This is a genomic window from Variovorax sp. AB1(2024) (genome assembly GCF_037482385.2).
GTDB lineage: Bacteria > Pseudomonadota > Gammaproteobacteria > Burkholderiales > Burkholderiaceae_C > Variovorax.
Genome location: NZ_JBBHKP020000001.1, coordinates 2429047 through 2484350, shown reverse-complemented (window position 1 = coordinate 2484350; position 55304 = coordinate 2429047). Strand labels below are relative to the sequence as shown.

At 67.2% G+C, this 55304-nt stretch carries 55 protein-coding genes (2 of these 55 only partly in view); 24 read left to right on the top strand and 31 right to left on the bottom strand.

The window, feature by feature from the left end; all coding sequences use genetic code 11:
* From sdhD to accD, 16 genes are all read left to right on the top strand, one after another.
* Positions 1-27: the 3' portion of a succinate dehydrogenase, hydrophobic membrane anchor protein gene (gene sdhD / locus WIX39_RS11570; protein ID WP_081270660.1), read on the top strand. The gene continues 339 nt to the left of window position 1, outside the view; only the last 27 of its 366 coding nucleotides appear in the window; the start codon falls outside the window, past its left edge; the stop codon is at positions 25-27.
* Between the two features lie 7 nt (positions 28-34).
* A complete protein-coding gene (gene sdhA / locus WIX39_RS11565) occupies positions 35-1843 on the top strand; it encodes a succinate dehydrogenase flavoprotein subunit (RefSeq protein ID WP_081270661.1) in 1809 nt (602 codons plus the stop codon).
* Positions 1844-1859: 16 nt separating this feature from the next.
* Positions 1860-2561: a succinate dehydrogenase iron-sulfur subunit gene (locus WIX39_RS11560; RefSeq protein WP_081270662.1), complete on the top strand. Its 702-nt coding sequence runs from the start codon at positions 1860-1862 to the stop codon at positions 2559-2561.
* Between the two features lie 31 nt (positions 2562-2592).
* A complete protein-coding gene (locus tag WIX39_RS11555; protein ID WP_081270663.1) occupies positions 2593-2907 on the top strand; it encodes a succinate dehydrogenase assembly factor 2 in 315 nt (104 codons plus the stop codon).
* Between the two features lie 24 nt (positions 2908-2931).
* Complete coding sequence (gene gltA, locus WIX39_RS11550) at positions 2932-4242, top strand: citrate synthase (protein ID WP_081270664.1); 1311 nt, start codon at positions 2932-2934, stop codon at positions 4240-4242.
* Positions 4243-4418: 176 nt separating this feature from the next.
* Positions 4419-5363, top strand: a complete 945-nt coding sequence (locus WIX39_RS11545; RefSeq protein WP_409195057.1) for a LysR substrate-binding domain-containing protein — start codon at positions 4419-4421, stop codon at positions 5361-5363.
* A gap of 61 nt (positions 5364-5424) precedes the next feature.
* A complete protein-coding gene (gene leuC, locus WIX39_RS11540; protein WP_081270666.1) occupies positions 5425-6846 on the top strand; it encodes a 3-isopropylmalate dehydratase large subunit in 1422 nt (473 codons plus the stop codon).
* A gap of 24 nt (positions 6847-6870) precedes the next feature.
* Positions 6871-7527 (top strand): 3-isopropylmalate dehydratase small subunit, encoded by a 657-nt coding sequence (leuD, locus tag WIX39_RS11535; protein WP_081270667.1) that lies wholly within the window; start codon positions 6871-6873, stop codon positions 7525-7527.
* 36 nt (positions 7528-7563) lie between these two features.
* Positions 7564-8652 carry a 3-isopropylmalate dehydrogenase gene (gene leuB / locus WIX39_RS11530; protein ID WP_106935288.1) on the top strand — a complete coding sequence of 363 codons (1089 nt, stop codon included), beginning with the start codon at positions 7564-7566 and terminating at the stop codon, positions 8650-8652.
* A gap of 90 nt (positions 8653-8742) precedes the next feature.
* Positions 8743-9912: an aspartate-semialdehyde dehydrogenase gene (asd, locus tag WIX39_RS11525; protein WP_106935289.1), complete on the top strand. Its 1170-nt coding sequence runs from the start codon at positions 8743-8745 to the stop codon at positions 9910-9912.
* 268 nt (positions 9913-10180) lie between these two features.
* A complete protein-coding gene (locus tag WIX39_RS11520; protein WP_409195056.1) occupies positions 10181-12925 on the top strand; it encodes a FimV/HubP family polar landmark protein in 2745 nt (914 codons plus the stop codon).
* 30 nt (positions 12926-12955) lie between these two features.
* Positions 12956-13768 (top strand): tRNA pseudouridine(38-40) synthase TruA, encoded by an 813-nt coding sequence (gene truA / locus WIX39_RS11515; RefSeq protein WP_106935291.1) that lies wholly within the window; start codon positions 12956-12958, stop codon positions 13766-13768.
* Positions 13765-14472, top strand: coding sequence for a phosphoribosylanthranilate isomerase (locus WIX39_RS11510; protein WP_106935292.1), 708 nt, complete (start codon positions 13765-13767; stop codon positions 14470-14472). Before truA ends, WIX39_RS11510 begins: the two co-directional genes overlap by 4 nt.
* Before the next feature lie 48 nt (positions 14473-14520).
* Entirely contained in the window at positions 14521-15807 is a 1287-nt protein-coding gene (gene trpB, locus WIX39_RS11505; RefSeq protein ID WP_106935293.1) for a tryptophan synthase subunit beta, read from the top strand.
* The gene (trpA, locus tag WIX39_RS11500) at positions 15807-16652 is read left to right on the top strand and encodes a tryptophan synthase subunit alpha (protein WP_106935294.1); all 846 of its coding nucleotides are present in this window, start codon (positions 15807-15809) and stop codon (positions 16650-16652) included. The genes trpB and trpA overlap by 1 nt, the downstream gene beginning before the upstream one ends.
* A gap of 25 nt (positions 16653-16677) precedes the next feature.
* Positions 16678-17550 carry an acetyl-CoA carboxylase, carboxyltransferase subunit beta gene (accD, locus tag WIX39_RS11495; RefSeq protein ID WP_012746558.1) on the top strand — a complete coding sequence of 291 codons (873 nt, stop codon included), beginning with the start codon at positions 16678-16680 and terminating at the stop codon, positions 17548-17550.
* A gap of 68 nt (positions 17551-17618) precedes the next feature.
* Here accD and WIX39_RS11490 read toward each other — a convergent pair whose 3' ends face one another.
* A complete protein-coding gene (locus WIX39_RS11490; protein ID WP_081271184.1) occupies positions 17619-18179 on the bottom strand; it encodes a YggT family protein in 561 nt (186 codons plus the stop codon).
* Between the two features lie 49 nt (positions 18180-18228).
* On the opposite strand from WIX39_RS11490, the gene WIX39_RS11485 reads away from it, so the two are divergent.
* From WIX39_RS11485 to WIX39_RS11470, 4 genes are all read left to right on the top strand, one after another.
* The gene (locus WIX39_RS11485) at positions 18229-18873 is read left to right on the top strand and encodes an LON peptidase substrate-binding domain-containing protein (RefSeq protein ID WP_234382732.1); all 645 of its coding nucleotides are present in this window, start codon (positions 18229-18231) and stop codon (positions 18871-18873) included.
* Between the two features lie 137 nt (positions 18874-19010).
* Positions 19011-20558 carry a lysine--tRNA ligase gene (gene lysS, locus WIX39_RS11480; RefSeq protein WP_106935296.1) on the top strand — a complete coding sequence of 516 codons (1548 nt, stop codon included), beginning with the start codon at positions 19011-19013 and terminating at the stop codon, positions 20556-20558.
* The gene (locus tag WIX39_RS11475) at positions 20555-21835 is read left to right on the top strand and encodes an Hsp70 family protein (protein WP_409195055.1); all 1281 of its coding nucleotides are present in this window, start codon (positions 20555-20557) and stop codon (positions 21833-21835) included. Before lysS ends, WIX39_RS11475 begins: the two co-directional genes overlap by 4 nt.
* Positions 21835-22350, top strand: a complete 516-nt coding sequence (locus WIX39_RS11470) for a YgjP-like metallopeptidase domain-containing protein (RefSeq protein ID WP_081271187.1) — start codon at positions 21835-21837, stop codon at positions 22348-22350. The genes WIX39_RS11475 and WIX39_RS11470 overlap by 1 nt, the downstream gene beginning before the upstream one ends.
* An 18-nt stretch (positions 22351-22368) precedes the next feature.
* Here the strand turns inward: WIX39_RS11470 and nagZ are convergent, their stop codons facing one another.
* The 22 genes from nagZ to WIX39_RS11360 all read right to left on the bottom strand — a co-directional run bounded on the left by nagZ (position 22369) and on the right by WIX39_RS11360 (position 41995).
* A complete protein-coding gene (nagZ, locus tag WIX39_RS11465; protein ID WP_106935298.1) occupies positions 22369-23451 on the bottom strand; it encodes a beta-N-acetylhexosaminidase in 1083 nt (360 codons plus the stop codon).
* Complete coding sequence (gene acpS / locus WIX39_RS11460; protein WP_081271189.1) at positions 23448-23840, bottom strand: holo-ACP synthase; 393 nt, start codon at positions 23838-23840, stop codon at positions 23448-23450. Before acpS ends, nagZ begins: the two co-directional genes overlap by 4 nt.
* Positions 23841-23853: 13 nt before the next feature.
* Complete coding sequence (locus tag WIX39_RS11455) at positions 23854-24615, bottom strand: pyridoxine 5'-phosphate synthase (protein ID WP_106935299.1); 762 nt, start codon at positions 24613-24615, stop codon at positions 23854-23856.
* Positions 24612-25382, bottom strand: a complete 771-nt coding sequence (gene recO / locus WIX39_RS11450; protein ID WP_106935300.1) for a DNA repair protein RecO — start codon at positions 25380-25382, stop codon at positions 24612-24614. The genes WIX39_RS11455 and recO overlap by 4 nt, the downstream gene beginning before the upstream one ends.
* A gap of 136 nt (positions 25383-25518) precedes the next feature.
* Positions 25519-26484 carry a GTPase Era gene (gene era, locus WIX39_RS11445; RefSeq protein WP_081271192.1) on the bottom strand — a complete coding sequence of 322 codons (966 nt, stop codon included), beginning with the start codon at positions 26482-26484 and terminating at the stop codon, positions 25519-25521.
* Between the two features lie 7 nt (positions 26485-26491).
* Positions 26492-27178 carry a ribonuclease III gene (rnc, locus tag WIX39_RS11440; RefSeq protein ID WP_081271193.1) on the bottom strand — a complete coding sequence of 229 codons (687 nt, stop codon included), beginning with the start codon at positions 27176-27178 and terminating at the stop codon, positions 26492-26494.
* Between the two features lie 17 nt (positions 27179-27195).
* On the bottom strand, positions 27196-27564 hold the full coding sequence (locus WIX39_RS11435; protein ID WP_081271194.1) for a DUF4845 domain-containing protein: 369 nt from the start codon (positions 27562-27564) through the stop codon (positions 27196-27198).
* 34 nt (positions 27565-27598) lie between these two features.
* Positions 27599-28564 carry a signal peptidase I gene (gene lepB / locus WIX39_RS11430; RefSeq protein WP_106935301.1) on the bottom strand — a complete coding sequence of 322 codons (966 nt, stop codon included), beginning with the start codon at positions 28562-28564 and terminating at the stop codon, positions 27599-27601.
* Positions 28565-28571: 7 nt separating this feature from the next.
* Positions 28572-30383, bottom strand: coding sequence for a translation elongation factor 4 (lepA, locus tag WIX39_RS11425; protein ID WP_106935302.1), 1812 nt, complete (start codon positions 30381-30383; stop codon positions 28572-28574).
* Positions 30384-30906: 523 nt separating this feature from the next.
* Entirely contained in the window at positions 30907-32388 is a 1482-nt protein-coding gene (locus WIX39_RS11420) for a DegQ family serine endoprotease (protein ID WP_106935303.1), read from the bottom strand.
* Between the two features lie 103 nt (positions 32389-32491).
* Positions 32492-33592, bottom strand: coding sequence for a MucB/RseB C-terminal domain-containing protein (locus tag WIX39_RS11415; protein ID WP_409195054.1), 1101 nt, complete (start codon positions 33590-33592; stop codon positions 32492-32494).
* Positions 33593-33619: 27 nt separating this feature from the next.
* Entirely contained in the window at positions 33620-34297 is a 678-nt protein-coding gene (locus WIX39_RS11410; protein ID WP_081271199.1) for a sigma-E factor negative regulatory protein, read from the bottom strand.
* A gap of 17 nt (positions 34298-34314) precedes the next feature.
* Positions 34315-34989 carry an RNA polymerase sigma factor RpoE gene (gene rpoE / locus WIX39_RS11405; RefSeq protein ID WP_081271200.1) on the bottom strand — a complete coding sequence of 225 codons (675 nt, stop codon included), beginning with the start codon at positions 34987-34989 and terminating at the stop codon, positions 34315-34317.
* 10 nt (positions 34990-34999) lie between these two features.
* A complete protein-coding gene (locus tag WIX39_RS11400) occupies positions 35000-35482 on the bottom strand; it encodes a hypothetical protein (protein WP_409195053.1) in 483 nt (160 codons plus the stop codon).
* A gap of 13 nt (positions 35483-35495) precedes the next feature.
* On the bottom strand, positions 35496-36740 hold the full coding sequence (fabF, locus tag WIX39_RS11395; protein ID WP_081271202.1) for a beta-ketoacyl-ACP synthase II: 1245 nt from the start codon (positions 36738-36740) through the stop codon (positions 35496-35498).
* 99 nt (positions 36741-36839) lie between these two features.
* Positions 36840-37079 carry an acyl carrier protein gene (gene acpP, locus WIX39_RS11390; protein ID WP_007830471.1) on the bottom strand — a complete coding sequence of 80 codons (240 nt, stop codon included), beginning with the start codon at positions 37077-37079 and terminating at the stop codon, positions 36840-36842.
* A 99-nt stretch (positions 37080-37178) separates the two neighbouring features.
* Complete coding sequence (gene fabG / locus WIX39_RS11385; protein WP_106935307.1) at positions 37179-37922, bottom strand: 3-oxoacyl-ACP reductase FabG; 744 nt, start codon at positions 37920-37922, stop codon at positions 37179-37181.
* Positions 37923-37950: 28 nt separating this feature from the next.
* Positions 37951-38904 (bottom strand): ACP S-malonyltransferase, encoded by a 954-nt coding sequence (gene fabD / locus WIX39_RS11380; protein ID WP_106935308.1) that lies wholly within the window; start codon positions 38902-38904, stop codon positions 37951-37953.
* 53 nt (positions 38905-38957) lie between these two features.
* Complete coding sequence (locus WIX39_RS11375; RefSeq protein WP_106935309.1) at positions 38958-39938, bottom strand: beta-ketoacyl-ACP synthase III; 981 nt, start codon at positions 39936-39938, stop codon at positions 38958-38960.
* Positions 39938-41035, bottom strand: coding sequence for a phosphate acyltransferase PlsX (plsX, locus tag WIX39_RS11370; protein ID WP_081271206.1), 1098 nt, complete (start codon positions 41033-41035; stop codon positions 39938-39940). The genes WIX39_RS11375 and plsX overlap by 1 nt, the downstream gene beginning before the upstream one ends.
* A gap of 61 nt (positions 41036-41096) precedes the next feature.
* Positions 41097-41279 (bottom strand): 50S ribosomal protein L32, encoded by a 183-nt coding sequence (gene rpmF / locus WIX39_RS11365; RefSeq protein WP_007830466.1) that lies wholly within the window; start codon positions 41277-41279, stop codon positions 41097-41099.
* A 146-nt stretch (positions 41280-41425) separates the two neighbouring features.
* Complete coding sequence (locus WIX39_RS11360; RefSeq protein ID WP_106935310.1) at positions 41426-41995, bottom strand: YceD family protein; 570 nt, start codon at positions 41993-41995, stop codon at positions 41426-41428.
* 82 nt (positions 41996-42077) lie between these two features.
* Here WIX39_RS11360 and WIX39_RS11355 point away from each other — a divergent pair, with 82 nt between their 5' ends.
* From WIX39_RS11355 to WIX39_RS11345, 3 genes are read left to right on the top strand one after another with little or no spacing between them, the layout of a single operon-like run.
* The gene (locus tag WIX39_RS11355) at positions 42078-42659 is read left to right on the top strand and encodes a Maf family nucleotide pyrophosphatase (protein WP_106935311.1); all 582 of its coding nucleotides are present in this window, start codon (positions 42078-42080) and stop codon (positions 42657-42659) included.
* Positions 42656-43417: an SAM-dependent methyltransferase gene (locus tag WIX39_RS11350; RefSeq protein ID WP_081271209.1), complete on the top strand. Its 762-nt coding sequence runs from the start codon at positions 42656-42658 to the stop codon at positions 43415-43417. The genes WIX39_RS11355 and WIX39_RS11350 overlap by 4 nt, the downstream gene beginning before the upstream one ends.
* Before the next feature lie 2 nt (positions 43418-43419).
* On the top strand, positions 43420-44571 hold the full coding sequence (locus WIX39_RS11345) for an MFS transporter (protein ID WP_409195052.1): 1152 nt from the start codon (positions 43420-43422) through the stop codon (positions 44569-44571).
* A gap of 4 nt (positions 44572-44575) precedes the next feature.
* On the opposite strand, the gene WIX39_RS11340 is transcribed toward WIX39_RS11345, so the two are convergent.
* Genes WIX39_RS11340 through WIX39_RS11325 form a run of 4 tightly spaced genes read right to left on the bottom strand, consistent with a single transcriptional unit; the run spans position 44576 to position 47748 of the window.
* On the bottom strand, positions 44576-45592 hold the full coding sequence (locus tag WIX39_RS11340; protein ID WP_081271211.1) for a S49 family peptidase: 1017 nt from the start codon (positions 45590-45592) through the stop codon (positions 44576-44578).
* A 1-nt stretch (position 45593) separates the two neighbouring features.
* On the bottom strand, positions 45594-45962 hold the full coding sequence (locus tag WIX39_RS11335; RefSeq protein ID WP_285412130.1) for a Rieske (2Fe-2S) protein: 369 nt from the start codon (positions 45960-45962) through the stop codon (positions 45594-45596).
* A 21-nt stretch (positions 45963-45983) separates the two neighbouring features.
* Positions 45984-46655 carry an HAD family hydrolase gene (locus WIX39_RS11330; protein WP_081271213.1) on the bottom strand — a complete coding sequence of 224 codons (672 nt, stop codon included), beginning with the start codon at positions 46653-46655 and terminating at the stop codon, positions 45984-45986.
* Positions 46648-47748, bottom strand: coding sequence for an RluA family pseudouridine synthase (locus WIX39_RS11325; protein ID WP_409195051.1), 1101 nt, complete (start codon positions 47746-47748; stop codon positions 46648-46650). Before WIX39_RS11325 ends, WIX39_RS11330 begins: the two co-directional genes overlap by 8 nt.
* Positions 47749-48302: 554 nt before the next feature.
* Between WIX39_RS11325 and WIX39_RS11320 the strand changes: the two genes are divergently transcribed.
* Complete coding sequence (locus WIX39_RS11320; protein ID WP_409195050.1) at positions 48303-51557, top strand: Rne/Rng family ribonuclease; 3255 nt, start codon at positions 48303-48305, stop codon at positions 51555-51557.
* Positions 51558-51704: 147 nt separating this feature from the next.
* On the opposite strand, the gene WIX39_RS11315 is transcribed toward WIX39_RS11320, so the two are convergent.
* The 4 genes in view from WIX39_RS11315 to hemC are tightly spaced (at most 16 nt apart) and all read right to left on the bottom strand, a layout consistent with a single transcriptional unit that may run on beyond the window.
* Entirely contained in the window at positions 51705-52988 is a 1284-nt protein-coding gene (locus tag WIX39_RS11315; protein WP_081270060.1) for a heme biosynthesis protein HemY, read from the bottom strand.
* 7 nt (positions 52989-52995) lie between these two features.
* Complete coding sequence (locus WIX39_RS11310) at positions 52996-54090, bottom strand: uroporphyrinogen-III C-methyltransferase (protein ID WP_081270059.1); 1095 nt, start codon at positions 54088-54090, stop codon at positions 52996-52998.
* Positions 54087-54857 (bottom strand): uroporphyrinogen-III synthase, encoded by a 771-nt coding sequence (locus WIX39_RS11305; RefSeq protein WP_106935314.1) that lies wholly within the window; start codon positions 54855-54857, stop codon positions 54087-54089. The genes WIX39_RS11310 and WIX39_RS11305 overlap by 4 nt, the downstream gene beginning before the upstream one ends.
* A 16-nt stretch (positions 54858-54873) precedes the next feature.
* A protein-coding gene (hemC, locus tag WIX39_RS11300; RefSeq protein WP_234382752.1) for a hydroxymethylbilane synthase crosses the window boundary here: on the bottom strand, positions 54874-55304 show its end. It continues 475 nt past the right edge of the window; only the last 431 of its 906 coding nucleotides appear in the window; the start codon falls outside the window, past its right edge — the gene reads right to left on this strand; the stop codon is at positions 54874-54876.

The window sequence follows — 55304 nt, the reverse complement described above, 5'->3', positions numbered from 1 at the left end:
GCCATTCAAGTGCTTTGGAAGATCTGACCCCACCATGACCTACACAAAAGAAAAAATCACCAAGCGCAAGTTCGACGTCGTGATCGTCGGTGCCGGCGGCTCCGGCATGCGCGCCTCGCTGCAACTCGCACGTGCCGGCCTCAACGTGGCCGTGCTCTCCAAGGTGTTCCCGACCCGTTCGCACACCGTCGCTGCCCAGGGCGGCGTGGGCGCCTCGCTCGGCAACATGAGCGAAGACAACTGGCACTACCACTTCTACGACACGATCAAGGGCTCCGACTGGCTCGGCGACCAGGACGCGATCGAGTTCATGTGCCGCGAAGCACCGAAGGTCGTGTACGAGCTCGAACACTTCGGCATGCCGTTCGACCGCAACCCCGACGGCACCATCTACCAGCGTCCGTTCGGCGGCCACACCGCCAACTACGGCGAGAAGCCTGTGCAGCGCGCCTGCGCCGCGGCCGACCGCACCGGCCACGCGATGCTGCACACGCTCTACCAGAAGAACGTCGAGGCCCGCACCCAGTTCTTCGTCGAATGGATGGCGCTCGACCTCATCCGTGACGACGAAGGCGACGTGGTCGGCGTGACCGCCCTCGAAATGGAAACCGGCGACCTGCACATCCTGCAGGCCAAGACCGTGCTGCTGGCCACCGGCGGCGCGGGCCGCATCTTCCAGGCCTCGACCAACGCCTTCATCAACACCGGCGACGGCCTCGGCATGGCTGCACGCTCGGGCATCCCGCTGCAGGACATGGAGTTCTGGCAGTTCCATCCGACCGGCGTGGCCGGCGCGGGCGTGCTGCTGACCGAAGGCTGCCGCGGCGAAGGCGCGATCCTGCTGAACAGCAACGGCGAACGCTTCATGGAGCGCTATGCGCCCACGCTGAAGGACCTGGCGCCGCGCGACTTCGTCTCGCGCTCCATGGACCAGGAAATCAAGGAAGGCCGAGGCTGCGGTCCCAACAAGGACTACGTGCTGCTCAAGCTCGACCACCTGGGCGCCGACACCATCCACAAGCGCCTGCCCTCGGTGTACGAAATCGGCGTCAACTTCGCCAACGTCGACATCACGAAGGAACCGATCCCCGTCGTGCCGACCATCCACTACCAGATGGGCGGCATCCCCACCAACATCCACGGCCAGGTCGTGGTGCAGAAGGGCGAGGACAACAGCGCCGTGGTGAACGGCCTCTACGCCGTGGGCGAATGCTCCTGCGTGAGCGTGCACGGCGCCAACCGCCTGGGCACGAACTCGCTGCTCGACCTGCTGGTGTTCGGCCGCGCGGCCGGCAACCACATCGTCGAGTTCAACGACAAGCTCAAGGAACACAAGCCCCTGCCCAACGATGCGGCCGACCGCACGCTGGAGCGCCTGAACCGCCTCGAGTCGACCACCACCGGCGAATACGCCCAGGACGTGGCCGGCGAGATCCGCGCCGTCATGCAGCAACATGCCGCCGTGTTCCGCAAGCAGGCCTCGATGGACGAAGGCGTGGTCAAGATCGCCGCCGTGCGCGAGCGCGTCAAGGCCATCGGCCTGAAGGACAAGTCGAAGGTGTTCAACACCGCCCGCATCGAAGCGCTGGAAGTCGACAACCTGATCGAAGTGGCGCAGGCCACCATGGTTTCCGCAGCAGCCCGCAAGGAATGCCGCGGCGCGCACACGGTGGAAGACTACGAACGCCCGGCGGACGACCCGGTCGCGCCGCTCGGCCGCGACGACGCCAACTGGATGAAGCACACGCTCTGGTACAGCGAAGACAACCGCCTGTCGTACAAGCCGGTCAAGCTTCAGCCCCTGACGGTCGCCTCGGTGCCCCCGAAGGTCCGGACATTCTAAAAATTAGGAACATACGATGAAGCGCACATTCCAGATCTATCGCTACGACCCCGACAAGGACGCCAAGCCCTACATGCAGACCGTCGAGATCGAACTCGACGGCCATGAGCGCATGCTGCTCGACGCCCTGATGAAGCTCAAGGCGCAGGACCCGACGCTGTCGTTCCGCCGTTCGTGCCGCGAAGGCGTCTGCGGCTCCGACGCGATGAACATCAACGGCAAGAACGGTCTGGCCTGCCTGACCAACATGAACACGCTCAAGGGCACCGTGGTGCTCAAGCCGCTGCCGGGCCTGCCCGTCATCCGCGACCTGATCGTGGACATGACGCAGTTCTTCAAGCAGTACAACTCGATCAAGCCGTACCTGCAGAACGACAGCGTGCCGCCCGAGAAGGAGCGCCTGCAGTCGCCCGAAGAGCGCGAAGAGCTCAACGGCCTGTACGAGTGCATCCTGTGCGCGAGCTGCTCCACGAGCTGCCCGAGCTTCTGGTGGAACCCCGACAAGTTCGTGGGCCCGGCCGGCCTGCTGCAGGCCTACCGCTTCATCGCCGACAGCCGCGACGAAGCCACCGCCGAGCGCCTGGACAACCTGGAAGACCCGTACCGCCTGTTCCGCTGCCACACGATCATGAACTGCGTGGACGTGTGCCCGAAGAGCCTGAACCCGACCAAGGCCATCGGCAAGATCAAGGAATTGATGGTGCGCCGCGCCATCTGATACCTGATCCATATTGCCTAGAGACGCCACCATGCAACCCGCCGCCGACCTCGACCAGCCGCTCAGCGAACGTGCGCTGAGCAAGCTGAAATGGCGCTGCCGGCGCGGACTGCTCGAGAACGACCTGTTCATCGCCCGCTTCTTCGAGCGACACGAATCCCGCATGACCGTGGGTCAGGCGGGAGCGATGGAGACACTGATGGACCTGTCGGACAACGATCTCCTCGACCTCCTTCTGTGCAGAAAGGAGCCCGAGCCCGAATGGGCCGGGGCCGAGGTGGTCGCATTGCTGCAGCTGATGCGCACCGACGGCGCGCAGCGGCCCGCAATTTCTCCTTCGTCCTGAATCCACCTCTGAAAGTAAACCGAAATGAAAGCATCCGATACCAAGGCCACGCTGTCGTTCAGCAACGGCGGCGACAGCGTCGACCTGCCGATCTACAAGGGCACCGTGGGCCCCGACGTGATCGACATCCGCAAGCTGTACGCACAGACCGGCATGTTCACGTACGACCCGGGCTTCATGTCGACCGCCGCCTGCCAGTCGGCCATCACGTACATCGACGGCGACAAGGGCGAACTGCTGTATCGCGGCTACCCCATCGAGCAGCTGGCCACCAACTGCGACTTCCTCGAGACCTGCCACCTGCTGCTGTACGGTGAACTGCCGGACCAGGCCAAGAAGGAAAACTTCACCAAGGTCGTGACGAACCACACCATGGTGAACGAGCAGATGCAGTTCTTCCTGCGCGGCTTCCGCCGTGATGCCCACCCGATGGCCATCATGACCGGCCTCGTGGGCGCCCTGTCGGCCTTCTATCACGACAGCACGGACATCAACAATCCCGAGCACCGCGAGATCGCCGCGATCCGCCTGATCGCGAAGATGCCCACGCTCGTGGCCATGGCGTACAAGTACACGATCGGCCAGCCGTACATGTACCCGAAGAACGACCTGAGCTACGCCGGCAACTTCCTGCACATGATGTTTGCCACGCCGTGCGAGGAGTACAAGGTGAACCCGGTGCTCGAGCGCGCGCTCGACCGCATCTTCATCCTGCACGCAGACCACGAGCAGAACGCCTCCACCTCGACGGTGCGCCTGTGCGGCTCGTCGGGCACGAACCCCTTCGCGGCCATCGCGGCCGGCGTGGCCTGCCTCTGGGGCCCTGCCCACGGCGGCGCCAACGAAGCAGCACTCAACATGCTGTACGACATCCAGAAGGAAGGCGGCGTCGAGAAGATCGGCGAGTTCATCAAGAAGGTCAAGGACAAGAACTCGAACGTCAAGCTCATGGGCTTCGGCCACCGCGTGTACAAGAACTACGACCCGCGCGCCAAGCTGATGCAGGAAACCTGCAACGAAGTGCTGACCGAGCTGGGCCTGGAACAAGACCCGCTGTTCAAGCTCGCCAAGGAACTGGAAAAGATCGCCCTGGAAGACGAGTACTTCGTGTCGCGCAAGCTGTACCCGAACGTCGACTTCTACTCGGGCATCGTGCAGCGCGCCATCGGCATCCCGGTGCCGCTGTTCACCGCGATCTTCGCGCTGGCCCGCACGGTCGGCTGGATCGCCCAGCTGAACGAAATGATCGGCGACCCCGAGTACAAGATCGGCCGCCCGCGCCAGTTGTTCGAAGGCTCGCCGAAGCGTGACGTGAAGCCGATCTCGGCTCGCTGATCGAGCGCTGCTCGACCTTTGAAAAGCTGCCTCCGGGCAGCTTTTTTCGTTTGGAGGCCACTGCCGGCCCACGCTCTTCGCCAGTTGGCACTGAGGCCATCGCATATCACGATGGCTCTATGGGGAAAACAAGAAGAAAATAGCCAACTCATCGCCAGCCGCGATGCCCAAGCCCCATGAGCACCTCAGAACGCAACTTCGCCCGCCGCATCGACCTCACGTCGCTGCAGCTGTTCGTGGCCGTTTGCGAACTGGGCAGCATCGGCCGCGCGTCGGAGCGCGAGTTCATCGCGGCGTCGGCCATCAGCAAGCGGCTGTCCGACCTCGAAGCCACGCTGGGCACCACCCTGCTCTACCGCCATGCGCGCGGCGTCGATCTCACGCCGGCCGGCGAAAGCCTGCTGCACCATGCGCGCTCGGTGCTCTACAGCCTCGAGAAGATGCAGGGGGAGCTCAGCGAATACGCCGACGGCGTTCGCGGCCATGTTCGGGTGCATGCCAACATTTCGGCCATCGTGCAGTTCCTGCCCGAAGACCTGGGCGTGTTCACGCGGGCGCACGAGGCCATCAAGATCGACCTCGAGGAGCACCTGAGCAGCGAGGTGATCCGTGCGGTGCAGGAAGGCGCGGCCGACCTCGGCGTGTGCCACGTGGCCGGCGGCGCGGGCGAGCTGCAGAGCCTTTCCTACCGGCACGACCGCCTTGCGCTCATCGTGCCCACCGGCCACGTGCTGGCCGCACAAGGCGCCATCGACTTCATCGACTCGCTCGACTTCGACCACGTCGGCCTGCATACCAACAGCTCGATCTACGTCGCCATGCACGAGGCGGCGTTGAATGCCGGGCGCAGCATCAAGCTGCGCATCCACGTCACGGGCCTGGACGCCATGTGCCGGATGATCGAGAACGGCCTGGGCATCGGCGTGATGCCGCAGCGCGCCTTCGAGCTGATGCAGAACGGCATCGGCCGCGGCCTGGCGAGCATCGCCCTGAACGACGCGTGGGCGGCACGCGAGATCCGCCTCGTGGCGCGCGATTTCTCCACCCTGCCGGTGGCCGCGCGGTCGCTGGTGAACCACCTGCACGCCGCCGTGGACGCGACAGAACAACTCGCGGCCTGAACCCACATTGCAGCCGCACACACGGACAATCCATTTCCCCACGAAAGACAAAGAGACCGACATGGCACGCACGCTCTACGACAAGATCTGGGACGAACACGTCGTCCACACCGAGGAAGACGGCACCGCGATCCTCTACATCGACCGCCACCTGGTGCATGAAGTCACCAGCCCGCAGGCCTTCGAAGGCCTGCGCGAAGCCGGCCGCAAGCTGTGGCGCATCAGCTCGGTCGTGGCCACGGCCGACCACAACACGCCCACCACGGGCTGGGAGCGCGGCTACGAAGGCATCGCCGACCCGACCAGCAAGGAACAGGTCACCACGCTGGACCACAACATCGCCGAATTCGGCGCCGCCGCGTTCTTCCCGTTCCTGAGCAAGCGCCAGGGCATCGTGCACGTGATCGGCCCCGAATCGGGCGCGACGCTGCCGGGCATGACTGTCGTCTGCGGCGACTCGCACACCTCCACGCACGGCGCGTTCGGCGCGCTGGCGCACGGCATCGGCACCAGCGAGGTCGAGCACGTCATGGCCACGCAGACGCTGCTGGGCAAGAAGGCGAAGAATATGCTCGTGAAGGTCGAGGGCAAGCTGCCGCTGGGCTGCACGGCCAAGGACATCGTGCTGGCCATCATCGGCAAGATCGGCACCGCCGGCGGCACGGGCTACACCATCGAGTTCGCGGGCTCGGCCATTCGCGACCTGAGCATGGAAGGCCGCATGACGGTCTGCAACATGGCCATCGAGGCCGGTGCGCGCGCCGGGCTGGTGGCGGTCGACGAGAAGACCATCAGCTACGTCAAGGGCCGCCCGCTCGCGCCCACCGGCGTGGAGTGGGAGCAGGCCGTGAGCTACTGGCGCACGCTGCAGTCCGACCCGGGCGCGAAGTTCGATGCCGTGGTGGAGCTCGACGCCACGCAGATCCAGCCGCAGGTCACCTGGGGCACCTCGCCCGAGATGGTGGTCGAGATCAACGGCCGCGTGCCCGATCCCGACAAGGAGAAGGACGCGAGCAAGCGCGGCGCCATCGAGCGCGCCCTGGTCTACATGGGCCTGGAGCCCAACAAGGCCATGAACGACATCTTCATCGACAAGGTGTTCATCGGCTCGTGCACCAACAGCCGCATCGAAGACATGCGCGAAGCCGCCGCCGTGGTCAAGAAGCTGGGCCAGAAGGTCGCGAAGAACGTGAAGCTGGCCATGGTCGTGCCCGGCTCGGGCGTGGTGAAGGAACAGGCCGAGCGCGAAGGCCTCGACGTGATCTTCAAGGCCGCGGGCTTCGAATGGCGCGAGCCCGGCTGCTCGATGTGCCTGGCCATGAACGCCGACCGCCTGGAACCCGGCGAGCGCTGCGCATCGACCAGCAACCGCAACTTCGAAGGCCGCCAGGGCGCCGGCGGCCGCACCCACCTCGTGAGCCCGGCCATGGCCGCCGCCGCCGCCGTGCACGGCCATTTCGTCGACGTGCGCACTTTTGCCTGATCTGGCCTGACCTGGAGACATCACATGCAGAAATTCACCGTGCACAAGGGCCTCGTGGCGCCGATGGACCGCGAGAACGTCGACACCGACGCCATCATTCCCAAGCAGTTCCTCAAGTCGATCAAGAAGACCGGCTTCGGCGTGAACCTGTTCGACGAGTGGCGCTACCTCGATCCGGGCCTGCCCGGCCAGGATCCGGCCAGCCGCAAGCCGAACCCCGACTTCGTGCTCAACCAGCCGCGCTACGCAGGCGCCTCGGTGCTGCTGGCGCGCAAGAACTTCGGCTGCGGCTCGTCGCGCGAACATGCGCCGTGGGCGCTCGACCAGTACGGCTTCCGCGCGATCATCGCGCCGAGCTATGCCGACATCTTCTTCAACAACAGCTTCAAGAACGGCCTGCTGCCGATCGTGCTGTCCGAAGCACAGGTGGGCCAGCTGTTCGACGAGACCTTCGCCTTCCCCGGCTATACGCTGACCATCGACCTGGAGCGCCAGGTGGTGGTGAAGCCCGACGGCCAGGAGTTCGCGTTCGACGTGCAGGCCTTCCGCAAGTACTGCCTGATCAACGGGCTGGACGACATCGGCCTCACGCTGCGCCACAAGGACAAGATCAAGGCCTTCGAGGCCGAGCGCCTGGCGCAGAAGCCCTGGCTCGCGCATACGATGCTGGCCAACGCCTGAACGCGTTCCGTTTCTTCTCTTCTACACACGACAAAAATGAAAATCGCAGTTCTCCCGGGTGACGGCATCGGCACCGAAATCGTGGCCGAAGCGGTCAAGGTGCTCGACGTCCTCGACCTGAAGTTCGAGATGGAATCGGCGCTGGTCGGCGGTGCCGCCTACGAGGCGCACGGCCATCCGCTGCCCGAATCGACGCTCAAGCTGGCCAAGGAATCCGACGCGGTGCTGTTCGGCGCCGTCGGCGACTGGAAATACGACAAGCTCGACCGGCCGCTGCGCCCCGAGCAGGCCATCCTGGGCCTGCGCAAGAACCTGGGCCTGTTCGCCAACTTCCGCCCGGCCATCTGCTACGAGGAACTGGTGGACGCCTCGAGCCTGAAGCCCGAGCTGATCGCTGGCCTGGACATCCTGATCATCCGCGAGCTCACCGGCGACATCTACTTCGGCCAGCCGCGCGGCCGCCGCACGGCCGTCGACGGCCACTTCCCGGGCGCCGAGGAAGCCTTCGACACCATGCGCTATTCGCGCCCCGAGATCGAGCGCATCGCGCGCGTGGCCTTCGAGGCGGCACGCAAGCGCAGCAAGCGCGTGACCAGCGTGGACAAGAACAACGTGCTGGAAACCTCGCAGCTGTGGAAAGACGTGATGCTCGACGTCGCGAAGGAATATCCGGACGTCGAGCTCGACCACATGCTGGTCGACAACGCGGCCATGCAGCTCGTGAAAGCGCCCAAGAAGTTCGACGTGGTGGTCACCGGCAACATGTTCGGCGACATCCTCTCGGACGAGGCCGCGATGCTCACCGGCTCCATCGGCATGCTGCCCTCGGCGTCGCTCAATTCGAGCAACCAGGGCCTGTACGAGCCCAGCCATGGCAGCGCCCCGGACATTGCCGGCAAGGGGGTTGCCAATCCTTTGGCTACAATACTGTCCGCTGCCATGATGCTCCGCTTCTCACTCAACCAAGCCGAGGCTGCCGACCGTATCGAGTCGGCGGTCAAGGTCGTGCTGGCCTCCGGCCTGCGCACGGGTGACATCTGGTCTGAAGGTACGAAGCGCGTCGGCACCCGCGAAATGGGCGACGCGGTCGTTGCAGCAATCACCAAAAAGACGATTACCGGCTAACCGCAGCCCGCTTCGTCACGCCCCTCCCCGGCTCGACGAGTCGGGGGCAAAAAAAGACAACTTTTTCTTTTTTCATAAGGGCAAACTGAAATGGCGAACGCATCTCAACCTCTGGTCGGCCTCGTTGGCTGGCGCGGCATGGTCGGCTCGGTCCTGATGGACCGCATGCAGGCCGAAGGCGACTTCGGTCTGATCGAGCCGATCTTCTTCTCGACCTCCAACGCCGGCGGCAAGGCCCCGGCCATGGCCAAGAACGAGACCGCGCTGAAGGATGCGAACGACATCGAAGCACTGAAGAAGTGCGACATCGTCATCACCTGCCAGGGCGGCGACTACACCAGCGAGGTGTTTCCCAAGCTGCGCGCCGCGGGCTGGAACGGCCACTGGATCGATGCCGCCTCCACCCTGCGCATGAAGGATGACGCCATCATCGTGCTCGACCCGGTGAACCTGCCGGTCATCGAGAACGCGCTGGCCAAGGGCGGCAAGAACTGGATCGGCGGCAACTGCACCGTGAGCTGCATGCTCATGGGCGTGGGCGCCCTCTACAAGGCCGGCCTGGTCGAGTGGATGACCAGCATGACCTACCAGGCAGCCTCTGGCGGCGGCGCGCAGCACATGCGCGAACTGCTGACCCAGTTCGGCACCCTGAACGCCGAAGTGCGCGCGCTGCTGGACGACCCGAAGTCGGCCATCCTCGAAATCGACCGCAAGGTGCTGCACAAGCAGCAGAACCTGAGCGCGGCCGAGACCGCCAACTTCGGCGCACCGCTGGGCGGCTCGCTGATCCCCTGGATCGACAAGGACCTGGGCCTGGGCAAGAGCCAGGACGATGCCGAATGGGGCATGTCCAAGGAAGAATGGAAGGGCGGCGCCGAGACCAACAAGATCCTGGGCCAGGGCGCGGGCTTCGGCACCGCCGCCGTGCCGGTCGACGGCTTCTGCGTGCGCATCGGCGCCATGCGCTGCCATAGCCAGGCGCTGACCTTCAAGCTCAAGAAGAACGTTCCGCTGGCCGACATCGAAGCGATGATCGCCGCCGACAACCCGTGGGCGAAGGTCGTGCCGAACACGCGGGAAGCAACGGTCAAGGACCTCACGCCGGTGGCGGTGACGGGCACCATGAACATTCCGGTCGGCCGCATCCGCAAGCTGGCGATGGGCCCGGAATACGTTGGCGCATTCACCATCGGCGACCAATTGCTGTGGGGCGCTGCGGAACCGCTGCGCCGCATGCTGCGCATCCTGCTCGAAGCCTGATGCGGGGTGCTCAGGGCCTTTTGAAACACAAATTGTTGCCGAAAGGCAACATAAGATGTGATCGTAAGTATGCGCGCACTGGGTAGAAATGGCGCATTGCCTTGTCAGTGCGTAGTGATGGTGCTAACGTCCTCTTACAAATTCTGGGCCTGAGCCGCCCCCTATCAGCATGACAAGACATCTGTTGCCTGCGGCCAGCCCTTCGGCCGCTCGCCCGCATCTGCCATCGAACGGTTGGCGCCTTTCCATTCTGGGCGCCGCGGCCGCCGTGGCTCTGGGCCTCGCCAGCAGCGACGCCAGCGCGTTCGCGCTGGGTCAGCTGAAGGTCCAATCGGCGCTCGGCGAACCGTTGCGCGCCGAGATCGACGTGACCGAGATCGCTGCCAACGAGGCGGACGGCCTGAAGATCAACATCGCCACGGCCGAAGCCTTCAAGAACGCCGGCGTGCCGTACAACCCGGCGCTCAGCGACGTGCGGGCGACCCTGCAACGTCGTGCAGGCGGCCAGTACGTGGTGCGCCTGAGCGGCAACCGCCCTCTCAACGACCCGTTCATCGACCTGCTGCTGGAAGCCAACGGCTCGTCGGGCCGGATCGTGCGCGACTACACCGTGCTGCTCGATCCGCCGGCCACGCGGCAGGCGGCAGCACCGAGCGTGCCGGCAGCACCGATTGCCCCGCAGATCACGACGCCCGTCGAGCGCCCGGCCGCACGCGCGCGCCGCGAGCGTGCACCGGTGGCCGCAGCGCCCTCGGCTCCCGTCGCTGCGGCGCCCGCGCCGGCAGCCGCCGCGCCGGCAGCTCCCGCCGTGGCCAGCGCCCCCGCCCGTACCGGCGGCGGCGGCGGTGAACAGGTCACGGTGCAGCGCGGCGACACCGCCAGCAAGATCGCCGGCGCCTACAAGCCGGCCGACGTGTCGCTCGACCAGATGCTCGTGGCCCTGCTGGCCGCCAACCCCAATGCCTTCATCGGCGGCAACGTCAACCGCATGCGCGCGGGCGCCGTGCTCGACCTGCCGACCGCCGCCCAGGCAGCAGCCACGCCGGCCGCCGAGGCGCGCCGCACCGTCACGGCGCAGAGCCGCGACTTCGGCTCCTACCGCCAGCGCCTGGCCGAGAATGCGCCGACCTCGAACGTCGCGGCCGCCAGCCGCAATGCCTCGGGCAAGCTGCAGGCCAACGTCGAAGACCGCAACGCCGCGGCCAGCGCACCCGACAAGCTCACCATCTCGCAGGGCAGCGCCTCCACCCGCGCAGCCGACGAAAAAGTCGCGCAGGCCCGCCAGGCGCAGGACGCGAGCAACCGCGTCGCAGAGCTGTCGAAGAACATCGAGGATCTGAACAAGCTCAAGAGCAGTACCGGTGCGGCCGCGCCGGCAGCCGCCCCCGCCGCGCCGGGCATTCCTGTTCCGGCCCCGTCCACGGCTGCCACGACGGCACCCGCGGCAGCCAGCCCAGCGCCGGCACCGGCCGCGGCACCCACGCCAGCTCCGTCGGCCCCGGCCGCCGCGACGCCAGCCCCTGCTGCCGCTGCAGCCGCTGCACCTGCCGCCGCTGTCGCACCTGCGGCAGCCCCCGCCGCTCCCACGCCTGAAGCGACCGCTGCCGCCGCCGCGCCCGCACCCGCACCCGCGACAACAACCACGCCTGCGGCAACGCCCGCGACCGATGCTGCAGCCACGACGGCTGCCGCCGCCCCGACGGGCGATGCCGCCGCGCCGAAGCCGGCCCCGAAGAAGGTGGTGGCACCGCCACCGCCCCCACCTGAGCCCACCTTCTTCGAAGAACTGCTGGACAACCCGCTGATGCTGGCCGGCGCCGCGCTGATCGCGCTGCTGGTCGGCTTCCTGCTTTATCGCGTGCTGGGCCGCCGCCGCGAGGAAATGAGCGAAAGCGTGTTCCTCGAGAGCCGCATTCCCAAGGACTCGTTCTTCGGCGCCAGCGGCGGCGAATCGGTCGACACCAAGAACCGTGGCGACTCCACCGTGTCGTCGCTGTCGTACTCGCCGAGCCAGCTCGACGCGGGCGACGTCGACCCCGTGGCCGAAGCCGACGTCTACCTGGCCTACGGCCGCGACCTGCAGGCCGAGGAAATCCTGCGCGAAGCGCTGCGCCTGAACCCCGACCGCACGGCGATCCATCTCAAGCTGCTCGAAATCCATGCCAAGCGGCGCGACGTGCGGGCCTACGAAAGCCTCGCCACCGAAGTGCACAAGCTGACCGGCGGCCTGGGCTCCGAATGGACGCGCGTGGTCGACATGGGCAAGGACCTCGATCCGGGCAACCCGCTGTACGAATCCGGCGCCAGCCGCAGCGGCGGTGGCGCCAGCGCCGCCGAAACGGCCGCCTTCGCCGGCGCCTTGGCCGCGGCCGCCAAGCCGGTGGCTGCGCCTCCCGCTTCGCCGCCGGTGGCTGTCGCTCCGCCCGCCTTCGTTCCGTCGGTGGCACCGCTGGACTTCGACCTCGACCTGACCGCGCCGCCGCCCCCTGCTCCCGCCCCGGCGCCGGCTCCGAGCCATGCCCCGGTCGGCGCCAGCCTGCCGAAGTCGGCCTACGCGCCCGCGCCGACGGCCGCTCGCCCCGCCGCACTGCTGTCGAACGGCCACGCTGCGACGCCCGTCGACCTGGAGAACGACTTCGACACCGCGCCAGGCGCACTGACCGCCCTGACGCCCGACACCCGCCCCTCTTCGCTGAGCGACGCTGAGCACAACACCCGCCCCGCCATGCTGCGCAACTCGCTGCCGGCGGACTCGGGCTTCATCGAGTTCGACATGAGCGCGCTGGCCGGCCTGCCGGCTCGCAGCGCCGAAACACCCGTGGCACGCCCCACGGTCTCCACGCACGACGACGAGGGCGACGACAGCCCCCACGCCGTCAAGCTGTCCCTCGCACGCGAACTGCAAGCCATCGGCGACGTCGAAGGCGCGCGCTCGCTGGTCGAGGAAGTCGAAGCCGAAAGCGCTGGCGACCTCAAGTCGCAAGCCCGTCAACTGCTCGCGGAACTGCGCTGAGCGGTTGGCGTTGTTCCTGTTCCTGAATTCGTGAGGCTGGCGCTCGGCATCCGCTACAACGGCCAGGCGTACGAGGGCTGGCAAAGCCAGCGCTCGGGCCGCACGGTGCAGGACAAGCTCGAGGCGGCGCTCTCGAAGTTCGCGGCACAGCCCATCGGCACGCTGTGCGCGGGCCGCACCGACGCCGGCGTGCACGCGCTCATGCAGGTGGTGCATTTCGACACCACCGTCGAGCGCGAACCCTTCTCCTGGATGCGCGGCCCCAACCGCTTCCTGCCCGACGACATCGCGGTGCAATGGGCGCAACCGGTGCCCGATGAGTTCCACTGCCGCGCCAGCGCCCTGGCGCGCCGCTACCTGTACGTGCTCTCGCAGTCGCCGGTGCGGCCCAGCCTGGATGCGGGCCGGGTCGGCTGGTCGATGCATGCGCTCGATGGCGACGCGATGCGCGCCGCGGCGGCGCTGCTGGTCGGGCGGCACGATTTCAGCTCGTTCCGCGCCTCGGCCTGCCAGGCCCGCTCGCCGGTCAAGGACCTGCGGCGCATCGAAATCACCCGCATCGGCGACGGCGAGCGCTGCCGCTGGCACTTCGAATTCGAGGCCGACGCGTTCCTGCACCACATGATCCGCAACCTGATGGGCTGCCTCGTGCGCATCGGCCGGGGCGACGAGCCTGTCGAATGGATTTCGCAGGTGCTGGAGGCGCGCAGCCGCAAGGTTGCGGCGCCCACATTCTCGGCGGACGGCCTTTACTTCCTGGGTCCGTTGTACGACGCGAAGTGGGGGCTGCCGGCCGAGGCCACTCTGCAGGCCGGCGGGGCTCCGTATGATGGCCCGCCATGACCTCCCCGAGCGCAGCAGCCACCCGCACCCGCATCAAGATCTGCGGCCTGACCCGTGAGGCCGACGTGGACGCGGCGGTCGAAGCCGGCGCCGACGCCATCGGCTTCGTGCTCTACCCCGGGAGCCCCCGCGCGGTAACGCCGGAACGCGCCGCCGAACTGGCCTCGCGCCTGCCCCCATTCATCACGCCGGTGCTGTTGTTCGTGAACGAAGACCCGTCGACGGTTATCGCGTCGCTCGCCCGCGTGCGGGGCGCCATCGCCCAGTTCCACGGCGAGGAAACGCCCGATCAGTGCGAGGAATCGACCGGCCCGGAGCGCTTTCGTTACATGCGCGCGGCCCGGATTCCCCTCGGGGCTGCCGGAGCCGCCTTCGACCTCGTAAAATACGCGTCCGATTACTCCCACGCCCAGGCCATCCTGCTCGACGCCCATGTCGAAGGTTATGGCGGTGGCGGCAAGGCATTCGATTGGTCACTTCTTCCACCCGCCGTCGACGCTCACCTCGTCTTGAGTGGTGGGCTCACACCTGCAAACGTGAGCGATGGCATTCGCATCCTGCGGACGCGCTGCAAGTCGCTGTCCGTTGATGTGAGCTCGGGCGTCGAAATCGACGGTCCCGGGAACAAGGGCCTCAAGGACGCCGGAAAGATCCGGCAATTCGTCGCAGCCGTCAGGGCAGCCGACGCGTCCTTCTCAAGTTAGCCGCCGCAGCCGTTCGTTGGTCGGGCTGCGGCCCACCGATCGAGAACCATGCAAAGCCAATTCCAGGATTACCAGCAACCCGATGCCACCGGCCATTTCGGCAACTACGGCGGCACCTTCGCGAGCGAAACGCTCACCCACGCGATCAACGAACTGCGCGACGCGTATGCGAAGTTCAAGGACGACCCGGCCTTCCTGGCCGAATTCCACTACGAGCTGAAGCACTTCGTCGGCCGCCCCTCGCCGGTCTACCACGCGGCGCGCACCAGCCGTGAAATGGGCGGTGCGCAGATCTACCTGAAACGCGAAGACCTCAACCACACCGGCGCGCACAAGATCAACAACGTGATCGGCCAGGCGATGCTCGCCCGGCGCATGGGCAAGCCCCGCGTCATCGCCGAGACCGGCGCCGGCCAGCACGGCGTGGCCACCGCCACCATCTGCGCGCGCTACGGCCTCGAGTGCGTGGTCTACATGGGCAGCCAGGACGTGAAGCGCCAGAGCCCGAACGTCTACCGCATGAACCTGCTCGGCGCGACCGTGGTGCCCGTCGAATCCGGCAGCAAGACGCTGAAGGACGCGCTCAACGAGGCCATGCGCGACTGGGTCACCAATGTGGAAAACACCTTCTACATCATCGGCACCGTCGCAGGCCCGCACCCCTACCCGACCATGGTGCGCGACTTCCAGAGCGTGATCGGCACCGAGTGCATCGAGCAGATGCCGGCCATGCTGGCCGCCGACGGCATCACCGGCGAGGCCGAGGGCAGGCAGCCCGACGTGGTGGTCGCCTGCGTGGGCGGCGGCAGCAATGCGATGGGCATCTTCCACCCCTACATTCCGTTCGCGGGCACGCGCCTGGTCGGCGTGGAGGCGGCGGGCGAAGGGCTCGACAGCGGCAAGCACTCGGCTTCCATCCTGCGTGGCAGCCCCGGCGTGCTGCACGGCAACCGCACCTACCTGCTGCAGAACGAAGACGGCCAGATCACCGAGACCCACAGCATCAGCGCGGGCCTCGACTATCCCGGCGTGGGCCCCGAGCACGCCTACCTGGCGGACATCGGCCGTGCCGAGTACGTCGGCGTCACCGACAAGGAAGCGCTCGACGCCTTCCACTACCTGTGCCGCACGGAAGGCATCATTCCCGCGCTCGAATCCAGCCACGCCGTGGCACATGCGATGAAGCTCGCCAAGACCATGCGCCCGGACCAATCCATCCTGGTGAATCTCTCGGGCCGTGGCGACAAGGACATCGGCACGGTGGCCGACCTGTCGGGCGTCGACTTCTACGACCGCCCCTCGATGCGCGGCCTGAGCGTGAAGGGAGGCAAGTGATGAGCCGCATTGCCGCAACCTTCGCAGCGCTGAAAAAAGACGGCCGCCGCGCACTCGTGCCGTACGTCACGGCGGGCTTTCCCTTTGCCGACATCACGCCCGAGCTGATGCACGGCATGGTCGAGGCCGGCGCCGACGTGATCGAACTCGGCGTGCCCTTCTCCGACCCGATGGCCGACGGCCCCGTGATCCAGAAGGCCGGCGAGGCCGCGCTGGCGCTGGGCGTCGGCATGAAGCAGGTGCTGGCCATCGTGGCTACCTTCCGCCAGAAGGACGCGACCACGCCCGTGGTGCTGATGGGCTATGCGAACCCGGTCGAGCGCTACGACCTGGTGCACGGCAAGAAGGCCTTCATCCGCGACGCGGCCGTGGCCGGCGTGGACGGCCTGCTGGTCGTCGACTACCCGCCCGAGGAATGCGAAGCCTTTGCCGCCGACCTCAAGGCCGCAGGCATCGACCTGATCTTCCTGCTCGCCCCCACCAGCACCGACGAGCGCATGGCCCAGGTCGCGCGCATCGCCAGCGGGTACGTCTACTACGTGTCGCTCAAGGGCGTGACGGGTGCCGGCCACCTCGACGCCGAAGCGGTCGGCCAGATGATTCCGCGCATCCGCCAGCACGTGGGCATTCCGGTCGGCGTGGGCTTCGGCATCCGCGACGCCCGCACCGCGCAGGCGGTCGGATCGGCCGCCGACGCGGTCATCATCGGCACCAAGATCATTCAACTCATCGAAGACCAGCCCCGCGACAAGGTCGTGCCGGCCGTGCGTGAATTCCTCGCGGGCATCCGCGAGGCGCTCGACGCGCTGCCCGCCGCGACGGCCAAGAACGCGGCTGGTCGATAATCACCGCCAACACAAGGAGCCCCTGATGAGCTGGCTTGAAAAACTGCTACCCGCCAAGATCGCGCAAACCGACCCGTCCGAGCGCCGCCAGGTGCCCGAGGGCCTGTGGATCAAATGCCCCGCCTGCGAGACCGTTCTGTACAAGACCGACCTCGAGCACAACCAGAACGTCTGCCCCAGCTGCAGCCACCACCATCGCATCGGCGCCCGCGCGCGCCTGGACGCGTTCCTCGATGCCGAGGGCCGCTACGAGGTCGGCCAGGAAGTGCTGCCGGTCGACGCCCTGAAGTTCAAGGACAGCCGCAAGTACCCCGAGCGCCTGAAGGAAGCCCTGGAAAACACCGGCGAGACCGACGCGCTGGTCGTCATGGGCGGCTCGGTGCACAGCATCAGCGTGGTCGTGGCCTGCTTCGAATTCGAATTCATGGGCGGCTCCATGGGCAGCGTGGTCGGCGAGCGCTTCGTGCGCGGCGTCGAAACCGCCATCGAGCAGAAGGTGCCCTTCATCTGCTTCACCGCCACCGGCGGCGCGCGCATGCAGGAAGGCCTGCTCTCGCTGATGCAGATGGCCAAGACCAACGCCGCGCTCACGCGCCTGGCGAAGAAGGGCCTGCCCTACATCAGCGTGCTGACCGACCCGACCATGGGCGGCGTGTCGGCAGGCTTCGCCTTCGTGGGCGACGTGGTGATCGCCGAGCCCAAGGCGCTGATCGGCTTTGCAGGCCCGCGCGTGATCGAATCGACCGTGCGCGTGACGCTGCCCGAAGGCTTCCAGCGCGCCGAGTTCCTGCAGACCAAGGGCGCGATCGACTTCATCAGCGACCGCCGCGAACTGCGCAAGACCATTGCCAGCACGCTGGCGATGCTGCTGCGCCAGCCGGCCGACGCGGTCAGCTGACACAGGCAGGCGTCCAAAAGACAAGGGCCCGGGTGCATTGCACCCGGGCCCTTTTCAGTTGGGCTCGATCAGAACGTCAGTTGATAGGCAAACACCAGCAGGTTGCTCAGCACGATGGCAATCACCTGCAGCACCACGATGGCCGCCAGCGGCGACAGGTCGATGCCGCCGATCAGCGGAATGAAGCGCCGGAACGGCCGCACCAGCGGCTCGGCCAGGCGGGAGATGAGGTCGAGCAGCATCGGGGAAGCGCCCGGAATCCACGACAGCACGGCATAGACCACCAGCAGCGCCGTCAGCCCCGAGACCGCCAGCTGCATCAGCCCCACCAGCGACACCAGCGGCAAGGTCGCGATCCGTCCGAGGTTGCCGATCAGCAGCCAGAGCAGCAGGAACTTCATCAGCACCAGCAGCCACGCCGCGATCAGGCTCGCCAGGTCCCAGCGCTTCACCGGCGGCACGATGCGCCGCAGCGGAAGCACGATCCAGTCGGTGATGGCGAAGATGAAGCGCCCGAGCGGATTGCCGAAAGGCACCCGGTGGTACTGCATGTAGAGGCGCAGCAGGCAGGCGCCGCCGAGCAGGCCGACGATCACGTCGAGAAGGAACGAGGGAATCTGATAGAGCATGAGGCGCAGCCGTGAGCGGAATGCGATGATAGCCACGCAAGGCTCTTCGATGACGACACAACCCCTTTTGCATTCACTGCCATTGTTCCCGCTCGGCACGGTTCTGTTTCCGGGCGGCCTGCTTCCGCTGCGAATCTTCGAGGTCCGCTATCTCGACATGATCGGCAAGTGCCGCAAGGCCGATGCGCCCTTCGGCGTGGTGAGCCTCACCAGCGGCAGCGAAGTGCGCAAGGCCGGCGCCGACACCGAGAGCTTTGCCGGCATCGGCACGCTGGCCATGATCCGCGAGTTCGAGTCGCCGCAAAGCGGCCTGCTGCAGATCGAATGCATCGGCACGCAGCGATTCCGCGTGCGCCATGCCGAACTGCAGAAGCACGGGCTCTGGGTGGCCGAGGTCGAGGCGGTGAACGACGACGTCGCGCTGGAGATCCCGGACGACCTCAGGCACACCGCCACCGCGTTGCAGCGGCTGCTCGACACGCTGGAAGAACGGCGCCGCGCGCAAGGCGAATCGGTGCGGCTGCCTATCGGCACACCCTACCGGCTCGACGACTGCGGCTGGGTAGCCAACCGCTGGTGCGAGCTGGTGCCGATGCAGCTGGAGCTGCGCCAGCGGCTGATGGAGCTCGACAGTCCGTTGATGCGGCTGGAGCTGGTGAGCGATCTGCTGGCGCGCACGGGCATCACCGAGTAGGCATCACATTTGGCAGCTACATTTTTTGTAGCGCTTTGTGCAGGATTGACGGGCATTCAGGGGCGGTCTCGGTTCAAACCTGATGGGCTAAAATGCCAGCCCCGCGCACGCTCCCGGTTGCGCGCCACCCGCCTCCCATGTCCGATCAAAAGACCCCTACGCCTCCCACGCCCGCCGTCGACGAAAACCAGCTCATCGCCGAACGCCGCGAAAAACTCAAGCTGCTGCGCACCGCGCAGGTCGAGGGCAAAGGCGTTGCGTTCCCGAACGACTTCAAGCCCGGCCACCGCGCCGCGGCACTCGTCGAGGCACATGGCGCCACCGAAGCCGAAGCCCTCGACGCGCAAGCCGTTTCCGTGAGCGTGGCGGGCCGGATGATGCTCAAGCGCGTCATGGGCAAGGCCAGCTTCGCAACGCTGCAGGACGCCACCAGCCGCATCCAGCTCTACGTCACGCGCGACGCGGTGGGCGAAGAGGCCTATGCCGAATTCAAGCGCTGGGACCTGGGCGACATCGTCGGCGCCGAAGGCTCGCTGATGAAGACCAAGACCGGCGAGCTGTCGGTCAAGGTCACCCGGCTGCGCCTGCTCACCAAGAGCCTGCGTCCGCTGCCCGACAAGTTCCACGGCATGGCCGACCAGGAACAGAAGTACCGCCAGCGCTACGTCGACCTGATCACCGACGAATCGGCGCGCGTGCGCTTCACCGCGCGCAGCAAGGCCGTGAGCGCGCTGCGCGAGTTCATGGTGGCCAACGATTTCCTCGAAGTCGAGACGCCCATGCTCCACCCCATTCCCGGCGGCGCCAACGCCAAGCCCTTCAAGACGCACCACAACGCGCTCGACCAGGAAATGTTCCTGCGCATCGCGCCCGAGCTGTACCTCAAGCGCCTGATCGTCGGCGGCTTCGAGCGCGTGTTCGAAATCAACCGGAGCTACCGCAACGAGGGCATCTCGGTGCGGCACAACCCCGAGTTCACGATGATGGAGTTCTACGCGGCCTACTGGAACTACCGCGACCTGATGGACTTCACCGAGACGCTGATCCGCACCATCGCCGACAAGGCCGTGGGCACACAGCAGCTCACCTACCAGGGCAAGCCGGTCGACCTGACCCAGCCCTTCGAGCGCCTGACGATCCGCGAAGCCATCCTGAAGCACACCGATGCCGAAGGCGTGGCCCAGGGCGTGGACGACACCGCCTGGCTCATCGCCGCACTGCGCAAGATCGGCCTGAGCGAAGAAAAGGACAAGCTCTCGCAGCGCAGCCTGGCCAGCCTGCAGGTGATGTACTTCGAGGAAACCGTCGAAGAGAAGCTCTGGCAGCCGACCTTCATCATGGAGCACCCGACCGAGATCTCGCCGCTGGCGCGCGCCAACGACGAGCGCCCCGAGGTCACCGAGCGCTTCGAGCTCTACATCACCGGCCGCGAGTTCGGCAACGGCTTCAGCGAGCTGAACGACGCCGAGGACCAGGCCGCGCGCTTCAACGCGCAGGTCGCGGCCAAGGATAGCGGCGACGACGAAGCCATGTACTACGACCACGACTTCGTGCGCGCGCTCGAATACGGCATGCCGCCCACCGGCGGCTGCGGCATCGGCATCGACCGGCTGATGATGCTGCTGACCGATTCGCCGAGCATCCGCGACGTGATCCTGTTCCCCGCCCTGCGCAGGGAATCTTGAGCGTGCCGTCACCGTCGTCGCTGCCGACGATCGGCATCGACTTCGGCACCTCCAACTCCGCCGTGGCCTGCCGGGTCGACGGCGTCGCCCGCCTGCTGCCCATCGAAGGCGCGGCCACCACGCTGCCGACCGCGATCTTCTTCAACTCGGAAGACCGCACCACGCACTTCGGCCGCGACGCCGTCGCGCAATATCTCTCGGGCACCGAAGGCCGGCTGATGCGTTCGCTCAAGAGCCTGCTGGGCAGCGCGCTGATGCAGGAGAAGACCGCCATCTATGACGGTCTCTTGAGCTTCGAGGACATCATCGCGCGCTTCCTGCGCGAGCTGGCAGTGCGTGCCAGCCGCGAGCTGGGCCAGTTGCCCGAGCGCGTCGTGATCGGGCGGCCCGTGCACTTCGTGGACGACGATCCGAAGCGCGACGAGCGCGCCGAGGAAAGCCTGCGCGTCGCGGCGCGTGCGGCGGGCTTCCGCGAAATCGCCTTCCAGCTCGAGCCGATCGCCGCCGCCTTCGACTACGAGCAGCGCATCGCCAAGGAATCGATCGTGCTCATCGTCGACATCGGCGGCGGCACCTCAGACTTCACCGTGGTGCGCGTGGGCCCCGACCGCGCGGCGCGCGAGGACCGCGGCGACGACGTGCTGGCCACCAGCGGCGTGCACATCGGCGGCACCGACTTCGACCAGCGCCTGAACCTCGAGCGCGTGATGCCGCATTTCGGCTTTCGCCACCACGGCCCGCAGGGGCGCGAGGTGCCGAGCAAAGTGTTCTTCGAGCTGTCGTCCTGGCACCTGATCAACTGGCTCTACGCCGCCAAGGCGGTGCGCCAGGCCAAGGAACTGCGCACCAGCTACAGCGACACGCGCCTGCACGACCGCCTCATGAACGTGCTGGAAGAACGGCACGGCCACCGCATCGCCAGCGCCGTGGAAGCGGCCAAGATCGATGCCTCCGTCACCGATGCGGAAACCGCCATCGACCTCGACTGCGCCGAGCGCGGCCTGGTGGCTTCGCTGTCTCCCGCCGACATGGCGCAACAGCTGGCCGGCCCGCTCGAGAACGTGATCGCCTGCGCCCACGCCTGCGTCAAGCGCGCGGGCCTTCGCAGCGGCGACCTCGACGCGATCTACCTGACCGGCGGCTCGTCCGCCCTGCGACCGTTCCAGCATGCGCTGCGCAAGAGCTTCGCGGGCGTGAACCTGGTCGAGGGCGACCTGTTCGGCGGTGTCGCCACCGGCCTGGCCTGCGTGGCGCGCACCGGACGCGCGGCACGCTGATGAAATACCTGGCGGGCTATCCGGCACCCCTACTGGACCAGGTCCGCCAGCTGATGGCCGAAGACCGGCTCGCCGGCCTGCTGCTCAAGCGCTACCCCGAAGGCTCGCACGACATCCAGACCGACCGCGCGCTGTACGGCTACGTGAGCGAGCTCAAGAGCGACTTCATGCGCAAGGCCGAGCCGCTGTCCAAGGTGATGTTCGACAGCAAGCTGCACGTGATACGCAACGCGCTGGGCACGCACACCACCGTGTCCCGCGTGCAGGGCGGCAAGCTCAAGGCCAAGCGCGAGATCCGCGTGGCCAGCCTGTTCAAGGACGTGCCGCTTCCCTGGCTGCGCATGATCGTCGTGCACGAACTCGCCCACATGAAGGAGCGCGAGCACGACAAGGCTTTCTATGCGCTGTGCATGCACATGGAGCCGGAGTACCAGCAGCTCGAATTCGACCTGCGGCTGTACCTGACCCATCTGGAGACGGGCGGGGAACGGCTCTGGCGCCCCCCGGCCGCCTGAAGAAAAAGAGCGCTCGGCTCAGACGGCCGCCAGCAGGCGCAGCGCATCGCGGTGAGTGCGCGACGCGGAAAGCGTGTCCCAGTCGGGCGCGGCCTCTTGCGGCAGCAACGCGAGCCTGCGTGCCTCGCTCGCCGCATCCGGCCGCCATTGCCCGTTGCGCGAAGCCGCCTCGAATCCATCGAGGAATTGGTCGAGCACCCGTCCGTCGCCAATGCTCTGGTTGCACAGCAGCGCCACGTCGCAGCCCGCCGCCAGCGCCGCCAGCGCGGCGTCGGTGTAGCTCAGCAGTTCGCCGTCGATGTAGCGCCCCGCTTCCATGCTCAGGTCGTCGCTGAAGACCGCGCCGTCGAAGGCGAAGCGCTGGCGCAGCACCGCCTTGAGCCACTTCGACGAAAACCCCGCCGGCCGCTTGTCGACCTTGGGGTAGATCACGTGCGCCGGCATCACGGCGGTGAGCGTGCCGGCCAGCCAGTCGTAAGGCCGGGCGTCATCGTTCAGGATGTCCTTGAGGCTGCGCTTGTCGACCGGGATCTCGACGTGCGAATCGGCCGTGACGAAGCCGTGCCCCGGAAAATGCTTGCCGCAGTTGCGCATGCCCTTTTGCAGCATGCCGTGCATGACGCTCTTGGCCAGCAGCGCCACCACGCGCGGGTCGCGGTGGAAACTGCGATCGCCGATCACGCCGCTGCCGCCGTGGTCCAGGTCGAGCACGGGCGCGAAGCTGAAATCGACGCCGCAGGCGCGCAGCTCGGCCGCGAGCACCTGGCCGGCAGCCGTCGCGGCCTGCGTGGCGCGCATGGCGTCGCGCATCCACAGTTCGCCCAGGGCGCGCATCGACGGCAGTCGCGTGAAGCCGTCGGTGCGAAAGCGCTGCACGCGGCCGCCTTCGTGGTCGACGCAGATCAGCAGGTCGGGGCGTATCGCCTTGATCTCGGCATTGAGCGCGGTCATCTGCGCCCGGTCCTGCCAGTTGCGGGAGAAATGGATCACGCCGCCGACCAGCGGGTTGGCAAGGCGCCGGCGGTCGGCCGCGTCGAGTTCGGTCGCGGCCACGTCGATGATCAGCGGCGCATGGGGGCGAGCAGCAAGCTCGGGGGTCATACCTTCTCCACCACCACGAAGCTCGCGGCGTATTCGTTTTCGTCGGTCACGGTCACGTGGGCCGTGAGCCCTTGTGCCTCGAACCAGTCCTTCAGGCCGCCGTGCAGCACGATGACCGGCTTGCCGCTGGGCAGGTTGGCGATCTCGCACAGGCGCCAGCTCATGGGCATGCGCATGCCCATGCCGATCGCCTTGCTGAAAGCCTCCTTGGCGGAAAAGCGCGTCGCGAGGTAGCTGATGCCGCGCTTGGGCCAGCGCGCGCTGCGGGCCTTCCAGACCGCGAACTCGGCGTCGCTCAGCACCTTGCGGGCGAAGCGCTCGCCCTGGCGCTCGAAGGTCGCGGTGATGCGCCGCAGGTCGCAGATGTCGGTGCCAATGCCGTAGATCATTCGGCGCCGGCGCTCATTGCTGCGCCTCGCTGATGCATCGCAGGTAGTCGTGGGTGGTGGCGGCATAGCCGAGTTCGAGTGCGTCGGCCACGAAGGCATGGCCGATCGACACCTCCAGCACGCCGGGCACCGCGCGCAGGAATGCAGTCAGGTTGTCGCGGCTCAGGTCGTGGCCGGCGTTGATGCCCAGGCCCGCGGCATGGGCCGCGCGCGCCGTGTCGGCATAGCGCTGGAGCACGGCCTGCTCGTCGGGCGTGCCGCGCGAGGCGGCATAGCCTTCGGTGTAGAGCTCGACGCGGTCGGCGCCCACGGCCTTCACGGCGGCCATCATCTCGGGAATCGGGTCCATGAACAGGCTGACGCGCACGCCCAGCGCGCGGGCCTCGGCGATCAGCGGGCGCAGGCGCTCGGCATCGTCGGGGAAGGTCCAGCCGTGGTCGCTGGTCGACTGGGTTTCGCTGTCGGGCACGAAGGTGGCCTGGTGCGGCTTCAGCGTGCGCACGAAGTCCATGAGGTTCTGGAACGGGTTGCCTTCGATGTTGAACTCGATGGCGGGCCAGTCCCTGGCGAGCAGCTCGGACAGGTCGCTCACGTCGTGCGCGCGGATGTGGCGGGCATCCGGGCGGGGGTGCACGGTGATGCCCTGCGCGCCGGCGGCCAGGCAGGCCTGCGCGGCCTTGACCACGCTCGGGATGCCCAGGTGGCGCGTGTTGCGGACCAGGGCCACCTTGTTGAGGTTGACGGACAGCGAGGTGACGTTGCCTGAGGTGCTCATAGTGCTTGCAGATCTCTCATCATTTGCCGCGTGCGCAGCGTGGACACGCCGCAATGGTAGTTGAGCAAGGCGCGCAGCTGGTTCCGCAGGGCGCTGTTGCTGCCGGCGTTCATGGTGGCCACTTCGCGCAGCGTGGCGGTGAACGGGGCGCGGTCGTCGAGCACGGCCTGCAGCGCCTGCCAGTCGGCGCCGGCCAGCGCGGCCTCCTTGCCGTCCGCCTGGCGCAGGCCGGCTTCGGGCACGAGGCTGTAGCGGGTGTCGGCCACGAGCGGCTCCAGCGTCAGCGTCTGGACCTCGAGCGACGGCAGCAGCCCGACCCCGCGCAGCAGCAGCAGTTCGAAGGCGCGCAGAGCGGCCGCATGGGTGGCCGCCTGGGCGCCGGCGTGGTCGCCCGCCAGCACCTGCACCACGCCCGCATAGGCGTCGAACAGTGCTTCGTGGGCGTCGTCGCGCGCCAGCAGGCGCAGCAGCAGTTCGTTGACGTAGTAGCCCGACAGCAACGCCTCGCCGGTCGGCATGACGTGGCCGCCCATCCACTCGGCGCCCTTGAGCGTGCGGATCTCGGCGTCGCCGCCGTAGTTGAGCTGCAGCGGCTGAAGCGGCAGCAGCACGGGCCGGAAATTGGAGCTCGGCCGCTTCGCCCCCTTGGCCACCAGCGCGATGCGCCCGTGGTGCCGGGTGAAGACCTCGAGGATCAGGCTCGACTCGCTCCAGTCGTAGCGGTGGAGCACATAAGCCGGTTCGTGCGAAACGCGGTGGGTGGCCATGTCAGTGCGCTAAGGAGCATCGAGGCTTGAGGCCGGCAAACGCCGCGGAACCGGCTTTGCCGGGCCACTGGCGTTGCCCCCTGCAAGGGGGTTGGCGGCTACGCGAAGCGAGCGAGCCTGGGGGTTTGCCTGTCTGTTATTCGTAGCCGAACGAACGGACCCGGGCTTCGTCGTCGGCCCAGCCCGAGCGCACCTTCACCCACAGTTCGAGGAACACCTTGGCGTCGGCCAGCTTCTCCAGCTCCACGCGGGTTTCCATGCCGATGCGCTTGATGCGCTCGCCCTTGTCGCCGATCACCATGGCCTTGTGGCCGTCGCGCTCGACCACGATGGTGGCGGCGATGCGCAGCAGGCGCTTCTGGCCCTTCTTCTGGGGCGGCTCTTCCTCGAACTTGTCGATGATGACGGTCGATGTGTAGGGCAGCTCGTCGCCGGTCAGGCGGAACAGCTTTTCGCGCACCAGCTCGCCCGCGAGGAATTTCTCGCTGCGGTCGGTGAGCTCGTCCTCGTCGTAGAACCAGGGCTGCTCGGGCAGGTACTTCTTGCAGATGTCGAACAGGCGCTCGACGTCCTTGGCGTTCTTGGCCGACATCGGCACGAACTCGGCGAAGCTGTGCTTCTCCTGCATGGTCTGCAGCCAGGGCGCGATGTCGCCGCGGCGGTGCACGTTGTCGAGCTTGTTGGCCAGCAGCACCGTCGGGATGCCCTTGCCGAGCAGCTTGAGCACGCGCTCGTCGGCCGGCGTGAAACTGCCCGCCTCGACCACGAAAAGAATCAGGTCCACGTCGCCGACCGCGCCCTGCACGGTCTTGTTGAGCGACTTGTTCAGCGCGTTGGCATGCAGGGTCTGGAAACCCGGCGTGTCGACGAACACGAACTGCGTGGCGCCCAGCGTGCGCATGCCGGTGATGCGGTGGCGCGTGGTCTGCGCCTTGCGCGAAGTGATGCTGATCTTCTGGCCGACCAGCGCATTGAGCAGCGTCGACTTGCCCACGTTGGGCTTGCCGACGATGGCGATGAGGCCGCAGTGCTGCGGCCCGGTTGCAGGCGCATCGCCTGCGGTGTCTTCGGGTCCCGCTACGGGATTGATAGCATCGTTCATTCTGATTTCACGCGGCGCCGCGTGCCTTGAGCCGGATCAACATGGCCGCCGCGGCAGCCTGCTCGCCGGCGCGGCGCGAGCCGCCGATGCCGCGTTCGCGAAGCCCCAACTCGGGCACCTCGCACTCGACATCGAAAGTCTGCTTGTGCGCCGCGCCCAGTGTGGCGGCCACGCGGTACACCGGCAGCTTCATTTTGTGGCCCTGCAGCCATTCCTGCAATTCGGTCTTCGGGTCTTTCGCCGCGGCTTCCATGCGCGGATTGATCTCGACCGCTTCGTAGAGCCGGTGCACCAGCGCCTGGGCGGCCGCGAAACCGGCGTCGAGATAGACCGCGCCGATCAGCGCCTCGAGCGCATCGGCCAGGATCGACGGGCGGTTGGGGCCGCCGGAACGGGCCTCGCCTTCGCCGAGCTTGAGCAGCGGCGACAGCGCCAGCCCGACCGCCAGTCGGTGCAAGGTATCTTGCTTGACCAGGTTGGCGCGCACGCGCGAAAGGTCGCCCTCGGGCAGCGCCGAAAGACGGATGTAGAGCAGGTGGGAAACCGCGAGATTCAGCACCGAGTCGCCGAGAAACTCCAGGCGCTCGTTGTGGTCGGCCGAGAAACTGCGGTGCGTGAGCGCGAGCTGGAGCAGCCGCGGATCGGAGAAGGTGTGCTGGAGACGCGCCTGCAGCGCGACAAGGCTGCCGTCCACCTTTTTAAGCGCCGCGTTCAGCGGGTCTCGCCCTTGTATTTGAGCGTCAGGTAGGCCGGGCCGAACAGGGGAATCTCGCGCTCGTAGGCATACGAGACCACCACCTTGTCGCCGACCTTCTTGATGTCCAGGTCCTTGCCGCTGACCGACTTGAAGTCGTCGATGGCTTGCGCGCGGTCGAAGATGGCGCGCACTTCGGGTACGGTCGTGCCTTCCTTGGCCTTGTTGGCGGCCTTGTCGATCGCCTGCCACTCGATCAGCGTCGGAATGACCTGCGCGACGACCACGCCCACGCACGCGAGCACGACCGCGACGAACACCAGCCCGATGAACGAAATGCCGCGCTGTTGCGACGCCCTGCCGGCGACAGACCGATGTGTTCTCATGCCCTCTTACCCCTCGAACGATGCCGATGACGGCTTATTGAAACGGACCGATGCGTCCCAGGTCGCCGAAATTCATCCAGACGAAGAACGCCCGGCCGACGATGTTCTGGTCGGGGACGAAGCCCCAGAAACGCGAATCCGCCGAATTATCGCGGTTGTCGCCCATCATGAAATACTGGCCGGCGGGCACTTTGCAGACCACGCCTTCGACCGAGTAGCGGCAGTTTTCGCGGCCCGGGAAGTCGCTGGCGCCCGGCACGAAGTTGGGTGCCGCGTCGTCGTTGAGGATCTTGTGCTGCTTGCCGCCGAGGTTTTCGGTGAACTGCTTGAGCAGGCGCATCGATTCGCCGTCGAGGTAGTCGGCGTCCGGCGCCTTGGACACCGGCTGGCCGTTGATCATGAGCTTCTTGTTCAGGTAGGACACCTCGTCGCCCGGGATGCCGACCACGCGCTTGATGTAGTCCATGCTGGGCTTGGGCGGGTAGCGGAACACCACCACGTCGCCGCGCGCCAGCGGCGTGCCGTCGGTGATCTTGGTGTTGATCACCGGCAGGCGCAGGCCGTAGGTGAACTTGTTGACCAGGATCAGGTCGCCGGTCAGCAGCGTGGGCATCATCGAGCCCGAAGGAATCTTGAAGGGCTCGTACAGGAACGAGCGCAGCAGGAACACCACCAGGATCACCGGAAAGAGCCCGGCGGTCCAGTCGAGCCACCAGGGCTGCATCAGCAGGCGTTCGCTCGCCTTGGCGTCGGCGGTGTCGACCTGCTTGATGCCCTGCCCGGCCAGCCGCTCGTTGCGCTCGGCCAGCGAGGCTTCGAGCCTGGCGGCGGCCTGCTCGCGTTTCGGCAGGAAATAGAAGCGTTCGGCCAGCCAGTAGAGGCCGGTGACCACCGTCGCCAGGAACAGCAGCAGTGCGAAGTTGCCTTCGATCGCGCCGAAATACCAGGCACCGACATAGCCGGCGAAAACCGCGAGTACCAGGGAGGTGAGGAATGCCATTTTTTGATCAGTCTTCGACTTGCAGAATCGCGAGGAAGGCCTCTTGCGGGACCTCGACGGAGCCGATCTGCTTCATTCTTTTCTTGCCGGCCTTCTGCTTCTCGAGCAGCTTCTTCTTGCGGGAGATGTCGCCGCCGTAGCACTTGGCCAGCACGTTCTTGCGAAGGGCCTTGATTGTCTCACGCGCAATGATGGTGACACCGATGGCCGCCTGGATCGCCACGTCGTACATCTGGCGCGAAATGATCTCGCGCATCTTCGAGACCACCGCCCGGCCGCGGTACTGCGACTGGCTGCGGTGCACGATGATCGACAGCGCGTCGACCTTGTCGCCGTTCAGCAGGATGTCGACCTTCACCACGTCGGACGCGCGGTACTCCTTGAACTCGTAGTCCATGGAGGCGTAGCCGCGGCTCACCGATTTCAGCTTGTCGAAGAAGTCGAGCACGATCTCGCCGAGCGGCATCTCGTAGGTCAGCATGACCTGGCGGCCGTGGTAGGCCATGTTCATCTGCACGCCGCGCTTCTGGTTGGCCAGCGTCATGACGGAGCCGACGTATTCCTGCGGCATGTACAGGTGCACGGTGACGATCGGCTCGCGGATCTCGGCCATGCGGCCGACGTCGGGCATCTTGGACGGGTTCTCGACCATGATCACCTCGCCGTCGTTCTTGACCACCTGGTAGACCACGCTGGGCGCGGTCGTGATCAGGTCCTGGTCGAACTCGCGCTCCAGCCGCTCCTGCACGATTTCCATGTGCAGCAGGCCGAGGAAGCCGCAGCGGAAGCCGAAGCCCAGCGCCTGGCTCACTTCGGGCTCGTAGCGCAGCGACGAATCGTTGAGCTTGAGCTTCTCGAGTGCGTCGCGCAGCGAGTCGTACTCGCTGGCTTCGGTGGGGTACAGGCCCGCGAACACCTGCGGCTGGATTTCCTTGAAGCCGGGCAGCGCCTCGGTTGCCGTGGCCGCCGCACCGCCGGTGCCCGGCCTGATCAGCGTGACCGTGTCGCCGACCTTGGCGGCCTGCAGTTCCTTGATGCCCGCGATGATGTAGCCCACCTCGCCCGCCTCGAGCGAAGGCCGCGGCTCGTTGGCCGGCGTGAACACGCCCACGCTGTCGGCGTTGTACATCGCACCAGACGCCATCATCTTGATGCGCTCGCCCTTCACGAGCCGGCCGTCGACCACGCGCACCAGCATGACGACGCCGACGTACGGGTCGAACCAGCTGTCGACGATCATCGCGCGCAGCGGGCCGTCGGGGTTGCCGCGCGGCGCGGGCATGCGTGCGACGATGGCTTCGAGGATGTCGTCGATGCCGACACCGGTCTTGGCGGAACAAGGAATCGCGTCGGTCGCGTCGATGCCGATCACGTCTTCGATCTCGGTGCGCGCGTTGTCGAGGTCCGCGTTGGGCAGGTCGATCTTGTTGAGCACCGGCACCACTTCGACGCCGAGGTCGAGCGCGGTGTAGCAGTTGGCCACCGTCTGCGCTTCGACACCTTGCGACGCATCGACGACGAGCAGCGCGCCTTCGCATGCGGACAGCGAGCGACTCACTTCATACGAGAAGTCGACGTGGCCCGGCGTGTCGATCAGATTGAGGTTGTAGACCTGTCCGTCGCGTGCCTTGTAGTGCAGCGCCGCGGTCTGTGCCTTGATGGTTATCCCACGCTCTTTCTCGATGTCCATCGAGTCGAGCACCTGCGCTTCCATCTCGCGTTCCGCGAGGCCGCCGCAGCGCTGGATCAAACGGTCTGCGAGCGTCGACTTGCCATGGTCGATGTGCGCAATGATCGAAAAATTTCTGATGTGATTCATCAACGGGAACGCTTAAGTACTTGAATTGGCTCGCGCGCAGAGGGCGACAGGCAAGAAAAAAGGGCGCGTCTTCTGGAGACGCGCCCTGAACCAACAAGCAATGGCAACTGCAGTAGTTGGAACTTCATTGTAGGCAAAAAGGGAAGCACGTACATCCGGGAACAGGCTCCAAAGGGGTCGTTGCAGGTCCACAACATCAAAGATATAAACAGGTTATCAACAGGATCGGTGGAGCAGTTACTGAACAACTTGTGGGCGATCTGTGGAGCACCGGTGGACTGCTGTCTGACATCTCGCATCGTGAAGGCCAGCGCACTCCTTATGCGCTGGCCGGCCGTCGAGGGTGCTCTATTCTACCGAAATTCGTCCTTAGGCCTTTTATAAGTTAGTAGGCACAAACAAAATCGGAGGGTTTCGGCCTCCCAGATTTTTTTTGGGGCACGGCGCCAGAACGTCGTAAACACCTCAAAAAAACGGCCCCAAACCCGACTGCCGGGTGGGGCCACTTGACGCCGGCGTCAGATCAGCGTGCGGGGCGGATCAGGGCGTACTGCGCCCAGTCACCGCGGCGGAACAGCACGCTGAGCGCCTTGCTCTTGTCGGCCTTGCCGATGGCGGACTCGAATTCACGCGCATTCGCGATGTCCGAATTGCCCACGGCCAGGATGATGTCGCCCTCGCGCAGGCCCGCGCGCGCAGCGGCGTCGCTGGCGGCATCGACCTTCACGCCGCCCTTCAGCTTGAGCTCTTTCTTCTGCGCGTCGGTGAGGTCGCTCACGGCAAGGCCGAGCGATTTGGCGGCCGCGGATACCGGTGGCTTGGCCGGCGTTTCGTCTCGGTCGGTCGCGCGCTTGCTGGGCTTGTCGGGTTCGATCTCGGCAATGGTCACGCTGAGGTCGCGCGACGCACCGCGGCGGAACACCGTGAGCGTGCTCTTCGTGCCGGGCTTGGTGTTGCCCACCAGGCGCGGCAGGTCGCTCGGCTTCTCGATGGCCTTGCCGTCGAACTTGGTGATCACGTCGCCCGGCTCCACGCCGGCCTTCTCGCCCGGCGATCCGGCCTCGACGCCGCGCACCAGCGCGCCCTGCGCCTTGCCAAGGCCGATGGCCTCGGCCACGTCCTTCGTCACCTGGTCGATCTGCACGCCGATGCGGCCGCGCGACACGCGGCCCGAGGTGCGCAGCTGGTCGCTCACTCGGATCGCCTCGTCGATCGGGATCGAGAACGAGATGCCCATGAAGCCGCCCGAGCGCGAGTAGATCTGGCTGTTGATGCCGACCACCTCGCCGCGCATGTTGATCAGCGGGCCGCCCGAGTTGCCGGGGTTGATGGCCACGTCGGTCTGGATGAACGGCAGGTATTCGCCGGTGTCGCGCTGCTTCGCGCTCACGATGCCGGCGGTGACGGTGTTCTCGAGGCCGAACGGCGAGCCGATGGCCATGACCCATTCGCCGACGCGCAGCCTGGAGATGTCGCCCACCTTCACGGCCGGCAGGCCCGTGGCTTCGATCTTGACGACCGCGACGTCGGTGCGCTTGTCGGCGCCCACGATCTTGGCCTTGAACTCGCGCTTGTCGGGCAGCGTGACCAGCACCTCGGAAGCGTCTTCCACCACGTGCGCATTGGTCATCACGTAGCCGTCGGCCGTCAGGATGAAGCCGGAGCCCACGCCGCGGGGGCGCTCCTCTTCCTGCGGTTGCTGCGGCCGGTTCTGGCGCGGGCCCGAACGGGGCGCGCCCGGCAGCGGCTGGCCGAAGAAGCGGCGGAAGAACTCCTGCATCTCCTCGTCCATCTCGCCGTTGCCGGCGCGCGGCGTCACCTTCTCGATGGTGCGGATGTTGACGACGGAGGGGCCGACCTGGTCGACCAGGTCGGTGAAATCGGGCAGCGTGCGCGTCTGCGCGTGCACGGGCTCGACAGGCAGGAAGCTGGCGCCCGCCGTGAGCGCAAGCGCGAAAGCCAAAACACCGGAACGAAGCTTGTGTCCCTCGACTTTGAAGATCATCGGTTTTCTTTCAAAAGAGCAGAGCGGCTAAAAAACAAGTGCTATGAGTCTGCGGCACAGGCTTGGTTCAGCGCAACCGGCGTTGCGCGGCAAATGCGTCGAATCAGCGCGTGCGCGCGAGGCTCTGGGCGAACGCGTTGAGTGTCTGCTGCGGCACTTCGCCGACCGCGGTCAGCCACCAGTCGCTGGCGGGTTCCGGCAGGCGCCGGCGGATCGCATTGGTGGCGCCGATGGTCAGCACGCCGTCGCGCGGCGCGCGCGCGGCATCGTAGCGCTCGATGAAGAGCGACACCGAGGCGAGTCCGTCGGAGAAAGTCCACTGGACCGTGGTCGCGTCCTGTTGTTTCTGCTTGCCGCCGCTGTTGTTGTTGCTGCTGCTCTCGCCGCTCGGGGGACGGCGGAAGAAGCTGCGGGGCTTGAACCCGGCCACCGGGGTGCTGAGGGTCCAGCCCTCGTCCTGTGCGCTGGAGCGCTCGAGCTCGAGCTTCTCGATGCGGTAGCCGGAAGTGTTGGCCATCATCTGTGCCAGCGCCTGCGGCTTCACCGGTGCGTCGAGCTGCAGTTCGGAGAACGCCGACTGCTCCACCACGCGCGATTCGCTGTCGATGGTCTGCAGCTTCACCACGAGGCCGGATCGGCGCTCGCTCCAGACGCGGTAGCCGAAGCGCAGCGCGTCGTGCGGCACCAGCTGCACCACGTCGGCGTCGAAGCCCGCCACGCGGTCCTTGCCGATTGCACGCACGTCGTAGAAATCGCTGATCGACGAATCGGGCTTGTCCGGCAGGTTCGGAAAGAGATCGAGGTTCTCCCGCTTCTCGACCTTGACGACCTTCGCTTCCGGCAGGAAGGTCATGACGTTGCGGTTGCGCCGGAAGGTCGAACGCGGCGGTCCCGACAGGGCCTCGATGCGCTCGATCTGGTGCTCGCCATCGCGTACGTGCCAGATGCGCGCGCTCGACAGGTCGCCGCCCGGCGCCGACACCACGAAAGTGCCCACGTAATTGCGCTGCCGGGCTCCCGTGTGCATGCGCTGCAGCCACTCGGTGACGCTCATTGCCGGCGGCTCGTCCGTCTGCGCCGCGGCCGCGCTCTTGGGATTCACCGCGGCGCCTGAACGAGGCTGCGCGATGGAAACCTGCGCCAGGCAGAAAGCTGCAAACACGAGCACGCAGGCGCGCGCGGAAATCGGCATCTGAACGATCATTAGGGGCGGGCTGCTAAGGGCGCGCTGTCAGCGCGTGGGTCCCTCGAAAGTGGCATTGCGCAGGAAGCCCGAAGGCATTTGCGAAGCGCCGCCGGCCTGCTGGTGCGCTTCGAGCAGTTGGTCGAGCCGCGGATCGCGCAGCATGACCTGCGGCGCGCCGTTGCCGACGATGACGCGCGTGGGCGTCAGCGTGCCGCCGGCGGGCTGCTGCGGGCCGTTCAGTGCCGCAGCGGCCAGCACCGAATTGACGGCCGGCTGTTGTTGCTGCTGGATCGAAGCGAGTTGCGCGCCAGGCTGGGGAATGGCAGCGCCGTTGCCGACCAGCGTCCAGCCGATGGCGGCCACCGCCATCAGCGAGGCGGCACCGGCCACCAGCTTCCAGCGGAACACCGGCTCGTTGGCCGCCTCCGCCCTGCGCTGCAGGGGAAGCGCCACAGGTGCGGCGACTGGCGCCGCCGCGGGAGCGAGCACCACGGGCTCCGCGGCCAGGCGTTGCTGGAAGCGCGCCAGGAAGGCCGAGCTGTCGCTGCACGGCGAATGGGAGCCCGAACGCAGCACGTCGCCCACCACGTGGTAGGCCTGCCAGGTCGCGCGCGATTCGCTGTCGGCGCAGATGGCCTCGATCGCCTGCGCGAACGACTCGCCCTGCAAATGACCATCCGCAAGTGCGGACACCTGTTCCCGAACCGTCATCGTCTGATTCATTTCATTCACCTGCTTACTTACCAACGTTTGCCGGACTGGTTGTCCAGCAGCGGCTTGACCCTGGCCGAAATGGCCTCGCGCGCCCGGAAAATTCGCGAACGCACCGTGCCGATAGGGCAATCCATGACCTCGGCGATCTCTTCGTAACTCATGCCCTCGATTTCGCGCAGCGTGACCGCCTGGCGCAACTCGGCGGGGAGTGCTTCCATGGCAGCTTCGACGGCACTGGCGATTTCATTCGCCGCCAGGACCGATTCGGGGGTTTCGTCGGTGGTTGGTTCGTTTCCGGGACGGTAAGTTTCATCTTCGTCCTCAGAAGAAGACCTCAGGGCGGCTTCGGAAACGGTCGGGTCGCGCTTCATGTCCACCAGCGCCTTCTTGGCGGTGTTGACGGCGATCCGGTAGAGCCAGGTGTAGAACTGGGCTTCTCCGCGGAACTGATGCAGCGCGCGGTAGGCCCGAATGAAGGTTTCCTGCGCGATGTCCTCGATCAGGTCGACATCGCGCACCATGCGTCCGATCAGGCGCTCGATGCGGCGCTGGTACTTGATGACCAGCAGCTCGAACGCCTTCTGGTCGCCCGCGACCGTGCGCTGGACCAGCTGGAAGTCGACCTCGCCCGGACGCGGCGCTTCCGCGGGCGCGTCGGTCAGCCCGGAATCCGGCGGCACTGGCGGCGGAGAAGTGGTCATCGAGAAAGGTTCAGGGAGCGTCGGCAGGAGCCGTCGCACGCCAGGAGTCGCCCGCTGGCTCCGCGGATGGGGGGCGCGAATATACCGCACGGCGTATGTCGCGCCAGCGCTCCGGCATGGCCCGCTGCTCGATCCAGACCCAGTGGCGGGCGCGGCCCGGCTCGGTGAGCCGCAGCAGCATCAGCGACTGGAAATCGAGCGCCGCCAGCACACGCGCGTTGCGCACGCCGCGCGCCGCATCGGCACTCGACAAGGACCACTGAAGGCCATCGAAATGCAGCACGCCGGCGCCGTCGCGCCGCAGGCCGAAACCCGCCGCGACGCCCGCGAAAACGACACTGAGCACCAGCAGCAACTGGCGCCATCCGGCGCTATCGAACAGATAGCAGGACGCGCCCGCGCAGCAGGCACCCAATGCCCACAGGACGACGAGGATCCGGGTTGCGCCGCGTGAGCGCCCCACCGGGTAGTTCACCGACGGTGCGCTGTGCATGACCGAGCAATGCTCAAGCGCGCTTGAACACCAGCGTGCCGTTGGTGCCCCCGAAGCCGAAGTTGTTCTTGACCGCGACGTCGATCTTCAGATCGCGCGCCTCGTTGGCGCAGTAGTCGAGATCGCACTCCGGATCCTGGTTGAAGATGTTGATGGTCGGCGGGCTCTTCTGCTCGTGCAGCGCCAGGACCGTGAACACCGATTCGATGCCGCCCGCGCCGCCCAGCAAGTGGCCGGTCATGGACTTGGTCGAATTGACGACGAGCTTCTTCGCGTGATCGCCGAAGGCCAGCTTGACCGCATTGGTCTCGTTGACGTCGCCGATCTGCGTCGAGGTGCCGTGTGCATTGAGGTATTGCACCTGGTCCGCATTGACGCCCGCATTCGACAGCGCCATGGCCATCGAACGGCGCGGGCCGTCGACGTCGGGTGCCGTCATGTGATACGCGTCACCGGTCAGGCCGAAGCCCGCGACTTCCGCGTAGATCTTGGCGCCGCGCGCCTTGGCGTGTTCGTACTCCTCGAGCACCAGCACGCCGGCGCCCTCGCCCAGCACGAAGCCGTCGCGGTCCTTGTCCCACGGACGGGAGGCCGTGGCGGGATCGTCGTTGCGGGTGCTCAGCGCGCGAGGCGCGGTGAAGCCGCCGATACCGAGCGGGGAGATGGTCGACTCGGCGCCGCCGGCGATCATCACGTCGGCATCGCCGTACTCGATCATGCGGGCCGAGGTGCCGATGGCGTGCAGGCCGGTGGTGCAGGCGGTCACGACGGCGATGTTCGGGCCCTTGAAGCCGTACTTGATCGACACGTGGCCGGAGATCATGTTGATGATCGACGCAGGCACGAAGAACGGCGAAACGCGGCGCGGGCCGCGGTTCATCAGTTCACCGTGCGTTTCCTCGATCATCGGCAGGCCGCCGATGCCGGAGCCGATGTTGCAGCCGATGCGCACGGCCTCTTCATAGGAAAGCGCGTCGCCGGTCGGCAGTCCGCTGTCCTGCACCGCCTGGATGGCGGCGGCCAGACCCAGATGAATGAAGCGGTCCATGTGACGCGCTTCCTTCTCCGAGATGTATTGGGTGATGTCGAAACCCTTGACTTCACCGGCGAACTTGCAAGCGAAGGCGCTTGCATCGAACGCGGTGATGTTCGCAATGCCCGACTTCCCGGCCAACAGGTTGGCCCAGGATTCGGTTGCGGTGTTTCCGACAGGAGCGATGCAACCGAGCCCGGTCACGACGACGCGGCGTTTGGTCATGCCGGCAAACCTTTCTGGAAGCGCTGAACAGTTGCCTGCCGGCGCGTGCGGTTCAAGTAAAAGCCGCCGGCCGCAGTTGCAATCTTGTCAGCTGGCCGATCAGGCCTTTTGATTCTTGGTGGCGTAGTCGACGGCGTTTTGCACCGTGGTGATCTTCTCGGCGTCTTCGTCGGGAATTTCGATGCCGAATTCGTCTTCGAGTGCCATCACGAGTTCGACCGTGTCGAGAGAGTCGGCGCCGAGGTCGGCCACGAAAGCCTTTTCATTCGTCACTTGGGACTCTTCCACGCCGAGTTGCTCGGCGATGATTTTCTTGACACGTGCTTCGATATCGCTCATTTGGTTCCCTCTGAGGGTTGTAGGTAATCGGTGGATTTTAGCCGGGCGCATTGTGGCATTTGCCGCGCACCCGGTACGGGAAAAGGTTGCGCCTTGCGGCTACATGTGCATGCCGCCGTTGACGTGCAGCTCCTGCCCCGTGACGTAGGACGCCTGGGGCGATGCGAGGTAAGCCACCGCGTGCGCGATGTCGGCCGGCTTGCCCAGGTGGCCCAGCGGGATCTGCTGGAGCAGCGCCTGTTGCTGGGCTTCGGGCAGGCTGGCCGTCATGTCGGTTTCGATGAAACCGGGTGCGACGCAGTTGACAGTGATGTTGCGGCTGCCGAGCTCGCGGGCCAGCGCGCGGGTCATGCCCGCGACACCGGCCTTGGCGGCCGCGTAGTTGGCCTGGCCGGCATTGCCGGAGGCGCCGACCACGCTGGTGATGCTGATGATGCGGCCGTAGCGCTGCTTCATCATCGGGCGGATCACGGCGCGCGAGAGCGAGAAGACAGCCTTGAGATTGGTGTCGAGCACCGCGTCCCAGTCGCTGTCCTTCATGCGCATGGCGAGCGTGTCGCGCGTGATGCCGGCGTTGTTGACCAGCACGTGGATCGCGCCGTAGGCCTTGACGATCTCGTCGACCAGGGCCTCGACCGCTGCGCCGTCGTTCACGTCGAGCGCACGGCCGCGGCCGTCATACGCGCTCAGGGCCGAAGTGATCTTGGCCGCGCCCTCGTCGGTGGTGCCGGTGCCCACGACCTTCAGGCCGCGCTGCGCCAGCTCAAGCGCGATGGCTGCGCCGATGCCGCGCGTTGCGCCGGTGACCAGGGCGACTTGCCCTTCGAATTTGGGAATGCTCATAAGAAAAAGTATCGGAGCCTTGCGCCGGTCAGCCGGCGAGCGATTGTCGGGTGTCCGCGAGCGTGGCCGGGTCGTACACCGACGCGGCTTCCAGATCGGGGGCGATGCGCTTCACCATGCCGGCCAGCACCTTGCCGGGACCGCACTCGATGATGGCGGCTACACCGCGCAGTTTCAAGGCCTGCACGCTCTCTACCCAGCGAACCGGACCGGCGGCCTGGCGCACCAGGGCGTCGCGGATGCGGTCGGCATCGGTTTCGACGGCGACGTCGATGTTGTTCAGCACCGGGATCTGCGGCGCAGCCAGCGTGACGGAGGCCAGTTTCTCGCGCAGCGCCTCGGCGGCAGGCTTCATCAGGCTCGAATGGAACGGTGCCGACACCGGCAACAGCAATGCACGCTTGGCGCCGTTGGCCTTAAGCAGTTCGCAGGCCTTGTCGACGGCAGCCTTGCTGCCGGCGATCACTGTCTGCATGGGGTCGTTGAAATTCACCGCCTCGACGATTTCGGCGCTGCCCGCGCCGAAACTCGCGGTGGCTTCCGCGCAGCCGGCGACCACCTTGCCGGACTCCATGCCCAGAACAGCAGCCATCGCGCCGACGCCCACCGGCACAGCCTGTTGCATCGCTTGCGCGCGGAAGCGCACCAGCGGCGCGGCTTGCGCCAGCGTCAACACGCCGGAAGCGACCAGCGCCGAGTATTCGCCGAGCGAATGGCCGGCCACCACGGCCGGCGTCGCGCCGCCCTCAGCCAGCCAGGCGCGCCAGGCCGCGACACCCGCGACCAGCATCACGGGCTGGGTATTGGTCGTGAGGGCCAGTTCTTCCTTGGGGCCGTTCTTGATCAGCGCGCCAACGTCTTCGCCCAGCGCCTCGGAAGCTTCGCGCAGGGTTTCGACCACGGCCGGATGATCGCCCCAGCCGTCGAGCATGCCGACAGCCTGCGAGCCCTGACCGGGGAAAACAAAAGCAAAGGATTTCATTGTTTATGCGTTGTCTCGCATTGCAGCCGCCCTCTTGGGGACGGCGCAACACACTACAGGTTCAATAGCACCGCGCCCCAGGTGAAGCCGCCGCCCACGCCTTCGAGCATGAGTGTTTCGCCCTTCTTCACCTTGCCGGAACGCACGGCTTCGTCGAGAGCCAGCGGGATCGACGCGGCAGACGTGTTGCCGTGCTCGTTCACCGTGACGATGAGCTTTTCGCGTGGAAGCTTCAGCTTCCTGGCCGTGCCTTCCATGATGCGGATGTTGGCCTGGTGCGGAATCAGCCAGTCGATGTCGGCGTCGGTCTTGCCGGCCTTCGCCAGCGTGGCGCGCGCCGCCTCTTCGAGCACGCGAACCGCGAGCTTGAAGACGGCCTGGCCGTCCATGTGCAGCAAGGGCGTGCCCAGCACGTTGCCGCCGGACACATGCCCGGGCACGCAAAGGATGCCCACGTGCTTGCCGTCCGCGTGAAGGTCGCTGGCCAGGATGCCCGGCTCCTCGCTCGCCTCGAGCACCACCGCGCCCGCGCCGTCGCCGAACAGCACGCAGGTGGTGCGATCGTTGAAGTCGAGGATGCGGGAGAACACTTCGGCGCCCACCACCAGCGCGCAACGCGCGGTGCCGGTGCGGATCATCGCGTCGGCGACGGTCAGCGCGTAGACGAAGCCGCTGCAGACCGCCTGGACGTCGAACGCCGGGCAGCCGGCAATGCCGAGCTTGTGCTGGAGGATGGCGGCCGACGACGGAAACACCATGTCGGGCGTCGAGGTCGCGACGATGATCAGGTCGACATCGCTGGCCTTGCGTCCGGCAGCTTCGAGAGCGTGCCGGGCGGCCTCGTAGCCGAGATCGCTGCTCGTGACTTCCGGCGCCGCGAAGTGGCGCGCGTGGATGCCGGTGCGCTCGACGATCCACTGATCGGAGGTTTCGATGCCGCGTGTCGCCAATTCCTTGGCGAGATCGTCATTGGTCACGCGGCGTGGAGGCAGGTAGCTGCCGGTGCCGGTAATGCGTGAATAAGGGGTCGTCATCAAACGTGAAGGGCCGTCGCGTCGACCGGCGCCGCCGGCTCCTGCCGCGCGAGCAAAGGCGCGGCGTGGGCGATGCGGGCCCGCACGCGATCGAGCAGGTTGTTGCGAGCGGCATCATAAGCGCGATCGAGCGCATGTCCGAAAGCCACTTCGTCAGCCGAGCCATGGCTCTTGAAAACCAGGCCACGCAGGCCGAGCAAGGCCGCTCCGTTGTAGCGACGATGATCCAAACGGCTTTTGAAAGCTTTTAGAACCGGATAAGCAACAATTGCAGCGAGTTTGGTGAAGACGCTCCGCGAGAACTCCACGCGAATGAACTCGCCGATCATCGAAGCCACGCCTTCGCTGGCTTTCAACGCCACATTTCCGACAAAACCGTCACAAACGACGATGTCGGTCGTGCCCTTGAAAATATCGTTGCCTTCCACGTTGCCGTAGAAGTTGAGATCTTTGGAGTTGGCAGCCGTACGCAGCAGTTGACTGGCTTTTTTGATTGTTTCGCTGCCCTTGATGGCTTCTTCGCCGATATTGAGCAGGCCGACCGAAGGCGCCTCGTTACCGGTCAGCGCCGACACCAGCGCCGAGCCGAGCACGGCGAACTGAAGGAGGTCCTCGGCGTCGCAGTCGACGTTCGCACCCAGGTCGAGCACGGTCGTTGCGCCGCCCTTGGCGTTCGGCAGTTGCGGCGCAATCGCAGGGCGGTCGATGCCGTCGAGGGTCTTGAGCAGATAGCGCGCAATGGCCATCAATGCACCGGTGTTGCCAGCCGACACGGCAGCCTGGGCAGCACCGTCCTTGACCTGCTGGATCGCGACGCGCATCGAAGAATCTTTCTTCTTGCGCAGGGCAATTTCGATCGGGTCGTCCATGCCCACAACTTCGCTGGCTGCGACGATGCGGGCACGCGGATGCGCGGCAAAGCCCGCGAGCGCGGCCGGCGCGCCGACCAGCAGCAGTGAGGCCTCGCTGTGCCGCTCAAGAAACGCGCGGCAGGCCGCGAGCGTGACACGCGGCCCATGGTCACCCCCCATGCAATCCACGGCGAGCGTGATTGCGGCGGGCGCAGCAGTGAATTCGGGAGAAGAAGGCGTAGCCATCAAAACAAAGGCCCGACGCTACGGCAGAAGTAGCTTCGGGCCTTGGCCTTGGGATGCGAGATCAGGCTTCGGACTTGTTCTTGAGCACCTGGCGGCCACGGTAGAAACCGTTGGGGCTGATGTGGTGGCGCAGGTGCGTTTCGCCGGTGGTCGGCTCCACGGCGATGCCGGGCACGACCAGCGCATTGTGGGAACGGTGCATGCCGCGCTTGGAAGGCGACTTCTTGTTTTGCTGGACGGCCATGATGGCTCCTGGACTGTTAGGTGAGTGATGGGATGCGGGCTCAAGCGGTGGCAATGAGAAAGGATGGCTGGCATCCCTGGATCTGCATTGCTGCTCACGGCGGCGCGCGCGAAGCCCATGATTATAGCCCAGCCTGAGGAAAAGAGCTACCTGCCCTCTTCCGACCCGTCTTCCGGCTTGCGCGAGCGCAACGCTCCGAGCACCGCGAACGGGTTCGGCTTGGCTTCTTCGGCAGCCTTGAAGTCGTCGTCGCTGGATGAAAGCTGGACGGGCGTGGGGCAGACGTCATGCACGGGCGTGACGGGAATGTCCATGAGCAGTTCGTCTTCGATCAGGGCATGGAGGTCGAAATCGCGGCTCACGACGAGCAGGTCTTCCTCCGATTCCTCGTCTTCCGCTTCGGCCGTGGCCTCGTCGGCCACGAAACGGAACCAGCGATCGACCGTCAATGGCGTCTCGACCGGCGACAGGCAGCGCTGGCAAACCAGCGGGACCGTGGCCTCGGCATCCAGGTGCAGCCAGGGAACGGCCTTGCCGTCGGCGCCGGGGCGCTCTTCCCCGGTGGCTTTCCAATCGACCACCGCATCGGGCGCGGGAACCGCCAGCTCGGCGGTCAGGCGCAGGTAGTTGGGAACCGGGTCGGCGGCTTCCAGGGTGGCGGCGGCCGCGGCAAAGGCGGGCACGTTGAGCCGTTCGGGGGCAAATTCTCTCTTCATCTTCGCCAGTCTAGCGCGCCAGAAGTTTCACCGGCATGGTGCATGCCTGGGGATGCCATGCGACTCACGCACAATCGTCCCCATGCAACGCCCTGTGATTCTTGCCTCGACCTCGCGCTACCGCCGCGAGCTGCTTACCCGCCTGCGACTGCCTTTCGAAGTGCAGTCCCCTGAAGTCGACGAAACGCCGTTGCCCGGCGAAACGCCGCATGCCCTGGCCATGCGCCTGGCGCTCGAAAAAGCCGACGCCGTCGCTGCCCGCTTTCCCGAAGCCGTGGTCATCGGCTCCGACCAGGTGGCCGACCTCGGCGGCGAAGCGCTCGGCAAGCCCGGCGACCACCAGCGCGCCACGGCGCAACTGCGCCGCATGCGCGGCCAGACGCTGATCTTCCAGACCGCGGTGGCGGTGGTGTGCCGCGCCACCGGCTTCGTCCAGCGCGACATCGCCCCCGTGCGCGTGGTGTTCCGAGACCTCAGCGACGCCGCCATCGAGCAATACCTGCTGGCCGAACAACCCTACGACTGCGCCGGCAGCGCCAAGAGCGAAGGCCTGGGCATCGCGCTGCTGGATGCCATAGACAGCGACGACCCGACCGCGCTGGTCGGCCTGCCGCTGATCCGCACCTGCCGCATGCTGCGCGCCGCGGGGGTCGAACTTCTGTGACGCACGGCAAGCTCTACCTCGTTCCCGCGCCGCTCGATTTCGGCTGCGACACCCAGGCGCCACTGCAGGACGCCCTTCCCCTGGGCACGCTGCAGGCCGCCGCCGGCATCACCCACTGGATCTGCGAGAACGCGAAGTCCGCGCGCGCCTACCTGAAGCGCATCGACGCCGTCACGCCGCTGGCCGCGCCGCTGCAGGCGCAGAACATCCAGGAACTGCCGCGCGAGGTGCACAAGAAAGGCGACCACGCCGGGCAGTTCGACGCCCGCCCCCTGCTCGCCGCCGCACTGGAAGGCCACGATATCGGCCTGCTCAGCGAAGCCGGCATGCCGGCGGTGGCCGACCCCGGTTCCTCGGTGGCGCGCGCCGCGCACGACCTGGGTCTCAGCGTCGTTCCGCTGACCGGCCCGGTCTCGCTGCTGCTCGCACTGGCGGCGAGCGGGCTCAATGGCCAGAACTTCGCCTTCGTCGGCTACCTGCCGCAGGACGCCGGCGAGCGCCAGACGCGCATCCGCGAACTCGAGGCGCTGGCGCTCAAGTCGGGCCAGACGCAGCTCTTCATTGAAACGCCCTATCGCAATGCCGCCCTGCTGCAGGCGCTGATACAGACGCTCCAGCACAACACCCGCCTCGCGGTGGCGCGCGGCCTCACGCTGGCAACGGCCCAAGTGCGCAGCGAAACAGTGAAATCCTGGCGCGCCAAGCCGCAGCCCACCACAGACGAACGCCTGCCCGCTGTGTTCGCGATCGGGCGCTGACCATGGTGGCCATCACCGCCGCCACGCGCTGGGCATCGCGCGCGCAATTCTTTTCCGCCGGTTTCATCTTCGCGACCTGGGGCGTGCACGTACCCACGGTCAAGGCGCACTACGGCATCGACGAAGCGCAACTCGGCCTCGCCATGCTCGCAGCCGGTGCCGGCGCGATGATCGGCCTGACCAGCGCGGGCCGCTGGATCGGCCGCTACGGCCCGCGCCGCATGGCCGGCGTCTGCGGCTGCATCTATGCGCTGCTGCTGGCAGGGCTGATCGCGATGCCGGGCTATGTGGCGCTGCTGGGCCTGCTGGCGGCCTTCGGCCTCGTGACCAGCGTGTTCGATGTCTCGATCAACACCGAGGCCGCGCAGCTCGAACTGCACGGCGGCACGCCGTTGATGAGCGGCATGCACGGCATGTTCAGCCTGGGCGGCATGGCCGGCGCCGCGAGCGGCAGCGCGGCGCTCGCGGCCGGGCTGGGCGCGCAGGCGCACCTGCTGCTGGTTGCGGCGGCGATGGTTCTGCTCGTGGCCGTGGCCTCGCGGCGCATGCTGCCGCGCCCCGCCACCAGCGGCGCGAGCGGGGCCGACCACGGATTCCTGATGCCGCGCGGCACGCTGGCGGTGCTGGGCGTGCTCGCCGCGCTGGGACTGATCGCCGAAGGCGCCATTTACGACTGGAGCGTGCTCTATATGCAGCAGGAGATCGGCAGCCCGCAGCAGCAGGCTGCGCTGGCCTACGCGAGCTTCTCGGCGGCGATGGCGGCGGCGCGCTTCGGCGGGGACGCGATGCGTGCCCGCTTCGCGCCTGCCACGCTGCTGCTGGGCAGCGGCCTGCTCGCCGCGGCTGCCATGACGCTGGTGCTCGTCACCGACATGCCCTGGCTGGCCCTGGTGGGTTTCGCCGGCGTGGGGGTCGGCTTCGCGAACGTGGTGCCGATCCTGTTCTCGGCTTCCGCGAACGTGCCGGGCATCGAGCCCGCGCGCGGCATTGCGTCGGTCTCGGCCGTGGCCTATCTGGGATTCATGGCAGGCCCCGCCGTGATCGGCCTGCTGGCGCGGGCGACCTCGCTGACCGCCGCGCTCTATGTGGTCGTGGCCTTCGCCGTGGCGCTGGCAGCGTCCGCGCGCTACACCGCCAGCGGCGAAAGCAAATAGAAGTTCAGCGCAGTGCCGGCGCCGTGTGCATCAGGCGCACGGTGGTTTCGGCCATCGAGGCGCCGAACTTCTTGGCCAGCTTCTCGGCCACGTTGTCGCGCCGGGTGTAGTCGATCACCTCGTCGGCCTTGATGACTTCGCGCGCCACGTAGTCGACGTTGCCCAGCTGGTCGGCCAGGCCGTATTCGACGGCCTGCTCGCCGCTCCAGAACAGGCCGCTGAACAGGCCCGGGGTGTCCAGCTTCAGGCGGTCGCCGCGGCCGGTCTTGACCACGTTGATGAACTGCGCGTGGATCTGGTTCAGCATGGTCTGCGCATGGGCGCGCTGCGCGTCGCTCATGGGGCTGAACGGGTCGAGGAAGCCCTTGTTCTCGCCGGCCGTCAGCAGGCGGCGCTCGACGCCGACCTTTTCCATCACGCCCGTGAAGCCGAAGCCGTCCATCAGCACGCCGATGCTGCCCACGATGCTGGCCTTGTCGACGTAGATCTTGTCGGTGGCGGCGGCGATGTAGTAGGCGGCCGACGCACAGGTCTCCTCGACCACGGCATAGACCGGCTTCTTGTACTTGGCCTTCAGGCGCTTGATCTCGTCGTTGATGATGCCGGCCTGCACCGGGCTGCCGCCGGGCGAGTTGATCAGCAGGATCACGCCCTTGGCGCCCTCGTCCTCGAAGGCGGTCTTCATGGCGGCGACCACGAACTCGGCGCTGGCGTCGCCGCCGTTGGCGATCTCGCCCTTGATCTCGACGACCGCCGTGTGGGCCGTGGTCTTGGCGGTGCTGGGCGCGCTGCGCGACAGCGCCAGCCAGGCCAGGAAGATGAAGAAGGCCAGCCACGACAGCCGCACGAAGGTTTTCCAGCGCCGCGTGGCCTTCTGTTCGTTCAAGGAGGCAAAGGCGAGTTTTTCGAGCGTTGCGCGCTCCCATCCGGGGCGCTGCGTGGGATCTTTGGCCATGTTGGTGGGGGTGGCCGGCTCAAATGGCTCGAACCCTGCGGGTTCTGTTCGGTTCGGGTCGGTCATGTCAGAAAGTCAGGGGGTGGAGGTTCCAGTCAGTATGCCAGTGCACTACGCCGTCATGCTCGCTGAGTGCGATCTTCACGAGGCCGCCGCGGCACGGGCCGCCCGCGCATTCGCCGGTGTCGGGCCGGTAGACGGCGCCGTGCGTGGCGCACAGCAGCCACTGCCCGGTATCGTCGAAGAAGCGGTCGGGCTGGAAGTCCATCTCCATCGCCACGTGGCTGCACCGGTTGAGAAACGCATGCGGCCGCCCCTCGAAACGCACCGCGAAGGCCCGGCAGGTTTCGCCGCCATGAATCACGTCGAAAGGCACCGCGAGGCCGCCCTCGACCAGGTCCGAGGCATTGCAAAGCGGGATGCGTTCTTCACTCATGGAAGCACTCCAGATTGTTGTTCAGGCGTTGCCCAGGAGCCACGCTTCGAGGTCTGCCACCGAGTGCGCGACGTGCAGCGGCTTGAATTCGTCGAAGCTGGCGGGCTCGTGGGCGCCGTAGCTCACGCCCACGCTGGCGCAGCCGGCGTTCTGCGCCAGCTGCAGGTCGTGCGTGGTGTCGCCGATCATCAGGGTGCGCTCGGGCGTGACGTCGAGTTCTTCCATCAGCTCCAGCAGCATGCGCGGATGCGGCTTGCCGAAGGTTTCGTCGGCGGTGCGCGAGGCTTCGAAGCGGTCGCGCAGCGCGACCGACTTCAGCGCCTCGTTCAGGCCGCGGCGCGACTTGCCGGTGGCCACGGCCAGCTTGTGGCCGCGCGCGCGCAATGCATCGAGCATCTGCAGCACGCCGTCGAACAGCACCAGGTCGTCCTGGTGCTGCAGGTAGTGATAGCGGTAGCGCGCTCCCAGCTCGGGATATTTTTCCTTCGGCACGTCGGGCGCCGCGCGAGCCAGCGCCTCGGCCAGCCCCAGGCCGATGACCCAGGCGGCGTCGTTCTCGCTCGGCTTGGCGCCGCCGACGTCGATCACCGCCGCCTGGATGCAGCGCACGATCAGGCGCGTGGAGTCGTAGAGGGTGCCGTCCCAGTCGAAGGCGATCAGGTCGAAACGGGGAGGTCGGGAAGCGTCAGTCATGGGCCGTGGGAGTGGGGTGTTGGGCCATCGCCTCAAGGGCGGCGGGCGGCATCAGCATATTGAGCTCGGGCGGCAGGCCGGCCTGCAGCGCCACGCGTTCTCCGCTGGCCGGATGGTTGAATTGCAGGCGCCAGGCATGCAGGAACATGCGCTTGAGGCCGAGTTTCTGCAGTGCGCGCTGGCGGTCGGATTCGCCGTACTTGTCGTCGCCGGCGATCGGATGGCCCGCCGACGCGAGGTGCACGCGGATCTGGTGGGTGCGCCCGGTCTTGATGGTCACGGCCAGCAATGACACCGGCGCGGCGTCGCCCGGCAGCGTGAGCCGCGCCAGCACGCGCACCAGCGTCACGGCGCGCATCGCGTCCGGATGGTCCTTGGCGACCACGCGCACCCGGCGCTCGCCGGCACCGGCGCCTGAACCGTCGGGCAGCAGGTATTTGGCAAGCGGCGCGTCGAGCACCTTCCTGTTCGCGGGCCAGTCGCCCTCGACCAGCGCCAGGTAGGTCTTGCCGGTCTCGCGCTCGCGGAACTGGTCCTGCAGGGCGACCAACGCGCTGCGCTTCTTGGCGACCAGCAGGATGCCGGAGGTCTCGCGGTCGAGCCGATGCACCAATTCCAGGAATTTGGCGCCCGGCCGCGCCGTGCGCAGTTGCTCGATCACGCCGAAGCTCACGCCGCTGCCGCCGTGCACGGCCACGCCGGCCGGCTTGTCGATGGCCAGGACGGCGTCGTCTTCCAGCAGCATCGGGAACTCGCGCGCCGGCGCGGGCGGGGCCGCGCCCTCTTCCGCGCGCGCGGAAATCCGGATCGGCGGCAGCCGCAGCACGTCGCCGGCCTCGATGCGGGTCTCGGCCTGCACACGGCCCTTGTTGATGCGCACCTCACCCGAACGGATGATCCGGTAGACATGCGTCTTGGGCACGCCTTTCAGATGGCGGAACAGGAAATTGTCGAGCCGCTGCCCGGCGGATTCGGCATCGACCGTGAGGAATTTGATGGCGGCATTGGGCGCCGCGGACTCGTCGGAGGCTTTTTGGCCTGCGGGATTTGGAGCAGCCGCGGGGCTCTGCTTCGCACCTATAATGTTTTTCACCAGCGCGGTCATGTAAGTGCTTGATTAGACAGAAGTTTAGTCCACTGCCATCAAATACCCAGGGCGGCGCTGTGAGGTCGATGCCGCTTTGGCGCCGAGCTGCAAACCCCGCGCAATTGCGCAAAGTGGCAAGCCCGGCACCCGAGTCAAGCCGACACCCACGAAACACCGATACGGAATACCCAGCCTGCAGCTGACCAAGCTGCCGGCGGATCGAAGCGAGTCCCTTGTTGTGTTGATGCTGCTGATTCAAATGTGCCTGCACTGGCTGATGCCAGTGGCCTCAGGCATTGGATCGCCCGCAGCGCGCGCCACCATTGCGCAACCGGCTATCAAAAAGATAGCCACTCAACACCGAATCTGGCTCGCGCCCATCCACGCGCCCCCACCCCGACTGTCTTCTTGAGCTAGCGCTCGAGAGGCCTGCTCGCGCCTGGCGCGGCAGTGAACAGCATTCGGGGCCGAAGCGGCAATTCCCTGGTTTCGCGGGCGTCGTCCGTGCATCGTTGGCTCGTCAAGAGCCGGTATAACGATACATATAAGGACAACGCATCATGAAGCGGATGCTGATCAATGCCACGCAGGCCGAAGAACGCCGCCTGGCCATCGTCGACGGGCAGAAACTGCTCGACTACGAAATCGAAATCGAAGGGCGCGAACAGCGCAAGGGCAACATCTACAAGGCGGTCGTGACCCGCGTCGAGCCCTCGCTCGAAGCCTGTTTCGTCGACTACGGCGAAGACCGCCACGGCTTCCTGCCGTTCAAGGAAATCTCCAAGCAGTATTTCGCCGAAGGCGTGTCGGCCAGCCAGGCCCGCATCCAGGACGCGATCCGCGAAGGCCAGGAACTCACCGTCCAGGTCGAAAAGGAAGAGCGCGGCAACAAGGGCGCCGCCCTCACCACCTTCATCTCGCTGGCCGGCCGCTACGTCGTGCTGATGCCGAACAACCCCCGCGGCGGTGGCGTTTCGCGCCGCATCGAGGGCGACGACCGCGCCGAACTCAAGGAGGCGATGGACCAGCTCGAGTACCCGAAGGGCATGAGCATCATCGCGCGCACCGCCGGCATCGGCCGCTCGGCGCCCGAACTCCAGTGGGACCTGAACTACCTGCTCAAGCTCTGGAGCGCCATCGACGGCGCGGCCAAGGGCGGCAAGGGCGCTTTCCTGATCTACCAGGAATCGTCGCTCGTCATCCGCGCCATCCGTGACTATTTCAATCACGACATCGGCGACATCCTGATCGACACCGACGACATCTACGACCAGGCGCAGCAGTTCATGGCGCACGTCATGCCCGAGCATGCCGCCCGCGTGAAGCGCTACCGCGACGACGCAGCGCTGTTCAGCCGCTTCCAGATCGAGCACCAGATCGAGTCGGCCTACGCGCGCACCGTGCAGCTGCCCTCGGGCGGCGCCATCGTGATCGACCACACCGAAGCACTGGTTTCGGTCGACGTGAACTCGGCCCGCGCCATCAAGGGCGGCGACATCGAGGAGACCGCCACCCGCACCAACCTCGAGGCCGCCGACGAAGTGGCCCGCCAGATGCGCCTGCGCGACCTGGGCGGCCTGATCGTCATCGACTTCATCGACATGGACGAGTCGAAGAACCGCCGCGAAGTCGAAAGCCGCCTGCGCGACGCGCTGCGGCAGGACCGCGCCCGCGTGCAGTTCGGCTCGATCAGCAAGTTCGGCCTGATGGAAATGAGCCGCCAGCGCCTGAAGCCGGCACTGTCGGAAGGCTCGTCGATCCCCTGCCCCCGCTGCGGCGGCTCGGGCCACATCCGCGACACCGAATCGAGCGCGCTGCAGATCCTGCGCATCATTCAGGAAGAGTCCATGAAGGACAACACGGCCGCCGTGCATGTGCAGGTGCCCGTGGAAGTCGCATCGTTCCTGCTGAATGAAAAGCGCCCCGAAATCGCCAAGATCGAGCTCAAGCAGCGCGTCACCGTGCTGATGGTGCCCAACAAGACGCTCGAAACGCCGAACTACAAGCTCGAGCGCCTGAAGCACGACGATCCGCGCCTCGACCACATCGAAGCCAGCTACAAGATGGCCGACGAGATCGAAGACCCGACCTCCGTCACGCGCCGTTCGCAAGAGCCCACCAACAAGCAGACGCCGGTCATCAAGGGCGTGCTGCCCGATGCACCCGCGCCCGTGGTGCCGCCCAAGCCCGAAGCCGTGCGCGCGCCCGTCGCGGCACCCGCACCGGTCGCACCGCCCGTGGTCACCGCGCCGGTTCCGGCACAGACCGGCTTCTTCGCCTGGATCAAGAACCTGTTCGGCGGCGCGCCGGCCCCCGCACCGGCGCCGGCGCCCTCCGCGATTCCGGTCGAGGCCCCGAAGCCCCGCCGCGACGGCCGCCCCGGCCGCGACGGCGAAGCACGCGGCGGTTCGCGTGACGGCGAACAGCGCCGTGGCGGCCGTGGCGGCGAAGGCCGCGGTGAAGGCCGCAACGCGGAAGGCCGCGGCGAAGGCGGCGGACGTTCGGGTGGTCGCGACGGCGAACGCCGTGGCGGCCGCGGCGGCGAGCGCCGTGAAGGACGCGAAGGCCGTGAAGGCCGCAACAGCAGCGAACTGCGCGCCGACGGCGCCCCGCAGCAACCGCGCGAACAGCGCGAACAGCGCGAACAGCGCGAACCCCGCGAGCCGCGTGAGGCACGCGCACCGCGCGACGGCGAACAACGCCGCAACGGCCGCGGCGAGCGCCGCGAAGGCGAAGGCCGCGAAGGCCGCAACGCACCGGCGGAAGCACTCGACGGCAACCTGAACCTCGAAGCCCAGCAACTGGTCTCGGGCGAAGAAGGCAATGCAGGCGAACGCGCACCGCGCGCCCGCGGCGAACGCCGTGAACGCGGCGAGCGCAACGAGCGTGGCGAACAACGCGGCGAGCGCAACAACAGCGACCGCGCCGAACGCAACGGCGACGCCCAGCAGCCCCGCGGCGAAACCGCCCTTGCCGGCGAAGAAGCCGTCCAGGGCGAGCGCCAGCCGCGCAACGGCCGCGACGAGCAGCGCGCTCCGCGCGGTGAACGTGGTGGTGAGCGTGGTGAGCGCAACGACGGCCGCCGCGAGCGCCGCAACGACGCGCCTCAGGCCGAAGCCGATGCACGCGGGGCCGAAGCTGCAGCAGCCGACGTCGAGCAGTCCAACGACGGCGGCAACGAGCAGGCTCCCCGCCGCGAAGGCGACGAGCGCCGCGGTCGTTCGCGTGACCGTTACGGCCGCGACCGCCGCGAACGCGGTCCGCGCGACGACAGCGAAGCCGGTGCGCAGGCCGCCGAAGTCGCCGTGGCGGAAGCCGCGACGATGACGACCGGCGTGCAGGAAGAAGCCCCGGCGCCCCGCCGCCAGCCGCAGCAGCAACTGCCGATCGCGCCGGAGCAACAACAGGCCGTCGTGGCCGAAGCCGCCGTCGCTGCACCGGAAGTCCGCGAACCCGCACCCCAGCCGGTGCGCACCGAGCGCCCCGCGCCGGTCGCTGCCGCGCCCGTGGCTGCTCCGGCGCCCGTCGCCAACGGCCGCGCGCTGCCGAAGGTCCAGCCCTTCGAGCTGCCGCTGGACGAACTCGCGCAGATCGCCCAGAACTCGGGCCTGCAGTGGGTCAACTCCGACGCCGAGCGCATCGCGCAGGCACGCGCCGCCATTGCCGCCGAGCCGAAGCCGGTGCACGTGCCGCGCGAGCGCCCGCCGGTGGTGGTGCTCGACGAAGGTCCGCTGGTGCTGGTCGAGACCCGTCGCGACCTCGGTTCGATGTCGCTGCCGTTCGAGCAGCAACAGCAGCAGCAACACCCCCTCTGAGCGGAACCCGCCCGGAAATGAAAACGGCGCCCTCGGGCGCCGTTTTTTTATGCCGCTTCGGACACTGGCAAGTCAGGCATCCAGAAGATCAGGCGCTGAAGCAATCCGTCCGTTCCCGGGGCGCCGTGACAGCGCTCGAATCGCCGCTCAGGCGCTCTCGACCTGCGCCGCGCGCTTCCAGGCTTCGGCCGCCTGCGCGGTGTCGTTGCGGTCTTCGGCCAGGTGGGCCAGCGCCAGCCAGGCTCGGCGATACAGATCGGTGTCCTGCAATCCCAGCCCGGCCTGCATGAGCAGCTGCTGGGCCTTGCCCCACAGCTGGCGCTTCATGCAGGCCATGCCCGCGAGGTACTGCAGATTGGGGTCGCGCGGATTGTTGCGCTGCGCGCTCTCGATGCGCGCCAGCCATTCCGCATCGACCGAGTCGAGCCCCGCCTCGAGCGCGCGTGCCAGCTTGACGCGCAGCGCATCGCCCAGGCTGCGCGGATTGCCGACCATCTGCTCCCAGGCCGGCAGCAGCCAGCCGCGCGCGAGCGCCAGGTCGCCGCGCAGCGCGACCATGCGCTGGGCCGCGTGGATCGCGACCTCGGGCATCTGGCGTTCGTTGGTGTCGAGCTCGGACCATGCGCGCTGCAGTTGCGCCGGGTCGTGCGCGCCCGACAGCAGTTCGGTCGCAAGGCCGCGCACGATGCTCTGCGCGGCGGCCTCCGAGAACGCGCGGTGCTTGGCGAGCAGGCGCGCGGTTTCGAGTGCCTCGAGCGTGCGCCGATCCTGCCGGGCCGCCTTGAGCCTCAGCCGCAGCGCGAGCGTGCGGCGCTGCGCGCCCTGCGGCAGTTCTTCGAGGCGGGCGAGCGCAGCGGCCGCATCGCGGTCTTCGAGCGCCCAGCGCGCCGCGCGCAACTGCACGCCTTCGCGCGTTTCCGGACTGGCCAGCACGGTGCGGTCAGCGCTTTCGTTCAGTGCCTGCTGCAGATGGGCATCGCGCGCCGGCTTGTCCTGCAGCGCCTGCGCGCTCTCGGCCGCCAACAGGTGCGACAGCACCCGCACCTGCGGCGCCTGCGGCAGGCTGGCGCCGAGCGCCGACAGCGCCTTTTCCTGCGTGAGCGCGGCCTGCGCGGCCTTGCGCGCGCGCGAGAAACGACCGGAAATCAGCTGCACCATGGCGTCGAGCAGCGCCGCATGCAGCGTGCGCTCCTTCTGCTGCAGCCGCCATTGGCGCGCCTGCTTGGGCAGCGAGAACAGCGCCGCCAGGGCCCGCAGCGCGGCGTGCAGCAGCACGAACACCACCAGCAGGATCACCAGCACCAGGTTCAGCGAAAGATCGACACGCCACGGCGGCCAGAACACGGTGATCGTGCCCTGGTTGTTGCCTGCGAAAAGAGCGACTGCCGCGGCGACGGCGAACAGTGCAAGGAGCCAGATTGCTGCGCGCATGTGCGGGTCAACGTCCTGCGGCGGCGGTGGCCAGGGCGGCCAGCGTGTCGTCGATGCGGACCGGCTCGGTCGTCCTCACCTGCTGCTGCAGTTGCTGCAGCAGGGTGGCGGCGGCCTGCGTGCGGCGCGATGCGGGGTCGAAGTAGCGGTTGAGCGATGCCGCGACCTGGGACAGCTCGGTGCGGGTGGCGTCGAACTGGCGCGACAGCAGCGACAGCCGCGCGTTGAGCAGCTTGAGCTTGAGGTTCTCGCGCAGGAAGTAAGACTGTTCGGGCGCCAGCAGCACCGCTTCCGGGCTCTGGATGCGGCCCACGCGCACCAGCGAGCGGGCCTCGCCGCGAACGGCCAGCAGCATGCGCTGCCACCAGGGCGCGTCGGCGGGAATCGGCTCGGCCTGCCATGCATTGGCGCCGGTGCCGCGCAGGGCCACCGCGTTGAGCGTGGGCAGGTCGTCCACGCCGCGCATGAGTTCGTCGAGCCTTTGCAGGGCCTCGGCGTTGTCGGTGCTGGCACTGCTGCGCAGGCGGTCGGCATCGCGCTGCATGGCGCGCTGCAAGGGGGCGAGCCGCGGTTGCGCGGCACGCGAGATGCGCACGTCGCCCGCTTTCAGCGCGGCCAGCAGCGGCTCGACGCTGCCCGTGACCTGGGCCTGCTGCAGCGCGAGGCGCACGGCCGACTCGATGTCGATCACGAGGTTCTCGTCGCGCGAACGAGAGAGGCTCTGAATGAGTTCTTCGAGCTGCGAACGCTGCAGCGCGACTTCGGCAACGCGCGTTTCAACCAGCGCCACGCGGGCCGAGGCGTCGCGCACGGTGTCGCTGGCCTGGCGCGCCAGCGTGCGCGCTTCCATCGACTGCGAAAGGGCATCGGCACTCTGGCGCGCCAGCTGTTCCTTCATGCCGCTGACCTTCTGCCACAGCGCGACAGCCATGACCAGCGCCACCAGCGCGATGAAGGCCACGAGGCCGAATCCGAGACGCGACAGGATCGCCGCGCCCGCAGCCTGGGCGGCAGGGGTCTGGTGGGGGGCGACAGTGGCAGGCACGGGCACCGTTGCGGCTGAAGGGGGAGAAAGGTCGTCGGACGGGGACGCGGCGCTCATGCGAGGGATTCTATCGACGCGACCAACGCATCCCGCAACGGTGTGCACACACGCAACGCCCCGAAACCAGCGGCGCGCGCGGCTTCGCCGATGCGGGCATGCGTTGCGACGGCGCGTGCCGCCTGCCAGTCGGTGCCGGGCATCGCGCGTTGCAGATTGCCGATGGCTTCGGAACTGCTGAAGAGCCAGATCGCGCGGCCCTGCGCGCCGTCGGTCGCGATGCGGAGTTGTACGACGTCCAGCGACGGCGGCAGGCGCCGGTAGGCGACCACGGTGTCGCGCTGGCCGCCCGCGGCGTCGATTTCCCTGGCGAGCCAGTCGCGCCCGGCGGGCTGCCCGGACTCGTCGCCGCCGCGCACGATCAGCACGCGCACGCCGGCAGCCACATGGCCGTGCACGCGCTCCCACAGCGCCTCGGAATCGAAGCGCGTGGCTTCGGGCGGCGGCGCGTCGATCTGTTCCGGCGGCACGCCCGCACGCAGCAGGGCGCGCGTGGTGCCCGGGCCCGTGGCCCAGAAGCGGCGTCCGGCGGTCATGCCCGGTGTTTCATGCTGGAAGAAATTCTCGACCGCCGTGGCGCTCACGAACATCAGCGCCGCGTAGCGGTCGAGGCGGCGCCAGGCTTCGCGCAGCGGCTCGGCATCGGCCACGGGCGCGATCACGATCAGCGGCAATGCCACCGCGTCGAGCCCCGCGGCGCGCAGGTCGTCGACCCATTGCGCCGCCTCGCGCTCGGGGCGCGTGACGATGACGGGACGGGCGGTCATGCGATGACCTCCGGAATCAGTGGGCCCCGGCGTCGCGCAGCAAGGCGGCCGCTTGCCGGCCGAGCGCATCGGCCTGGGCGAAGTCGCCGGCCTGCGCCAGCGCATGCACCTTCACCAGCGGCACCTTGCCTTCGGGGTCGCCCCAGGCGGCGTCGATGCGCAGCGAGCCGTCGGCCTGCCATCGGGCATGGGCCGCGAGCGGCATGGAGCAGCTGCCACCCATCGCGCGGCTCACGGCGCGCTCGGCGGCGGTGGAGAGCCAGTCGCCGCGGTGGGTGATGGCGGCGAGCAGCTCGATGAGGTCGGCGCGATCCGCCCGCACCTCGATGCCCAGGGCGCCCTGCCCGGCCGCGGGCAGCATGGTGTCGGGGTCGAAGGCCACGCGGATGCGGCTTTCGAGCCCCAGCCGCTTGAGTCCGGCCGCCGCCAGCACGATGGCGTCGTACT

What these genes read in the sequence shown, in the direction of transcription:
- sdhA (WP_081270661.1), top strand. Translation starts at nt 35, where the DNA reads ATGACCTACACAAAAGAAAAAATCACCAAGCGCAAGTTCGACGTCGTG.
- WIX39_RS11560 (WP_081270662.1), top strand. Translation starts at nt 1,860, where the DNA reads ATGAAGCGCACATTCCAGATCTATCGCTACGACCCCGACAAGGACGCC.
- WIX39_RS11555 (WP_081270663.1), top strand. Translation starts at nt 2,593, where the DNA reads ATGCAACCCGCCGCCGACCTCGACCAGCCGCTCAGCGAACGTGCGCTG.
- gltA (WP_081270664.1), top strand. Translation starts at nt 2,932, where the DNA reads ATGAAAGCATCCGATACCAAGGCCACGCTGTCGTTCAGCAACGGCGGC.
- WIX39_RS11545 (WP_409195057.1), top strand. Translation starts at nt 4,419, where the DNA reads ATGAGCACCTCAGAACGCAACTTCGCCCGCCGCATCGACCTCACGTCG.
- leuC (WP_081270666.1), top strand. Translation starts at nt 5,425, where the DNA reads ATGGCACGCACGCTCTACGACAAGATCTGGGACGAACACGTCGTCCAC.
- leuD (WP_081270667.1), top strand. Translation starts at nt 6,871, where the DNA reads ATGCAGAAATTCACCGTGCACAAGGGCCTCGTGGCGCCGATGGACCGC.
- leuB (WP_106935288.1), top strand. Translation starts at nt 7,564, where the DNA reads ATGAAAATCGCAGTTCTCCCGGGTGACGGCATCGGCACCGAAATCGTG.
- asd (WP_106935289.1), top strand. Translation starts at nt 8,743, where the DNA reads ATGGCGAACGCATCTCAACCTCTGGTCGGCCTCGTTGGCTGGCGCGGC.
- WIX39_RS11510 (WP_106935292.1), top strand. Translation starts at nt 13,765, where the DNA reads ATGACCTCCCCGAGCGCAGCAGCCACCCGCACCCGCATCAAGATCTGC.
- trpB (WP_106935293.1), top strand. Translation starts at nt 14,521, where the DNA reads ATGCAAAGCCAATTCCAGGATTACCAGCAACCCGATGCCACCGGCCAT.
- trpA (WP_106935294.1), top strand. Translation starts at nt 15,807, where the DNA reads ATGAGCCGCATTGCCGCAACCTTCGCAGCGCTGAAAAAAGACGGCCGC.
- accD (WP_012746558.1), top strand. Translation starts at nt 16,678, where the DNA reads ATGAGCTGGCTTGAAAAACTGCTACCCGCCAAGATCGCGCAAACCGAC.
- WIX39_RS11490 (WP_081271184.1), bottom strand. Translation starts at nt 18,179, where the DNA reads ATGCTCTATCAGATTCCCTCGTTCCTTCTCGACGTGATCGTCGGCCTG.
- WIX39_RS11485 (WP_234382732.1), top strand. Translation starts at nt 18,229, where the DNA reads ATGACGACACAACCCCTTTTGCATTCACTGCCATTGTTCCCGCTCGGC.
- lysS (WP_106935296.1), top strand. Translation starts at nt 19,011, where the DNA reads ATGTCCGATCAAAAGACCCCTACGCCTCCCACGCCCGCCGTCGACGAA.
- WIX39_RS11470 (WP_081271187.1), top strand. Translation starts at nt 21,835, where the DNA reads ATGAAATACCTGGCGGGCTATCCGGCACCCCTACTGGACCAGGTCCGC.
- nagZ (WP_106935298.1), bottom strand. Translation starts at nt 23,451, where the DNA reads ATGACCCCCGAGCTTGCTGCTCGCCCCCATGCGCCGCTGATCATCGAC.
- acpS (WP_081271189.1), bottom strand. Translation starts at nt 23,840, where the DNA reads ATGATCTACGGCATTGGCACCGACATCTGCGACCTGCGGCGCATCACC.
- WIX39_RS11455 (WP_106935299.1), bottom strand. Translation starts at nt 24,615, where the DNA reads ATGAGCACCTCAGGCAACGTCACCTCGCTGTCCGTCAACCTCAACAAG.
- recO (WP_106935300.1), bottom strand. Translation starts at nt 25,382, where the DNA reads ATGGCCACCCACCGCGTTTCGCACGAACCGGCTTATGTGCTCCACCGC.
- era (WP_081271192.1), bottom strand. Translation starts at nt 26,484, where the DNA reads ATGAACGATGCTATCAATCCCGTAGCGGGACCCGAAGACACCGCAGGC.
- WIX39_RS11435 (WP_081271194.1), bottom strand. Translation starts at nt 27,564, where the DNA reads ATGAGAACACATCGGTCTGTCGCCGGCAGGGCGTCGCAACAGCGCGGC.
- lepB (WP_106935301.1), bottom strand. Translation starts at nt 28,564, where the DNA reads ATGGCATTCCTCACCTCCCTGGTACTCGCGGTTTTCGCCGGCTATGTC.
- lepA (WP_106935302.1), bottom strand. Translation starts at nt 30,383, where the DNA reads ATGAATCACATCAGAAATTTTTCGATCATTGCGCACATCGACCATGGC.
- WIX39_RS11420 (WP_106935303.1), bottom strand. Translation starts at nt 32,388, where the DNA reads ATGATCTTCAAAGTCGAGGGACACAAGCTTCGTTCCGGTGTTTTGGCT.
- WIX39_RS11415 (WP_409195054.1), bottom strand. Translation starts at nt 33,592, where the DNA reads ATGATCGTTCAGATGCCGATTTCCGCGCGCGCCTGCGTGCTCGTGTTT.
- WIX39_RS11410 (WP_081271199.1), bottom strand. Translation starts at nt 34,297, where the DNA reads ATGAATCAGACGATGACGGTTCGGGAACAGGTGTCCGCACTTGCGGAT.
- rpoE (WP_081271200.1), bottom strand. Translation starts at nt 34,989, where the DNA reads ATGACCACTTCTCCGCCGCCAGTGCCGCCGGATTCCGGGCTGACCGAC.
- WIX39_RS11400 (WP_409195053.1), bottom strand. Translation starts at nt 35,482, where the DNA reads ATGCACAGCGCACCGTCGGTGAACTACCCGGTGGGGCGCTCACGCGGC.
- fabF (WP_081271202.1), bottom strand. Translation starts at nt 36,740, where the DNA reads ATGACCAAACGCCGCGTCGTCGTGACCGGGCTCGGTTGCATCGCTCCT.
- acpP (WP_007830471.1), bottom strand. Translation starts at nt 37,079, where the DNA reads ATGAGCGATATCGAAGCACGTGTCAAGAAAATCATCGCCGAGCAACTC.
- fabG (WP_106935307.1), bottom strand. Translation starts at nt 37,922, where the DNA reads ATGAGCATTCCCAAATTCGAAGGGCAAGTCGCCCTGGTCACCGGCGCA.
- fabD (WP_106935308.1), bottom strand. Translation starts at nt 38,904, where the DNA reads ATGAAATCCTTTGCTTTTGTTTTCCCCGGTCAGGGCTCGCAGGCTGTC.
- WIX39_RS11375 (WP_106935309.1), bottom strand. Translation starts at nt 39,938, where the DNA reads ATGACGACCCCTTATTCACGCATTACCGGCACCGGCAGCTACCTGCCT.
- plsX (WP_081271206.1), bottom strand. Translation starts at nt 41,035, where the DNA reads ATGGCTACGCCTTCTTCTCCCGAATTCACTGCTGCGCCCGCCGCAATC.
- rpmF (WP_007830466.1), bottom strand. Translation starts at nt 41,279, where the DNA reads ATGGCCGTCCAGCAAAACAAGAAGTCGCCTTCCAAGCGCGGCATGCAC.
- WIX39_RS11360 (WP_106935310.1), bottom strand. Translation starts at nt 41,995, where the DNA reads ATGAAGAGAGAATTTGCCCCCGAACGGCTCAACGTGCCCGCCTTTGCC.
- WIX39_RS11355 (WP_106935311.1), top strand. Translation starts at nt 42,078, where the DNA reads ATGCAACGCCCTGTGATTCTTGCCTCGACCTCGCGCTACCGCCGCGAG.
- WIX39_RS11345 (WP_409195052.1), top strand. Translation starts at nt 43,420, where the DNA reads ATGGTGGCCATCACCGCCGCCACGCGCTGGGCATCGCGCGCGCAATTC.
- WIX39_RS11340 (WP_081271211.1), bottom strand. Translation starts at nt 45,592, where the DNA reads ATGACCGACCCGAACCGAACAGAACCCGCAGGGTTCGAGCCATTTGAG.
- WIX39_RS11335 (WP_285412130.1), bottom strand. Translation starts at nt 45,962, where the DNA reads ATGAGTGAAGAACGCATCCCGCTTTGCAATGCCTCGGACCTGGTCGAG.
- WIX39_RS11330 (WP_081271213.1), bottom strand. Translation starts at nt 46,655, where the DNA reads ATGACTGACGCTTCCCGACCTCCCCGTTTCGACCTGATCGCCTTCGAC.
- WIX39_RS11320 (WP_409195050.1), top strand. Translation starts at nt 48,303, where the DNA reads ATGAAGCGGATGCTGATCAATGCCACGCAGGCCGAAGAACGCCGCCTG.
- WIX39_RS11315 (WP_081270060.1), bottom strand. Translation starts at nt 52,988, where the DNA reads ATGCGCGCAGCAATCTGGCTCCTTGCACTGTTCGCCGTCGCCGCGGCA.
- WIX39_RS11310 (WP_081270059.1), bottom strand. Translation starts at nt 54,090, where the DNA reads ATGAGCGCCGCGTCCCCGTCCGACGACCTTTCTCCCCCTTCAGCCGCA.
- WIX39_RS11305 (WP_106935314.1), bottom strand. Translation starts at nt 54,857, where the DNA reads ATGACCGCCCGTCCCGTCATCGTCACGCGCCCCGAGCGCGAGGCGGCG.